53 protein-coding genes and 1 tRNA gene (1 of these 54 cut by a window edge) are annotated in these 56,744 nt (G+C 64.5%); 22 read left to right on the forward strand and 32 right to left on the reverse strand.

Features of this window, described 5'->3' with window-relative positions; translation table 11 throughout:
- Positions 1 to 214: 214 nt before the first annotated feature.
- The 8 genes from IVB29_RS20610 to IVB29_RS20645 form a co-directional block, all read right to left on the reverse strand.
- Positions 215 to 487 carry a DUF1150 domain-containing protein gene (locus IVB29_RS20610; RefSeq protein WP_247505220.1) on the reverse strand — a complete coding sequence of 91 codons (273 nt, stop codon included), beginning with the start codon at positions 485 to 487 and terminating at the stop codon, positions 215 to 217.
- Between the two features lie 51 nt (positions 488 to 538).
- Entirely contained in the window at positions 539 to 964 is a 426-nt protein-coding gene (locus tag IVB29_RS20615; protein WP_014438749.1) for an Hsp20 family protein, read from the reverse strand.
- 325 nt (positions 965 to 1,289) lie between these two features.
- Complete coding sequence (locus IVB29_RS20620; protein ID WP_247505221.1) at positions 1,290 to 2,372, reverse strand: sn-glycerol-3-phosphate import ATP-binding protein UgpC; 1,083 nt, start codon at positions 2,370 to 2,372, stop codon at positions 1,290 to 1,292.
- Between the two features lie 6 nt (positions 2,373 to 2,378).
- On the reverse strand, positions 2,379 to 3,227 hold the full coding sequence (gene ugpE, locus IVB29_RS20625; RefSeq protein WP_247505222.1) for a sn-glycerol-3-phosphate ABC transporter permease UgpE: 849 nt from the start codon (positions 3,225 to 3,227) through the stop codon (positions 2,379 to 2,381).
- Positions 3,227 to 4,108 (reverse strand): sn-glycerol-3-phosphate ABC transporter permease UgpA, encoded by an 882-nt coding sequence (gene ugpA / locus IVB29_RS20630; RefSeq protein WP_247505223.1) that lies wholly within the window; start codon positions 4,106 to 4,108, stop codon positions 3,227 to 3,229. The genes ugpE and ugpA overlap by 1 nt, the downstream gene beginning before the upstream one ends.
- A gap of 45 nt (positions 4,109 to 4,153) precedes the next feature.
- Entirely contained in the window at positions 4,154 to 5,470 is a 1,317-nt protein-coding gene (gene ugpB / locus IVB29_RS20635; protein WP_247505224.1) for a sn-glycerol-3-phosphate ABC transporter substrate-binding protein UgpB, read from the reverse strand.
- Between the two features lie 227 nt (positions 5,471 to 5,697).
- A complete protein-coding gene (locus IVB29_RS20640) occupies positions 5,698 to 6,915 on the reverse strand; it encodes a CaiB/BaiF CoA-transferase family protein (protein ID WP_247505225.1) in 1,218 nt (405 codons plus the stop codon).
- A gap of 145 nt (positions 6,916 to 7,060) precedes the next feature.
- A complete protein-coding gene (locus IVB29_RS20645) occupies positions 7,061 to 7,486 on the reverse strand; it encodes an organic hydroperoxide resistance protein (protein ID WP_247505226.1) in 426 nt (141 codons plus the stop codon).
- A 154-nt stretch (positions 7,487 to 7,640) separates the two neighbouring features.
- Between IVB29_RS20645 and IVB29_RS20650 the strand changes: the two genes are divergently transcribed.
- A complete protein-coding gene (locus tag IVB29_RS20650) occupies positions 7,641 to 8,099 on the forward strand; it encodes a MarR family transcriptional regulator (protein WP_247505227.1) in 459 nt (152 codons plus the stop codon).
- A gap of 75 nt (positions 8,100 to 8,174) precedes the next feature.
- On the opposite strand, the gene IVB29_RS20655 is transcribed toward IVB29_RS20650, so the two are convergent.
- Together IVB29_RS20655 and IVB29_RS20660 are read right to left on the reverse strand one after the other, a co-directional pair.
- Positions 8,175 to 8,250: transfer RNA gene (locus IVB29_RS20655), tRNA-Ala, on the reverse strand.
- Between the two features lie 95 nt (positions 8,251 to 8,345).
- On the reverse strand, positions 8,346 to 8,756 hold the full coding sequence (locus IVB29_RS20660) for a TIGR02300 family protein (RefSeq protein WP_247505228.1): 411 nt from the start codon (positions 8,754 to 8,756) through the stop codon (positions 8,346 to 8,348).
- A 160-nt stretch (positions 8,757 to 8,916) separates the two neighbouring features.
- On the opposite strand from IVB29_RS20660, the gene aroA reads away from it, so the two are divergent.
- The 12 genes from aroA to IVB29_RS20720 all read left to right on the forward strand — a co-directional run bounded on the left by aroA (position 8,917) and on the right by IVB29_RS20720 (position 21,191).
- Entirely contained in the window at positions 8,917 to 10,254 is a 1,338-nt protein-coding gene (gene aroA, locus IVB29_RS20665) for a 3-phosphoshikimate 1-carboxyvinyltransferase (RefSeq protein ID WP_247505229.1), read from the forward strand.
- Positions 10,251 to 10,889 (forward strand): (d)CMP kinase, encoded by a 639-nt coding sequence (gene cmk / locus IVB29_RS20670; RefSeq protein ID WP_247505230.1) that lies wholly within the window; start codon positions 10,251 to 10,253, stop codon positions 10,887 to 10,889. Before aroA ends, cmk begins: the two co-directional genes overlap by 4 nt.
- A 266-nt stretch (positions 10,890 to 11,155) precedes the next feature.
- A complete protein-coding gene (gene rpsA / locus IVB29_RS20675; RefSeq protein WP_247505231.1) occupies positions 11,156 to 12,862 on the forward strand; it encodes a 30S ribosomal protein S1 in 1,707 nt (568 codons plus the stop codon).
- Positions 12,863 to 13,221: 359 nt separating this feature from the next.
- A complete protein-coding gene (gene sppA, locus IVB29_RS20680) occupies positions 13,222 to 14,202 on the forward strand; it encodes a signal peptide peptidase SppA (RefSeq protein WP_247505232.1) in 981 nt (326 codons plus the stop codon).
- Positions 14,203 to 14,374: 172 nt separating this feature from the next.
- On the forward strand, positions 14,375 to 14,680 hold the full coding sequence (locus IVB29_RS20685; RefSeq protein ID WP_007598410.1) for an integration host factor subunit beta: 306 nt from the start codon (positions 14,375 to 14,377) through the stop codon (positions 14,678 to 14,680).
- A 74-nt stretch (positions 14,681 to 14,754) separates the two neighbouring features.
- Positions 14,755 to 15,147, forward strand: coding sequence for a lipopolysaccharide assembly protein LapA domain-containing protein (locus IVB29_RS20690; protein ID WP_247505233.1), 393 nt, complete (start codon positions 14,755 to 14,757; stop codon positions 15,145 to 15,147).
- A gap of 64 nt (positions 15,148 to 15,211) precedes the next feature.
- Positions 15,212 to 15,883 carry a phosphoribosylanthranilate isomerase gene (locus IVB29_RS20695; protein ID WP_247505234.1) on the forward strand — a complete coding sequence of 224 codons (672 nt, stop codon included), beginning with the start codon at positions 15,212 to 15,214 and terminating at the stop codon, positions 15,881 to 15,883.
- Positions 15,880 to 17,097 (forward strand): tryptophan synthase subunit beta, encoded by a 1,218-nt coding sequence (gene trpB, locus IVB29_RS20700; protein WP_247505235.1) that lies wholly within the window; start codon positions 15,880 to 15,882, stop codon positions 17,095 to 17,097. The genes IVB29_RS20695 and trpB overlap by 4 nt, the downstream gene beginning before the upstream one ends.
- On the forward strand, positions 17,094 to 17,930 hold the full coding sequence (trpA, locus tag IVB29_RS20705; protein WP_247505236.1) for a tryptophan synthase subunit alpha: 837 nt from the start codon (positions 17,094 to 17,096) through the stop codon (positions 17,928 to 17,930). The genes trpB and trpA overlap by 4 nt, the downstream gene beginning before the upstream one ends.
- Before the next feature lie 110 nt (positions 17,931 to 18,040).
- Entirely contained in the window at positions 18,041 to 18,982 is a 942-nt protein-coding gene (gene accD, locus IVB29_RS20710) for an acetyl-CoA carboxylase, carboxyltransferase subunit beta (protein ID WP_247505237.1), read from the forward strand.
- Positions 18,979 to 20,322, forward strand: a complete 1,344-nt coding sequence (locus tag IVB29_RS20715) for a folylpolyglutamate synthase/dihydrofolate synthase family protein (protein WP_247505238.1) — start codon at positions 18,979 to 18,981, stop codon at positions 20,320 to 20,322. Before accD ends, IVB29_RS20715 begins: the two co-directional genes overlap by 4 nt.
- 125 nt (positions 20,323 to 20,447) lie before the next feature.
- The gene (locus IVB29_RS20720) at positions 20,448 to 21,191 is read left to right on the forward strand and encodes a metallophosphoesterase family protein (RefSeq protein ID WP_247505239.1); all 744 of its coding nucleotides are present in this window, start codon (positions 20,448 to 20,450) and stop codon (positions 21,189 to 21,191) included.
- A gap of 54 nt (positions 21,192 to 21,245) precedes the next feature.
- Here the strand turns inward: IVB29_RS20720 and trxA are convergent, their stop codons facing one another.
- The 11 genes from trxA to ubiE all read right to left on the reverse strand — a co-directional run bounded on the left by trxA (position 21,246) and on the right by ubiE (position 38,307).
- A complete protein-coding gene (gene trxA / locus IVB29_RS20725) occupies positions 21,246 to 21,566 on the reverse strand; it encodes a thioredoxin (protein ID WP_092027458.1) in 321 nt (106 codons plus the stop codon).
- 67 nt (positions 21,567 to 21,633) lie between these two features.
- Entirely contained in the window at positions 21,634 to 25,146 is a 3,513-nt protein-coding gene (addA, locus tag IVB29_RS20730) for a double-strand break repair helicase AddA (protein WP_247505240.1), read from the reverse strand.
- Complete coding sequence (addB, locus tag IVB29_RS20735; RefSeq protein ID WP_247505241.1) at positions 25,140 to 28,286, reverse strand: double-strand break repair protein AddB; 3,147 nt, start codon at positions 28,284 to 28,286, stop codon at positions 25,140 to 25,142. Before addB ends, addA begins: the two co-directional genes overlap by 7 nt.
- Positions 28,287 to 28,537: 251 nt before the next feature.
- Positions 28,538 to 29,260 (reverse strand): nucleotidyltransferase family protein, encoded by a 723-nt coding sequence (locus tag IVB29_RS20740; protein WP_247505242.1) that lies wholly within the window; start codon positions 29,258 to 29,260, stop codon positions 28,538 to 28,540.
- A 139-nt stretch (positions 29,261 to 29,399) separates the two neighbouring features.
- Complete coding sequence (locus tag IVB29_RS20745; protein WP_247505243.1) at positions 29,400 to 29,714, reverse strand: PilZ domain-containing protein; 315 nt, start codon at positions 29,712 to 29,714, stop codon at positions 29,400 to 29,402.
- A 76-nt stretch (positions 29,715 to 29,790) separates the two neighbouring features.
- Positions 29,791 to 31,317 carry a tRNA (adenosine(37)-N6)-threonylcarbamoyltransferase complex ATPase subunit type 1 TsaE gene (gene tsaE / locus IVB29_RS20750; RefSeq protein ID WP_247505244.1) on the reverse strand — a complete coding sequence of 509 codons (1,527 nt, stop codon included), beginning with the start codon at positions 31,315 to 31,317 and terminating at the stop codon, positions 29,791 to 29,793.
- Positions 31,314 to 33,818, reverse strand: a complete 2,505-nt coding sequence (locus IVB29_RS20755) for a PAS domain-containing sensor histidine kinase (protein WP_247505245.1) — start codon at positions 33,816 to 33,818, stop codon at positions 31,314 to 31,316. The genes tsaE and IVB29_RS20755 overlap by 4 nt, the downstream gene beginning before the upstream one ends.
- Positions 33,819 to 34,008: 190 nt before the next feature.
- Positions 34,009 to 34,467, reverse strand: coding sequence for a dUTP diphosphatase (gene dut / locus IVB29_RS20760; protein WP_247505246.1), 459 nt, complete (start codon positions 34,465 to 34,467; stop codon positions 34,009 to 34,011).
- Positions 34,464 to 35,918: a bifunctional phosphopantothenoylcysteine decarboxylase/phosphopantothenate--cysteine ligase CoaBC gene (gene coaBC, locus IVB29_RS20765; protein ID WP_247505247.1), complete on the reverse strand. Its 1,455-nt coding sequence runs from the start codon at positions 35,916 to 35,918 to the stop codon at positions 34,464 to 34,466. The genes dut and coaBC overlap by 4 nt, the downstream gene beginning before the upstream one ends.
- A 56-nt stretch (positions 35,919 to 35,974) precedes the next feature.
- Positions 35,975 to 37,549, reverse strand: a complete 1,575-nt coding sequence (gene ubiB, locus IVB29_RS20770; RefSeq protein ID WP_247505248.1) for a 2-polyprenylphenol 6-hydroxylase — start codon at positions 37,547 to 37,549, stop codon at positions 35,975 to 35,977.
- The gene (ubiE, locus tag IVB29_RS20775; protein WP_247505249.1) at positions 37,546 to 38,307 is read right to left on the reverse strand and encodes a bifunctional demethylmenaquinone methyltransferase/2-methoxy-6-polyprenyl-1,4-benzoquinol methylase UbiE; all 762 of its coding nucleotides are present in this window, start codon (positions 38,305 to 38,307) and stop codon (positions 37,546 to 37,548) included. The genes ubiB and ubiE overlap by 4 nt, the downstream gene beginning before the upstream one ends.
- Positions 38,308 to 38,388: 81 nt before the next feature.
- Between ubiE and mutM the strand changes: the two genes are divergently transcribed.
- Both mutM and IVB29_RS20785 read left to right on the forward strand, forming a co-directional pair.
- Entirely contained in the window at positions 38,389 to 39,270 is an 882-nt protein-coding gene (mutM, locus tag IVB29_RS20780) for a bifunctional DNA-formamidopyrimidine glycosylase/DNA-(apurinic or apyrimidinic site) lyase (RefSeq protein ID WP_247505250.1), read from the forward strand.
- Between the two features lie 5 nt (positions 39,271 to 39,275).
- Positions 39,276 to 39,851, forward strand: a complete 576-nt coding sequence (locus IVB29_RS20785) for a GNAT family N-acetyltransferase (protein ID WP_247505558.1) — start codon at positions 39,276 to 39,278, stop codon at positions 39,849 to 39,851.
- Between the two features lie 260 nt (positions 39,852 to 40,111).
- Here IVB29_RS20785 and IVB29_RS20790 read toward each other — a convergent pair whose 3' ends face one another.
- On the reverse strand, positions 40,112 to 40,849 hold the full coding sequence (locus tag IVB29_RS20790; protein WP_247505251.1) for a ParA family protein: 738 nt from the start codon (positions 40,847 to 40,849) through the stop codon (positions 40,112 to 40,114).
- A 243-nt stretch (positions 40,850 to 41,092) separates the two neighbouring features.
- On the opposite strand from IVB29_RS20790, the gene ggt reads away from it, so the two are divergent.
- Positions 41,093 to 42,772, forward strand: a complete 1,680-nt coding sequence (gene ggt, locus IVB29_RS20795) for a gamma-glutamyltransferase (RefSeq protein WP_247505252.1) — start codon at positions 41,093 to 41,095, stop codon at positions 42,770 to 42,772.
- Positions 42,773 to 42,932: 160 nt separating this feature from the next.
- Here the strand turns inward: ggt and IVB29_RS20800 are convergent, their stop codons facing one another.
- Positions 42,933 to 44,291: a serine protease gene (locus IVB29_RS20800; protein ID WP_247505253.1), complete on the reverse strand. Its 1,359-nt coding sequence runs from the start codon at positions 44,289 to 44,291 to the stop codon at positions 42,933 to 42,935.
- A 91-nt stretch (positions 44,292 to 44,382) separates the two neighbouring features.
- Here IVB29_RS20800 and moeB point away from each other — a divergent pair, with 91 nt between their 5' ends.
- Positions 44,383 to 45,186: a molybdopterin-synthase adenylyltransferase MoeB gene (gene moeB, locus IVB29_RS20805; RefSeq protein WP_247505254.1), complete on the forward strand. Its 804-nt coding sequence runs from the start codon at positions 44,383 to 44,385 to the stop codon at positions 45,184 to 45,186.
- A 9-nt stretch (positions 45,187 to 45,195) separates the two neighbouring features.
- Here moeB and IVB29_RS20810 read toward each other — a convergent pair whose 3' ends face one another.
- Positions 45,196 to 46,215 carry an aldo/keto reductase gene (locus IVB29_RS20810; protein ID WP_247505255.1) on the reverse strand — a complete coding sequence of 340 codons (1,020 nt, stop codon included), beginning with the start codon at positions 46,213 to 46,215 and terminating at the stop codon, positions 45,196 to 45,198.
- A 120-nt stretch (positions 46,216 to 46,335) separates the two neighbouring features.
- Here IVB29_RS20810 and IVB29_RS20815 point away from each other — a divergent pair, with 120 nt between their 5' ends.
- On the forward strand, positions 46,336 to 47,247 hold the full coding sequence (locus IVB29_RS20815) for a LysR family transcriptional regulator (protein ID WP_247505256.1): 912 nt from the start codon (positions 46,336 to 46,338) through the stop codon (positions 47,245 to 47,247).
- A gap of 3 nt (positions 47,248 to 47,250) precedes the next feature.
- Here IVB29_RS20815 and IVB29_RS20820 read toward each other — a convergent pair whose 3' ends face one another.
- A complete protein-coding gene (locus IVB29_RS20820) occupies positions 47,251 to 48,252 on the reverse strand; it encodes a D-glycerate dehydrogenase (protein ID WP_247505257.1) in 1,002 nt (333 codons plus the stop codon).
- 337 nt (positions 48,253 to 48,589) lie between these two features.
- Between IVB29_RS20820 and IVB29_RS20825 the strand changes: the two genes are divergently transcribed.
- A complete protein-coding gene (locus tag IVB29_RS20825; RefSeq protein ID WP_247505258.1) occupies positions 48,590 to 49,120 on the forward strand; it encodes an SH3 domain-containing protein in 531 nt (176 codons plus the stop codon).
- An 83-nt stretch (positions 49,121 to 49,203) separates the two neighbouring features.
- On the opposite strand, the gene irrA is transcribed toward IVB29_RS20825, so the two are convergent.
- The gene (gene irrA / locus IVB29_RS20830; protein WP_247505259.1) at positions 49,204 to 49,695 is read right to left on the reverse strand and encodes an iron response transcriptional regulator IrrA; all 492 of its coding nucleotides are present in this window, start codon (positions 49,693 to 49,695) and stop codon (positions 49,204 to 49,206) included.
- A 354-nt stretch (positions 49,696 to 50,049) separates the two neighbouring features.
- Here irrA and fabA point away from each other — a divergent pair, with 354 nt between their 5' ends.
- The 3 genes from fabA (at position 50,050) to fabI (ending at position 52,760) form a co-directional block, all read left to right on the forward strand.
- Complete coding sequence (gene fabA / locus IVB29_RS20835) at positions 50,050 to 50,571, forward strand: bifunctional 3-hydroxydecanoyl-ACP dehydratase/trans-2-decenoyl-ACP isomerase (RefSeq protein ID WP_247505260.1); 522 nt, start codon at positions 50,050 to 50,052, stop codon at positions 50,569 to 50,571.
- Positions 50,572 to 50,612: 41 nt separating this feature from the next.
- Positions 50,613 to 51,836 (forward strand): beta-ketoacyl-ACP synthase I, encoded by a 1,224-nt coding sequence (gene fabB, locus IVB29_RS20840; protein WP_247505261.1) that lies wholly within the window; start codon positions 50,613 to 50,615, stop codon positions 51,834 to 51,836.
- A 123-nt stretch (positions 51,837 to 51,959) separates the two neighbouring features.
- Positions 51,960 to 52,760 carry an enoyl-ACP reductase FabI gene (fabI, locus tag IVB29_RS20845; RefSeq protein WP_247505262.1) on the forward strand — a complete coding sequence of 267 codons (801 nt, stop codon included), beginning with the start codon at positions 51,960 to 51,962 and terminating at the stop codon, positions 52,758 to 52,760.
- Between the two features lie 141 nt (positions 52,761 to 52,901).
- Here fabI and IVB29_RS20850 read toward each other — a convergent pair whose 3' ends face one another.
- From IVB29_RS20850 to IVB29_RS20875, 6 genes are all read right to left on the reverse strand, one after another.
- Positions 52,902 to 53,315, reverse strand: coding sequence for a hypothetical protein (locus IVB29_RS20850; protein WP_247505263.1), 414 nt, complete (start codon positions 53,313 to 53,315; stop codon positions 52,902 to 52,904).
- A 284-nt stretch (positions 53,316 to 53,599) separates the two neighbouring features.
- On the reverse strand, positions 53,600 to 53,812 hold the full coding sequence (locus tag IVB29_RS20855) for a hypothetical protein (RefSeq protein WP_247505264.1): 213 nt from the start codon (positions 53,810 to 53,812) through the stop codon (positions 53,600 to 53,602).
- A 187-nt stretch (positions 53,813 to 53,999) separates the two neighbouring features.
- On the reverse strand, positions 54,000 to 54,596 hold the full coding sequence (locus IVB29_RS20860) for a glutathione S-transferase family protein (protein WP_247505265.1): 597 nt from the start codon (positions 54,594 to 54,596) through the stop codon (positions 54,000 to 54,002).
- A 95-nt stretch (positions 54,597 to 54,691) separates the two neighbouring features.
- Positions 54,692 to 55,534 carry a hypothetical protein gene (locus IVB29_RS20865; RefSeq protein ID WP_247505266.1) on the reverse strand — a complete coding sequence of 281 codons (843 nt, stop codon included), beginning with the start codon at positions 55,532 to 55,534 and terminating at the stop codon, positions 54,692 to 54,694.
- Between the two features lie 83 nt (positions 55,535 to 55,617).
- A complete protein-coding gene (locus tag IVB29_RS20870; protein ID WP_247505267.1) occupies positions 55,618 to 56,079 on the reverse strand; it encodes a GNAT family N-acetyltransferase in 462 nt (153 codons plus the stop codon).
- 6 nt (positions 56,080 to 56,085) lie between these two features.
- Positions 56,086 to 56,744: the 3' portion of a hydrogen peroxide-inducible genes activator gene (locus IVB29_RS20875; RefSeq protein WP_247505268.1), read on the reverse strand. The gene runs 268 nt beyond the window's last position; only the last 659 of its 927 coding nucleotides appear in the window; its start codon lies beyond the right edge, outside the window; its stop codon occupies positions 56,086 to 56,088.

The raw sequence follows: 56,744 nt of genomic DNA on the forward strand, positions 1-56,744 counted from the left end.
CGTCTCCACATTTGTGTGTTGCCTTCCGGGTCCCGGCTCTGCGCCGCAACGCTTGCGCGTTGCAGCTTGTCCGGGACACGAGAGTTGAGCACGCTGTAGCCGTGCGCGGGCAATGACGCGGAGAGTGCAGCGATCTATCGCACAAATGAAAACGGGCACGCCTTCATGTGAAGGCATGCCCGCTTGAAACTCTATTGATGCGAAATGCGCGCGCTCAGTGCACGCTCATCGCTTGCAGCTCGTTGCTCCAGGCATTCGCCACCGCGGCTTCGCGACTGTCGGTCAGCATGATCGGCGTGCCGTCGGCGGCGTGGAGTGCGAACAGCTTGAGGCCCGGCGCGATTTTCGGCGCTTCGGGAAACAGGCCCGGCACATCCTCGGAGCGGATCTGCTTCACATAGGCGATGTGACCTTCGCCGAGGTTTGCCAGCGTCTCGGGCGAGACGTTGTTGGCTTCGTATTCGAATACAACGTGACCTTCACTCATGGTCTCGACTCCTTCACTGAAACTAAGCGGTCGAGTCCGCTACTCGTTCCATTATTCGTGCTCATTGATAGCGATTGTCTTAACGATCCTCTCCGGTTCAGGCCGGGCAAGATCGACCGACAACAGCCCGTTCTTCAGATCCGCACCCAGCACCAGCATCCCCTCCGCCAGCACGAAAGTGCGCTGGAAGTGGCGCGCGGCGATGCCGCGATGGATGTATTGCCGGGTCTTGTCGTCCTGCTGCCGCCCGCGAATTACGAGCTGGTTTTCCTCAATGGTTACATCGAGTTGGTCGCGGGTGAATCCGGCGACCGCCAGCGTGATCCGCAAGCGCTCCGGCTGGCCGTCCGATCGGTCGCACCTCTCGATATTGTAGGGAGGGTAACCGTCGGCGCCTTTGACGACGCGATCGAGCACGCGCTCGATCTCATCGAAGCCCAGAAGGAACGGACTGGAAAGCGTGGGAACACGAGACATAGTTTACAAAGTCCTCTCGAAGCGACTTTGGTACCTCAGGGCCCTGAAACGGCGCCCCTTGGTCAGCAATATGGTCATATCCCCGTGTGGGTTCAAGGACGTAGCGGGGGCGCCTGTGGATGGGGCATTCCGGTGGCTCATCCATTCTACCATCGCTGATGTGTCAGCCATGTCTCCGAACGCCCGCCAGGGATTTGTCCGGACTGAGCCGCCGAGCCCTCGGCATGCGAATTCGGGGCGCGAATTATCTCAATGAAAACAAACCCCCTTCTACTGTGCATGGGTTGTTTTCGCAGTTTTTGATTGCCGGCCCTGCGAAACCCGGTCAGGCCTCGATTCGCGTCCGCCCGTCGCCGCTGAAAAGGTGCAGCTTTTGACGCAAGGCGGCGACGCGGATTTTCTGGCCGATCGGCGGCGCCTCGGAACCCGGAATGCGGACGATGACCTCGCCGGGCGGAAGTTCGCCGGGCGTCGCGGCAACGCGCTGTTCGTCCTGCGCGCGCGAGCCGTAGACGAAGGTCTCGGCGCCGACGCGCTCGATCGCTTCCACGGTGAGCGGCAATGCGACGCCGCCAACTGGGGTCTGGTCGGTGATGACAAAATCCTCCGGGCGGATGCCGAGGATGCCGGCGTCGCCTGAATTGCCGATCTGCGATTTGATTTCGTCGGCACGCATTGACATCAAATTCATCGGCGGTGCGCCGATGAAGGAGGCGACGAAGGTCGTCGCCGGCTTTTCATAGATCGCGAGCGGATTGCCGACCTGCTCGACCTGGCCGCCGTTCATCACCACGAGAATGTCGGCGAGCGTCATCGCCTCGAGCTGGTCGTGCGTGACGTAGATCGATGTCGTGTTGAGCCGGCGCTGCAATTTGCGGATCTCGACGCGCATCGCGATGCGCAGTTTGGCATCGAGGTTCGACAGCGGCTCGTCGAACAGGAATACTTTTGGCTGGCGCACGATGGCGCGGCCCATGGCGACGCGCTGACGCTGGCCGCCGGAGAGCTGACGCGGCTTGCGCTCCAGCATCGGCGTGAGCTCGAGCACGCGCGCGGCTTCGTCGACGCGGGTCTTGACCTCGGCCTCCTTCATGCCGCGGTTGCGCAGGCCGTAAGCCATGTTGTTGAAGACGCTCATATGCGGATAGAGCGCGTAGTTCTGGAACACCATCGCGATGTCCCGATCGGCGGGCTCGACCTGATTGACGATGCGGCCGCCGATGTCGATCTCGCCGCCGGTGACGGTCTCCAGCCCTGCGACCATGCGCAGCAGCGTGGACTTGCCGCAGCCGGAGGGACCGACCAGCACGCAGAACTGGCCGTCGGCGACATCGACGTTGACGCCCTTGATGGCCTCGAAGCCGCCGGGATAGGTCTTGCGGACATTGCGCAGGGTGACGTTAGCCATGAAAACTCACTTCTCGGTCTCGACTAGGCCACGCACGAATAATTTCTGCATCGCGACGACGACGAACACCGGCGGCAGCATCGCCAGCACGGCGGTGGCCATCACGATCGGCCATTCGGTCAGCGCGTCGGTGGTGGTGATCATCTTGCGGATGCCGACTTGGATGGTCTGCATGTCGTCGCGCGTGGTGATCAGAAGCGGCCAGAGATATTGATTCCAGCCGAGGATGAACAGGATCACGAACAGCGCCGCCATGTTGGTGCGCGACAGCGGCAGCAGCGTATCCCAGAAGAAGCGCAAGGGACCGGCGCCGTCGATGCGCGAGGCCTCGAGCAGCTCATCCGGCACGGTCATGAAAAACTGGCGGAACAGCAGCGTCGCCGTCGCCGACGCGATCAGCGGCAGCGCCAGGCCCGCATAGCTGTCGAGCATGTGCAGATCGGCGACGATCTTGTAGGTCGGATAGATGCGCACCTCGACCGGCAGCATCAGCGTGATGAAGATGATCCAGAAGATCGGCATCCGGAACGGAAAGCGGAAGTACACGATCGCATAGGCCGAGATGATCGAGATCGCGATCTTGCCGATCGCGATCGCGAGCGCCATCACCAGCGAGTTCAGCATCATGTTGCCGACCGGCTCGCGGGTCGAGCCGCTCGTGCCGACGAAGATGGTCTGGTAGTAGACCTCGAAGAAATGGCCGCCGGGCAGCAGCGACATCTGCCCGTTCGCGATCAGCGCGTTGTCCTGGGTCGAGGCGATGATCGCGATGTAGACCGGGAATGCGACGATCGCGATCCCGATCCACAGGATGCCGTGAGCGATGTAGCGCCGGATGCCTTCTTCCTCGACCATCAGTAGGTCACCTTGCGTTCGACGAAGCGGAACTGGATTCCCGTCAGCACGATGACCATGACCATCAGGATCACCGATTGCGCCGCGGAGCTGCCGAGATTGCCGCCGAGCAGGCCGTCGGAATAGACCTTGTAGACCAGCGTGACCGTCGACGTTCCGGGACCGCCGCGGGTCATGGTGTCGATGATGCCGAAGGTGTCGAAGAAGGCGTAGACGATGTTGACGACCAGCAGGAAGAAGATGGTCGGCGACAGCAGCGGGAAGGTCACGGTCCAGAACCTGCGCATCGGACGGGCGCCGTCGATCGCGGCGGCCTCGAACACGCTTTTCGGGATGGCTTGCAGGCCGGCGAGGAAGAACAGGAAATTATAGGAGATCTGCTTCCACGCGGCGGCAAGGATGATCAGCGATGCGGCCTGGTCGCCATTCAGTAGCGGATTCCAGTCGATGCCCATGTTGCGAAGATAGCGCGAGAGCACGCCGAGCGACGGATGCAGCATGAAGATCCAGAGCACGCCGACGACCGGCGGCGCCACCGCATAGGGCCAGATCAGCAGCGTGCGGTAGAGCATCGAGCCGCGCAGCGGCTTGTCGGCCATCACTGCGAGCAGCAGCGCGAAGGATAGCGACGTGGCGGCGATGGCGAACGAGAAGACGAAGGTGCGAACGACCGCCTCGAAATAGGCGGCGTCCCTGAACAGGTCGACATAATTCTCGAACCAGACGAAGCTGGTCGACAGACCGAAGGCGTCCTGGAGCAGGAAGGACTGGATCACCGCCTGTAGCGCGGGCCAGTAGAAGAAAATCAGGACGATCGCGAGTTGCGGGGCAACCAGCGCGTAGGGCAATAGCCTTGATTGGAAAATGGCTTGTTTTTGCATGATGGGCGACGCCGGCAGACCGAGCGGCCTGCCGGCGCCTTCGCCTTATTTTACGGCGGTCTTTTCGAACTGGCGCAGCATGGTGTTGCCGCGTTCGACGGCGGCATCGAGCGCCTGCTTGGCGGTCTTCTTGCCGGCCAGCGCCTGCTCGATCTCTTCCGACCAGACGTCACGCAGCTGAACCATGTTGCCGAGGCGCAAGCCGCGCGAATTGTCGGTCGGCTCCTTGTTGGTCAGCTCGATCAGCGGGGTCTCGAGATAAGGCTGATCCTTGTAGAAGCCCTCTTCCTTCGCCTTGGCGTAGGCCGCCTTGGTGATCGGCAGATAGCCCGAGGCCTTGTGGATGTAGACCTGACGATCGGTGTCCGAGAGGAAGGTCAGGAATTTTGCGACGCCCTTGTATTCCTCGGCCGACTTGCCGCCCATGACCCAGAGCGAAGCGCCGCCGATGATCGAGTTCTGCGGAGCGCCCTTGACGTCGGGGTAGTACGGCATCGGCACGGCGGTGAAGTTGAACTTGGCCTGCGCCTTGACGTTGCCGAAGAACGCCGACGACGTCAGGTAGATCGGGCATTCGCCGGAGGTGAAGCGGCCTTCGCCGGTGTTGGTACGGCCGGCATAGTCGTAGGTCTTGGTCTTCTGCAGCTCGACCAGGGTTTCGAGATGCTTGACCTGGAGCGGGCCGTTGAATTCCAGCACGGTGTCGAAGCCGTCGAGGCCGTTGGCCTTGCTGGCGAGCGGCACGTTGTGCCAGGCGGAGAGCTGCTCGAGATTGACCCAGGTGACCCAGGAGCCGGAGAAGCCGCAGGTGTCGTGACCGGCAGCCTTCAGCTTCTTGGCGGCCTCGAATGTTTCGGGCCAGGTCTTCGGGATCTCGACGTTCGCCTTCTTCAGCTCGTCGAGGTTGACCCACATCACGGTCGACGACGAGTTGAAGGGGAACGAGAGCATCTCGCCCTTCGAGGTCGAGTAGTAGCCGGTGATGGCGGGCAGGTAGATCTTGGGATCGAACTTCTCGCCGGCATCGGCCATCAGCTTGTAGACCGGCTTCACGGCGCCGGTCGCGGCCATCATGGTGGCGGTGCCGACTTCGAACACCTGCATGATGTGCGGGGCGTTGCCGGCGCGGAACGCGGCGATGCCGGCGTTCATCGTATCAGGATAGTTGCCCTTGTAGGTCGGGATCACCTTGTAGTCGGCCTGCGACGCATTGAAGTCGGTGGCGAGCTTGACGATGACGTCGTTGTTGGCGCCGGTCATCGCGTGCCACCACTGGATCTCGGTCACGGCCAGCGCCGGCGAAGCCGTCATGCCAACTGCGATTGCAACAGCGGCAGCCGCCCCAAAATGTCGAAGAGCCATCAAGTAAACCTCCCTTAGCCGTCCCTTGGCCGTCAAAAAGATCGCTTGCGCTAGCAGCGCCATATGACGTTCACATGACTGTGTAAGCGGGAGAAACGAAAGCAGCAAGCGCTGCCAAAAGGGAAGCCGTCAAATAGGCGAAGACGGAGCGCGCAGCCTCCTTCGTTCGCGGTGCACATGCGTGGGTCGCGCCGCAGTGCGGCATTGGATGTGTGAGGTGAGGGCCCCTAGCGCTTGCGGTCGGGGCCGCAGACCGTGCCCTTCTCGACCATCGCGTCGATCTCGGCCTTAGAGTACCCGAACTCGCCGAGCACCTCCTGCGAGTGCTCGCTGAATTTCGGTGGCAGGCGGCGCAGGCTCGGCTTGCTGCGATCGAGCCGGATCGGCGAGGCCACGCCCTTGTACCAATCCTTCTCGATAATATCGCCGCGGGCGATGGTGTGCGGGTTGGTCAATGCCTGGTCGATCTTCTGCACGGGACCTGCGGGCAGGCCTGCCGCGAGCAGGCGATTGCACAGCGGCTCCGCCTCGTGCTGGCTGAACACCGCGGCGAGCTCGGCGCGCAGCGCCTCGCGGTTGGCGATGCGGTCCTTGTTGCGGGCAAAGCGCGGATCGGTGCCGAGCTCGGGCTTGCCGATCTCCTTGGCGAGCTTGCGGAAGGTGCCGTCATTGCCGACGCCGATGAAGATGTTGTCGGTCTTGGTCGGGAAGATCGCGTAAGGCACGAGGTTCGGATGCTCGTTGCCGGTGAGCGACGGCGGCTTGCCATGCATGAAATAATTCGCGGTGTGCGGATGCATGATGGCAAGGCCAGTCTCGTACAGCGTCGTCTCCAGGAACTGGCCTTTGCCGGAGCGCTGCCGCTCCGACAGCGCCATCAAAATGCCGATCGCTGCATAAAGACCGGTGCCGATGTCGACCAAGGGCACGCCGATCCGCATCGGTCCGCTCTCGGGCGAGCCGGTCGCCGCGATCATGCCGGTCATGGCCTGGATGATGGCGTCGTAGCCGGGATTGCCGCCGCGCGGGCCGTCGGCGCCGAAGCCGCAGATCCGGCAATGCACGAGGCGCGGGAATTTCTCGCGCAGCACCTCGTTGCCGATGCCCCATTTCTCCAGCGTGCCCGGCTTGAAATTCTCGATCAGGACGTCGGCCGTCTCCAGCATCTTGAGCAGCACGAGGCGGCCGCCCTCGGAGGCGAGGTCGAGGCCGATCGAGCGCTTGTTGCGGTTGATACCGATGAAATAGGCGGCGTCTTCGTCGTGGAAGGGAGGACCCCAGTCGCGCACCTCGTCGCCCGCGGGCGGCTCGACCTTGATTACGTCGGCGCCATGATCGGCGAGGATCTGGGTGCAGTAGGGACCACCGAGCACGCGCGTGAGATCGATCACGCGCAGTCCGCTCATTGCGCCCGATGCTGCTCCAGAATTGGCGGCTTCAGTCATGCCTTCGCTTCCCCTGTGTCGATCATTTGATCACAGGCCTAGCGAGGTTTGTTTGTGCCAGCAATGGGCTGCCGGGCAGGGCCGCATGCACCGCGGAAGCGGCCGGCCCGAGGGGGATCCCGGGCCAGCCAATCCGCTGGTCAGGTCAGACGACCGTCAGGCGAACGTCGACGTTGCCGCGCGTGGCATTGGAATAGGGGCACACCTGGTGGGCCTTCTCGACCAGCGCCTCGGCTTCCGCACGGGCGAGGCCCGGCAGCGAGACGGCGAGATCGATGTCGAGACCGAAGCCGCCGGCCGCGCGCGGCCCGATGCCGACGGTCGAGGTGACGGAGGCGTCGTTGGGGACCTTCGGGCCGCCCTGCGAGGACACGAACTTCATCGCGCCGATGAAGCAGGCGGCATAACCGGCCGCAAACAGCTGCTCGGGATTGTTGCCGGCGCCGCCGCCACCGCCGAGCTCCTTCGGCGTGGTGAGCTTGACGTCGAGCGCGCCGTCGAGGGTCGCAGCATGGCCGTCACGGCCGCCGGTGGCTTTTGCGCTGGTCTTGTACAGGACGTTCACGGACATTTTCGTCTCCTCGGATCTTTCGGTTGGGGTGCAATCTTTATCGCAGGCAATTAGATTGCGCGCAATTGAAATTTGCATGCCTCACATTTAATTGTTCGCAATTGAATATGGCGCAGGACGGCCCCAGAATGAGGTCTAGCTGGTGAGATTCTCTATGCCCCGGAAATTATCGACCCTGGATCCGCAACGCCTGGACAACCAGATCTGCTTCGCGGTCTATTCGGCCGCGCATGCCTTCAACCGCGTCTACAAGCCGCTGCTGGACCGGCTCGGCCTGACCTATCCGCAATATCTGGTCATGCTGGTGCTGTGGGAGCGCGACGACGTGCCGGTCAAGGACATCGGCGAGAAGCTATTCCTGGATTCGGGCACGCTGACGCCGCTGCTGAAGCGGCTCGAGGCGGCTCACCTCGTGAAGCGCACGCGCTCGAGCGAGGACGAACGCCAGGTGCTGATCGCGCTGACCTCGCAAGGCCACGCTTTGAAGGAGAAAGCGCGCAGCGTGCCGCCGTCGATCCTGGCGGCGTCGGACTGTTCGGTCTCGGAACTGGTGTCGATGAAAGACGAGATCGTCGCGCTAAGGGATCGGCTCAATGCGGCGATCGGGGATTAGGGGAGTTCTCTAGAACCCGTCTTCGCCCTTCGGGCTTCCCGTGGCTGCGCCACGCGTAGCCCGAAGGGCGAAGCGTGGTGGAGCCAGGCGGGATCGAACCGCCGACCTCTTGCATGCCATGCAAGCGCTCTCCCAGCTGAGCTATGGCCCCGTAGTCCTTAAGCGGGGTGATCCTGGTGGATCACTCCAGACCGGCGAGCCTGGTGACTCGCGCGGTGCACCCTTTTTCACAGATCAGGGCTGATCTCAAGTCTCTTCGTCGCCCCCGACATCACCAATGATGTCCGTGACGTCCTCATCGCCCTCTTCTTCATCGGCAATGAAGGTCGAATCATCGTCATCGTCGTCATCGAGGGTCTCGTCGACCTCGATATCGTCCTCCGATTCGGGCACGACGGCCTTGACCTTGCCGGTGTTCTCCTCGGCATCGGCCTCCTCGAGGGAGACTTCCTCGACCTCGGCCGGCGCCGGCGTGGCCTCGGCGGCGGCCGCCGCGTGGCGAGCTTCGGCGCCGCGAGGCACGCGGGCCGGCGCCACAGGCGCGATCGGCACGACTTCGCCGGTATAGGGCGAGATCACCGGGGTCTTGTTGAGGTCATAGAACTTCTTGCCCGTAGTCGGGCAAATACGTTTGGTTCCGAGTTCGGACTTGGCCACGGTGGAGGAATCCTGGGAATGCCTGAAAAGCGGTGTTTCACTTGGCTAGTTGGCGGCCCGCTGTCAATAGCGCATTACGGGAGAACGACATGCCCGTGACGGCGGGGAGCCCATGTGGTACCTGCCCGCGAGCCCAAAGGGCACATCCAAGGACACAATCTTGACCCATTCCGACAAGCCGACGCCGCTTCGGTCGCGCGCAAGCGGTCCCCTGACCGGGAAAGTACGGGTGCCCGGGGACAAGTCGATTTCCCACCGCGCCCTCATCCTCGGCGCGCTTGCGGTCGGCGAGACCAGGATTTCGGGCCTGCTGGAGGGCGAGGACGTCCTCAACACCGCCAAATCCATGCAGGCACTGGGCGCGACGGTCGAGCGCACAGGCGATTTCGCCTGGAAGGTGAACGGCGTCGGCGTCGGCGGCTTTGCCCAGCCCAAGGCGGCGCTGGATTTCGGCAATTCCGGCACCGGCTGCCGGCTGGTCATGGGTGCCGTCGCCGGCTGCCCGATCTCGGCGGTGTTCGACGGCGATGCTTCGCTGCGCAGCCGCCCGATGCGCCGGATCCTCGATCCGCTGGAAAAGATGGGCGCGAAGGTCGTGTCCGGCGGCGAGGGCGGCCGTCTGCCGCTGACCGTCCAGGGCGCGCGCGACCCGCTGCCGATCACCTACAAGACGCCGGTCGCCTCGGCCCAGATCAAGTCGGCGGTGCTGCTGGCGGGCCTCGCTGCGCCGGGCACCACGACCGTGATCGAGAGCGAGGCCAGTCGCGACCACACCGAACTGATGTTGAAGCATTTTGGTGCCGAGATCACCTCGACGCAGGAAGGTCAGCATGGTCGCCGCATCACGCTCAAAGGCCAGCCCGAGCTGCATGGCGCCAATGTCGTCGTGCCCGCCGATCCTTCTTCGGCCGCGTTCCCGATCGTTGCCGCGCTGATCGTCGAGGGCTCGGATGTCATCCTGTCCGATGTCATGACCAATCCGCTGCGCACGGGTCTTTTCACGACGTTGCGTGAAATGGGCGCCTCGATCGAGGAAAGCGAAGTCCGCGGCGATGCCGGCGAGCCGATGGCGCAGCTGCGCGTGCGCGCGTCAAAACTGCGCGGCGTCGAGGTGCCCCCGGAGCGCGCGCCTTCGATGATCGACGAATATCTGGTGCTGGCGGTGGCGGCGTCCTTCGCGGAAGGCACGACCGTCATGCGCGGTCTGCAGGAGCTGCGCGTCAAGGAATCCGACCGGCTCGAAGTCACCGCCGAGATGCTCCGCGTCAACGGTGTCAAGGTTACTGTCTCCGGCGACGATCTGATCGTCGAGGGCCGCGGCCACGTCCCCGGCGGCGGTACTGTGGCCACCCACATGGATCATCGCATCGCGATGTCCGCGCTGGTGATGGGCTGCGCCTCCGACCAGCCCGTGACCGTCGACGACACCGCCTTCATCGCCACCAGCTTTCCGGACTTCATCCCGATGATGCGTTCGCTTGGGGCCGAGTTTTCATGATCATCGCCATCGACGGGCCTGCGGCCTCGGGCAAGGGCACGCTCGGCAAGCGCCTCGCCCATCATTACGGCTACCGTCATCTCGATACCGGCGTGATCTACCGTGCGGTGGCCTACGCCCTGATTCAGTCCGGCCACGATCTCACGGACGAGGCGGCGGCGGTCGCGGCGGCGCAGGAACTCGATCCCGAAAAGTTCGGCAACCCCGCCCTGAAGACGCAAGCCGCCGGCGAGGGCGCCTCGATCGTCTCGGCGATCCCCAAGGTCCGCGAAGCCCTGCTCAATTTCCAGCGGCAATTCGCCGCCGATCCGCCGGGGGCCGTCCTGGACGGCCGGGACATTGGAACCGTGATCTGCCCGGATGCCGACGTGAAGATTTTCGTCGTCGCCGATCCCAGGGTCCGCGCCCAGCGCCGGACCATGGAGGCGCGCGCGAGGGGCGAGGAGGCCGACGAGGCGGCCGTGCTGGCCGACATCATTCGGCGCGACGAACGCGACAAGAGCCGGCCGATTGCTCCTTTAAAACCGGCCCCGGATGCTTACTTGCTAGATAACTCCCAACTGGATATAGAAGGCGGCGTCCGGGCCGCCATCGACATTATCGAGGCTGTCCGAGCGGGCCGGTCGCGGGGTTAAGCCGCTGCCGTCATTGGAGGAAGCGCCCGCTCCCGCTCTTTGAGGTCGATACCCCGATCCCCCGCTTGGGACCGGCGCGATCCAGGCTCCGGACACAGATTCCACGTATCGAATGCGCGGGCCTCAGCCGGCCCGCTTCCGTTGTTCTGGTCGCAAGGCCGGAGCAACGAGCGGTCGCTCGAAGGTCTTGCGGACCTTCCGACACTGCGCGTGCGATACGCCCTTTAAACCCAACGGCCGGCACGACATCCGCAACTGGAGAACAAATGGCTTCGACTTCTGCTGATACCTATAGCCCGTCGCGCGACGATTTCGCCGCGATGCTCGACGAGTCCTTCGCAGGTGGCAGCCTGCAGGAGAGCTCCGTCGTCAAGGGCACGGTGGTTGCTATCGAAAAGGACATGGCCGTCATCGACGTCGGCCTGAAGACCGAGGGCCGCGTCGCGCTGCGCGAATTTTCCGGCCCCGGCCGTGAGAGCGAGATCAAGGTCGGCGACGTGGTGGAAGTGTTTCTCGATCGCATCGAGAACGCCCTCGGCGAAGCCGTGCTGTCGCGCGACAAGGCGCGCCGCGAAGAGAGCTGGGGCAAGCTCGAGAAGGCGTTCCAGGGCAATGAAAAGGTCACGGGCGTCATCTTCAACCAGGTCAAGGGTGGCTTCACCGTCGACCTCGATGGTGCCGTGGCCTTCCTGCCGCGCTCGCAGGTCGACATCCGTCCGATCCGCGACGTCGCGCCGCTGATGAACAACGCGCAGCCGTTCCAGATCCTCAAGATGGACCGCCGCCGCGGCAACATCGTGGTGTCGCGCCGTACGGTTCTCGAAGAGACCCGCGCCGAGCAGCGCCAGGAGCTGGTGCAGAACCTCGAAGAGGGCCAGGTCATCGACGGCGTGGTCAAGAACATCACCGATTACGGTGCGTTCGTTGACCTCGGCGGCATCGACGGCCTGCTGCACGTCACCGACATCGCGTGGCGTCGCGTCAACCACCCGACCGAGGTGCTCTCGATCGGCCAGACCGTGAAGGTCAAGATCATCAAGATCAACCACGAGACGCACCGCATCTCGCTGGGCATGAAGCAGCTGCTGGACGATCCGTGGCAGGGCATCGAAGCCAAGTACCCGCTGGGTTCGCGCTTCACGGGCCGCGTCACCAACATCACCGACTACGGTGCGTTCGTCGAACTCGAGCCGGGCATCGAAGGCCTGATCCACGTCTCCGAGATGTCGTGGACCAAGAAGAACATGCACCCCGGCAAGATCGTGTCGACCTCGCAGGAAGTCGACGTGCAGGTGCTGGAGGTCGATTCCGTCAAGCGCCGCATCTCGCTCGGCCTCAAGCAGACCATGCGCAACCCCTGGGAGGTCTTCGTCGAAGGTCACCCGACCGGTTCGACGGTCGAGGGCGAAGTCAAGAACAAGACCGAGTTCGGTCTGTTCCTGGGTCTCGAAGGCGACGTCGACGGCATGGTCCATCTCTCCGACCTCGACTGGAAGCAGCCGGGCGAGCAGGTGATCGACAACTACAAGAAGGGCGACGTGGTGAAAGCCGTGGTGCTCGATGTGGACGTCGAGAAGGAGCGCATCTCGCTCGGCATCAAGCAGCTCGAAGGCGACCCATTCGCCGAGCCGGGCGATGTCAAGAAGGGCGCGGTCGTGACCTGCGAAGTGCTCGAAGTGAAGGAAAGCGGCATCGAGGTGAAGATCATCGGGACCGACTTCTCGACCTTCATCAAGCGCTCGGAGCTCGCGCGTGACCGCAACGACCAGCGCGCCGAACGCTTCGCCGTCGGCGAGAAGGTCGATGCCCGCGTGATCCAGTTCGACAAGAAGGCCCGCAAGGTCCAGGTGTCGATCAAGGCGCTCGAAGTCGCCGAAGAGAAGGAAGCCATCGCGCAGTACGGCTCCTCCGATTCGGGAGCGACGCTCGGCGACATCCTGGGCACCGCGCTCAAGAACCGCGACAGCAAGTAAGCGAAACGCTTTCTTTCGCTGACATCAAAGCCCCGGCGCAAGTCGGGGCTTTTTTGTTGCCGCGCCATACGCCGCTGTCGTCCCGGACAAGCGCAGCGAAGCGGAGCGCCGATCCGGGATCCCACAGGGAGCGGTTTGGCGAAGACTCGGAGCTACGAGCTTCGCGCGACAATTTCTCCCTGTGGTTATGGGTCCCGCGTTCGCGGGGACGACGAATGAGTTTGTGGCACCGCTCCGGCCCTCACCCGCTTGCAGGCCTTGTTTTCTTCAAATTGCGCCGCAATTGATGTATCCAGACCAACCATTGGTCACGTTGTGACGGCACAACGCAGCCAGCCTTTCATTTTGGAGATATCCCGATGTCGCTCGATTCGGACATCATCGTCGATCGCCGCAGGATCCGCCGCAAGCTGACGTTCTGGCGCGTCGTGGCCGCGCTGATCGCGATCGCGGCGATCGCGGGCTTCGCGCTGGTCGTGACACCCGGTGGGCGCGGCAGCTTCGCATCCGCCGGCTCGATCGCGCGGGTCCAGATCGAGGGCCTGATCCGCAGCGATTCCGATCGCACGCAGGCGCTGGAGCGGCTGGAGAATTCGCAGGCCGCCGCCGTCATCGTCCACATCAACTCGCCGGGCGGCACCACCGCCGGCTCCGAGCAGCTCTACGATTCGCTTGTGAGCCTGAAGGCGAAGAAGCCTCTCGTCGTCGTGGTCGAAGGCCTTGCCGCCTCCGGCGGCTACATCACGGCGATTGCCAGCGATCACATCATTGCCCAGCAGAGCTCGCTGGTCGGCTCGATCGGCGTGCTGTTCCAGTTTCCCAATTTCACCGATCTCCTGAAGACCGTCGGCGTCAAGGTTGAGGAGGTGAAGTCCACCCCGCTGAAGGCTGCGCCGAACGGTTTTGAGCCGACCAGCCCCGAAGCGCGCGCCGCGCTCGATGCGCTGGTGAAGGATTCCTATGCCTGGTTCAAGGATCTGGTGAAGCAGCGCCGTGGCATGGATGACACGCAGCTCGAAAAAGTCGTCGATGGCCGTGTTTTCACCGGACGCCAGGCGATCGATCTCAAGCTGATCGATCAGCTCGGCGACGAGAAGACCGCCGTGACCTGGCTGGTCGAGCAGAAGGGCGTCAAGAAGGGTCTCACAGTCCGCGATTACAAGCTTCAGCCGCGCTTCGGCGATCTGCCGTTCCTCAAGACTGCTGCCGTCGTAACGCTGGAAGCGCTTGGTTTAGGCTCGATTGCGCATCAAATCGGACAAACCGGCGTCGCGCAGGCCGTCGATCGGCTCGGAATGGATGGAATGCTGGCCCTGTGGCAGCCGGCTGCGTCAAATTGACGGGACCCGAGCGAGTCCAGGACCTTTTTCCCGCCTGACGGGTGGAGGGTCAGCCCGCTTTTTCGGCAAATGTCACGTATTTTCGAGACGCTCAACCTTCATTTAGCGTCTTGACAGATCACGGTATTTTCACGGAAATGGTCATCCGCACGCTTCCGGGTCCTATCTCTCGATGATCAAATCCGAACTTGTTCAGCGTATCGCCGAGCACAACCCGCATCTGTACCAGCGGGATGTCGAGAACATTGTGAATGCGATTCTCGAAGAGATCGTAGCGGCTCTCGCACGCGGTGATCGCGTCGAGTTGCGTGGCTTCGGTGCCTTCTCGGTCAAGCATCGCCCTGCACGCGCAGGGCGCAATCCACGCACTGGCGCCCATGTGCCCGTCGACCAGAAGAGCGTTCCGTTCTTCAAGACTGGCAAGGAAATGCGCGAGCGCCTGAACCGCGACCATCCGGATCCCGGCGCGCCGGACTAGAGCTATTGTCGTCCGGGTTTAACCGAACGGCCGCATGATGCGGCCGCAAGCTTGATTCAAGGCGAGCGATCGCGATGCGAAAATTCCTGACCGCGCTGATCGTGATTCCACTGGCCCTGATCCTGGTGGACTTTGCCGTCGCCAACCACCATTTGATCACGGTCTCCTTCGATCCTTTCGTCTCCAACGACCCGTCATTTTCGGTCGCCCTGCCGCTGTTCCTGCTCCTGATCCTGGTGGCCGCCCTCGGGGTCATCGCCGGCGGTTGCGCGGTCTGGTTCGGCCAGCGGCGCTGGCGGCGCGCCGCACGCCGGCATGAGGCAGATGCCCGGGCTGCCCGGACCGAGTTGGCCGATCTGCGGGCCCAGGCGGCCGCAGCAAGGCCCGAGTCCCAGCGTCTTCCCGTTCCCTCCGGGATGGGTCTTTACGGGCCCGCCGGGCGAGACAAGCAGCGCGCGACGTTGTAGAAGCGGCCCCAACCGAAAACCCGTTTCCCGGCCGCAGCTTGCGGCCTTGACCCGCTTTGAGACCATGTCCCTGCTCGTCAAAATCTGCGGCCTGTCCACGCGCGAGACGCTCGACGTCGCGCTCGACGCTGGCGCAGACATGGTGGGGTTCGTGTTCTTCCCGCCCTCGCCGCGGCATGTGTCGCTGGAGACCGGGCGGGATCTCGGCCGCCAGGTGACGCGGCGCGCACTCAAGGTCGCGCTCACCGTCGATGCCGACGATGCCATGCTCGACAACATCATGGATGCGCTGTCGCCGGATATCTTTCAGCTTCACGGCAGCGAGAGCGTGGCACGGCTGCGCGACATCAAGCAGAAGTTTGGCCGCCCGGTGATGAAGGCGGTGCCGGTCGAAACCGCTGCCGATCTCACTGTGCTATCAGGCTATGCCGCGGTCGCCGACTGCATCCTGTTCGATGCGCGCGCGCCGAAGGATGCGACGCGGCCCGGCGGCTTGGGTGCGCCGTTCGACTGGCACCTGCTCGAAAATCTCGACCTGAAATTGCCCTACATGGTCTCGGGCGGGCTGCACGTCGACAATGTTGCCGAGGCAGTTCGCGTCACCCGTGCCGGTGGCGTCGACGTGTCCTCCGGCATCGAGAGCACCCCCGGTGTGAAAGATCCGGAGATGATCAAGGCCTTCATTCGCGCCGCGCGCGCCACCCAAGATGCAAGTCAAGAGTTGAGCGTCCGATGAACATCGCCAAACCCAATTCCTACCGCAGCGGGCCCGACGAGCGCGGCCATTTCGGCATTTTCGGCGGACGCTTCGTCGCCGAAACCCTGATGCCGCTGATCCTTGATCTGGAGAAAGCCTACACCGCGGCCAAGGCTGATCCTGCCTTCCAGGCCGAGATGAACGGCTATCTCAAGAACTATGTCGGCCGGCCCTCGCCGCTCTATTTCGCCGAGCGCCTCACCGAGCATCTCGGCGGCGCCAAGATTTATCTCAAGCGCGAAGAGCTCAATCACACCGGTTCGCACAAGGTGAACAACGTGCTGGGCCAGATCATGCTGGCGCGGCGCATGGGCAAGAAGCGCATCATCGCCGAGACCGGCGCCGGCCAGCACGGCGTCGCCACCGCGACGCTGTGTGCGCGCTTCGGGCTGGAATGCATCGTCTACATGGGCGCCGTCGACGTCGAGCGGCAGCAGCCCAACGTCATCCGCATGGAGATGCTGGGTGCGACTGTGATGCCGGTGCAGTCCGGCACGCGCACGCTGAAGGATGCGATGAACGAGGCGCTGCGCGATTGGGTCACCAACGTGCACAACACCTTCTACTGCATCGGCACGGTCGCTGGTCCGCATCCCTATCCGACGCTGGTGCGCGACTTCCAGTCGATCATCGGCAACGAGACCAAGGTCCAGATGCAGGAGATCGAGGGCCGCCTGCCGGATTCGCTGGTTGCCTGCATCGGTGGCGGCTCGAACGCGATGGGCCTGTTTCATCCGTTCCTCGACGATTCCACCGTCGAGATTTTCGGCGTGGAAGCTGCCGGTCACGGGTTGACGCAATTGCATGCGGCCTCGATCGCAGGCGGCCGTCCCGGCGTGCTGCACGGCAACCGCACTTATCTCTTGATGGACGCGGACGGCCAGATCACGGACGCGCATTCGATCTCGGCCGGCCTCGATTATCCCGGCATCGGCCCCGAGCATTCCTGGCTGCATGAGATCGGCCGCGTCAATTATCTCTCCGCGACCGATGACGAGGCGCTCGCCGCGTTCCAGCTATTGTCGAAGCTGGAGGGCATCATCCCCGCGCTCGAACCGGCGCATGCCATCGCCAAGGTGATGGAGCTCGCGCCGAAGCGCGCTAGAGATCACCTGATGGTCGTCAATCTCTCCGGCCGCGGCGACAAGGACGTTCCGCAGGTCGGCGACATCCTGAAGGGCAAGAGCAAGTGACCACGCGTATCGACACCCGTTTCGCCGAGCTGAAAAAAGCCGGCCGCTCGGCCTTCGTCACCTTCGTGATGGCCGGCGATCCCGATCCCGCGACCTCGCTCGAGATCATCAAGGCGCTGCCGAAGGCGGGCGCCGACGTGATCGAGCTCGGCATGCCCTTCACCGATCCGATGGCCGACGGTCCGTCGATCCAGGCCGCCGGGCTTCGCGCACTCAAGGTCGGCATGACGCTGAAGAAGACGCTCGATCTGGTGCGTGGCTTCCGCAAGGACGACAACGCCACGCCGATCGTGCTGATGGGCTATTACAATCCGATCTATATCTACGGCGTCGACAAATTCCTGGTCGATGCCAAGGCCGCGGGCATCGATGGCCTGATCATCGTCGACCTGCCGCCGGAAGAGGACGACGAGCTCTGCCTGCCCGCGATGAAGGCCGGCCTCAACTTCATTCGCCTCGCGACGCCGACGACTGACGACAGGCGCCTGCCGGCTGTGCTCGCCAACACGTCGGGCTTCGTTTATTACGTTGCCATCACCGGCATCACCGGTGCGGCGGCTGCCAGCGTCACGGCCGTGAGCGAGCCGGTCGCCCGTATCAAGCGACATACAAAACTGCCGGTCTGCGTCGGCTTCGGCATTCGAACACCGGAAAATGCCCGCGCCATCGCCTCTCATGCCGACGGCGCCGTGGTCGGCACCGCGCTGATCGATGCGCTCAAGAACAGCCTCGATGCCGAGGGCCGCGCCACCGCCAAAACCGTTAACGCCGTGGCTGAGCTGACGGCGGCCCTGGCCCAGGGCGTCAAGGGCGCGCAACAGGCGGCCGGATAGGCCATAATTCCGCTTCTGGGGCGGGCGACACGGCGGCTTGCCGGGCAGGGGCCCGGCCGCCATATATCCCTTCAGGCGGTCCCTTGGGGGTTCGCACATCGGAGCAAACCATGAACTGGCTTACCAATGTGGTCCGGCCGAAGATCCGCAATATGCTGCGGCGGGAGACGCCGGAGAATTTGTGGATCAAGTGCCCGGATTCCGGACAGCTCGTGTTCTACAAGGATGTCGAGGCCAACCAGTTCGTCATCCCAGGCTCGAACTATCACATGCGCATGGGCGCGGTGGCGCGTTTGAAGTCGGTCTTCGACAACGAGACCTGGTTCGACGTCGCGCTGCCCGACGTCACGCCCGATCCGCTCAAGTTCCGCGACGAGAAGAAGTATGTCGATCGTATCAAGGATGCGCGCGCGCGCACCAATCTGAACGATGCGATCAAGGTCGGCTATGGCAAGCTCGAAGGTGCCGCCGCCGTCGTCGCCGTGCAGGATTTCGATTTCATGGGCGGCTCGCTCGGCATGGCCGCGGGCGAGGCTATCGTGCGCGGGCTAGAGCTTGCGGTCGAGAAGAAGTCGCCCTTCATCGTGTTCGCCGCCTCGGGCGGCGCGCGCATGCAGGAAGGCATTTTGTCGCTGATGCAGATGCCGCGCACCACCGTTGCGGTGCAGATGCTGCGTGAGGCCAAGCTGCCCTACATCGTCGTGCTGACCAACCCGACCACCGGCGGCGTCACCGCGTCCTACGCGATGCTTGGCGACGTGCAGATCGCCGAGCCCGGCGCGCTGATCGGCTTTGCCGGCGCGCGCGTGATCGAGCAGACCATCCGCGAAAAGTTGCCGGAGGGTTTCCAGCGCGCCGAATATTTGAAAGACCACGGCATGGTCGACATGGTGGTGCATCGCCACGATTTGCGCCCGACGCTCGCGCGGCTCTGCCGTCTGCTGACCAGGTCGCCGGCGCTGGAGACCGCGTCGAAATTGGTGCAGCCGGTCGTCAGTCCTACGCAGATCGTATCGGTCGCTGAGACGGCGCCGGCTGCGCCCCACGCGTGAACGCCTCCTCTGACAGCGCAAAGCCGCCGCTCGGTGAATTGATCGGGCGGCTGTCGGCCCTGCATCAGAAGCGCATCGATCTTGGGCTGGAGCGGATGCACCGCCTGCTCGAGCGGCTCGGCCACCCTGAAAACAAGCTGCCGCCGGTGATCCACGTCGCCGGTACCAACGGCAAGGGTTCGACCGTTGCCTATCTGCGCGCGACGCTGGAGGCCACTGGCCTGCGCGTCCACGCCTACACCTCGCCCTATCTCGTCCGCATCAACGAATGTTTCCGGCTCGGCCGCGTCGGTGGCGGCGTGCTGGTCGGCGACGACGAATTGCGCGCTGCGCTGGAAGAGGTCGAGCGCGTCAATGCGGGCGAAGCCGCGACATTGTTCGAGCTGAAGACCGCTGCTGCCTTCCATCTGTTCGCGCAAAATCCTGCCGACGCGGTGCTGCTCGAAGTCGGCCTCGGCGGCCGGCTCGATTCGACCAACGTGGTCGATACGCCGGCAGCCTGCGTGATCACGCCTGTCAGCATGGATCATATGGACTTCCTCGGCGACACCCTGACCTCGATCGCCGGCGAGAAGGCCGCAATCATCAAGCGCGGCGTGCCCGTGATTTGCGCCGAGCAGACGGACGAGGCGATGGCCGTGATCGAGGCGCAGGCCAAGCGCATGCGGGCGCCGCTGTTTGCGGCGAACGAGAGCTGGCACGTCAATGTCGAGCACGGGCGTCTGGTTTATTCGGATGATCGCGGCCTGATGGATCTCACCGCACCGCGCCTGTTCGGCCGCCATCAGTTCGATAATGCCGGCCTCGCGATCGCGACGCTGCGTGCGATTCCGACGTTCAAGATTAACCAGGCAGCGTTCGAGGCCGGCATCGTCGGTGCCGAATGGCCGGCGCGGATGCAGCGCATCAATTCGGGCGAGCTGCCCGGCTGGGGACCGCAGGGCAGCGAGATCTGGCTCGACGGCGGGCATAATGCCGAAGGCGGCCGCGTCGTGGCGGCCGCGCTCGGCGATCTCGAGGAGCGGGTGTCGCGGCCGCTGGTGGTGATCGCAGGCATGATGGCGAACAAGGACGCGAAAGCCTTTCTCGCCAATTTCGCCGGCCTCACCCGTCATATCATCGCGGTGCCGATCCCCGACACAGATGCCGCAATGCCGGTCGACCGTCTCGTCGATGCCGCGCGCAGCCTCGGCATGCGCGTCGAGGCCGTGCCCGGGATCGAGGCCGCGCTACGGGCATTGTCAAAGCTCGCCTACGAGGTGCCGCCGCGCATCCTGATCACCGGCTCGCTCTATCTTGCCGGCCACGTGCTGGGCCTCAACGGCACGCCTCCTGCATAGTCGGTCTCGTGTCCCGGACAAGCGGAGCGCTGATCCGGGACCCAGAATGCTGCAACATGGGCCCCGGCTCTGCAGCACACCGCTGAAGCAGCGCTGCGCTGCGTCCGGGGGACGAGAGGACAACAATGCGTTTCGCCGCGATTGCCGACGTCCATGGAAACTACCTCGCGCTGGAGGCGGTGCTCGCCGACATCGACGCGCAAGGGATCACCGACATCGTCAATCTCGGCGACATGCTGAGCGGTCCGCTCGATGCGCGCCGGACCATCGAGATCCTGATGAAGCTCGATGCCGTGCATGTGCTCGGCAATCACGATCGCTATCTGCTCGACCGACCGCCGGAGAAGATGGGCGCGTGGGACCGTCCCGCCCATGCGCAGCTCAACGCGGCGCAACTCGACTGGCTGCGCGCGCAGCCGATGATTCGCATTTTTCGCGAGCAGGTGTTCCTCTGCCACGCGACGCCTGACAATGACGAAGTCTATTGGCTCGACACCGTGCATCCCGACGGCACCGTCGCGCTATCGCCGCTCGACCGCATCGAGCAATTCGCGCAAGGCATCACGCAATCGCTGATCCTTTGCGCCCACACCCATCTCGCGCGCGCAGTACGCCTCCGTGACGGCCGGCTGGTCGTCAATCCCGGCAGCGTCGGCAGCCCCGGCTATCGCGATGTGCACCCGTTCCCGCATGTCGTCGAAGCCGGTACGCCGGATGCGCGCTATGCGATTCTTGAACCGACCGTTGGTGGATGGCAGGTGACGTTCCGCCACGTGGCTTATGATCACGAGGCGATGTCGGAGCTGGCGCGCCGCAACAATCAGCCGGAGCTTGCGAACGCGCTTGCGACGGGTTGGATCAAGTCCTGAAAAACAAAACGGCCGGCTATTCGCCGGCCGTTGCACAAACTCAGACGTCGCGGATCAGACCGCCGACGTGATCCACTGCTGCAGCTTCGCCTTCGGCGCCGCGCCGACCTGACGGGAGGCCATCTCGCCGCCCTTGAAGATCATCAAGGTCGGGATCGACATCACGCCGTACTTCGACGCGGTCTTCGGGCTCTCGTCGACGTTGAGCTTCACAATCTTGACCTTGTCGCCCATCGCGCCGGCGATCTCGTCGAGCGCGGGAGCGATCATGCGGCAGGGGCCACACCACTCGGCCCAGAAATCGACGACCACGGGGCCGTCCGCTTTGAGCACTTCGGCTTCGAAATCGGTGTCAGAAACCTTGCCAACGGCCATGGGAGTACCTCGTTCGGTTGAGAGAATCGGCGCGCATGGGAATCGCGCCCGGGATCATGGCGTCAACCTATGAACGGCCCCTTGCCGGGTCAAGGACGCTCACACTGAGATGAAGGGATGCCAGCGCCGCGTCCAGCGCGGGGGCTGAAATCTCCATATATTCAAGGGCCTCGGTCCAGAGCAGGACGGCCCTGACAGGCTTTTGGGGATAAAGCCGCGCCAGCACCGCCCGGTAGAGCGCAAGCTGCCGGACATAGGCCGCCGGCGCCGCGGCCGCGCTTTTGGGTACCGCCTGGTTGGTCTTGAAATCGACGATCAAAACCTCGTCCGGACGAACGACCAGCCGGTCGATCTGCCCCGACACCAGCGCTGGCTGGCGGCCCGGCCGATCGAGCTTGCCGACAATGGCGACCTCTGCCCGGCTACCGGCGGCAAACACCGGCGCAAAGCGCGGCTCGGCGATCAGGGCGAGCACCTTATCGGCCAGCGCGGCGCGATCTGCCTCCGCCCAGTCCGAGGCGTTGCGCGCCATGAAGCCGAGCGCGGCCTCGCGCCGGCGCTCAATGGCGATGTCGGGCAGGGATTGCAGCAGACGGTGCACCAGCGTGCCGCGTTGCAGCGCCAGTGCGCGGGACTGGACCGATTCGCCAGTCCGCACGCTGCGGCCTTCCTCAGCGGACTGCCCGGAGGGACGCACCAGATCATCATCGATAGTCTCGCGTGGCGCCGCCGTCCGCAGCCAGTCCGGCAACGCGACCGACTGGTCCACGGACGTCGCGGGCGTGCCCAGCACCGTGACATCCTCGGGGCGGGCGAAGCGGGTGACCTTGCCGAGCGGCGTCTCGATCGTCTCTTTGTCCAGGCCCGATCCGGTGAGCCCGGTATTGACCAGATCGTACCAGCTCAGCTTGCGGACCGTCTTCATGTTGCCGGGCATGCAGCCGCCGACGACCAGCCGGTCGGCCGCGCGCGTCATCGCGACATAGAGCAGGCGGCGATATTCGTCCTCGGTCTCATCGATCATGGCCTGGCGCGCGTCGGCGACGGGCTTTGGATCGTCCGCCTTGCGCCCGGCCCAGACCACGACCTCGCCACCATTGCCGCGCGGGACGTGGATCAGCCGGACCCGCTGCGAGTCCGCGGGCGACGACGTGGTGTCGACCATGAACACGACCGAGGCTTCAAGACCCTTGGCGCCGTGCACGGTCATCACCCGCACCTCGTCGCGCGTGATCTCCATGTCGCGCTTCACCTCGGTGTCGGCCGAGCGCAGCCAGGCCATGAAGCCCTGCAGCGAGGCCGGCGCCTTGCGTTCGTAGTTGAGCGCCAGCTCCAGGAACTCGTCGAGCGCGTCGTTGGCCTCGTGGCCGAGACGGCGCAGGATGCGCGCGCGGCCGCCGTCGCCGCCGAGCAGCCAGCCGTAGAAGGCGAACGGCGTTTCCTCGCGTGCACGAATCTCGCAGGCTTCGAGGCGTCGCAGCACGGCCGCAAACCTCTCGCTTTCTGCCGCATGCTCGCCGAGCGCGCGGCGGAGCGATCCCTTGCGGCCATGGGCAAGCTGGAACAGATCGTCATCATCGAGCCCGAACAGCGGGCTCTTCAGCGCCACCGCAAGCGCGAGGTCGTCCTGCGGCAGCAGCAGCGCATCGGCTAAGTTCATCAGGTCGATGATGCCGATGTGCTCAGTGAGCTTGAGGCGGTCGGCACCGGCGACCGGCACGTTGGCGTGCTTCAGCGCCTGGATCACGGCGTCGAACGCGTTGCCGCGCCGACGCACCAGGATCAGCATGTCGCCATAGCGCAGGGGACGGCGCTCGCCTTCGTGTCCCGTCAGCGTGCCGCTCTCGACCAGCCGCTTGATCTCGGTCTGGATGCGGCGGGCGAGCTTGACCTCGGGGCTGGTGGCGGCAACGCCGTCGAACGGTGCGCGCCAGCCCTCGATCTCCTGCCTGTCGTCGGCGACTGCCAGATCCCAAAGCTCGATCACGCTCGGGCCCGCATCGGCGAGCGCGTTGTGCAGGGGATGACCGATCTCGACCGAATGGATGCTCTTGTAGATCTCCTGCTCGCGGAAGACGTGGTCGACCGAATGCAGGATCGCAGCGCCCGAGCGGAACGAATAGGTGAACGCGACCGGATCGAATTTCAGCCCGGCCGCCGTGAACTTGCGATACAGCTCGCGCTTGCGCGCATCGAATTCATGGGGGTCGGCGCCCTGGAACGAGAAGATCGACTGCTTCTCGTCGCCGACGGCGAAGACAGTGCGGTTGAGTCCCTCGCGCGCGCCTTCGCCAGCCGTGAATTCGGAGATGATGTGGGCGACGATGTCCCATTGCCGCGGGCTGGTGTCCTGGGCCTCGTCGATCAGCACGTGATCGACGCCGCGGTCGAGCTTGTAATGCACCCAGCCCGATGAGACGCGGTTCAGCATCGCCAGCGTCTTGTCGATGAGGTCGTCGTAATCCAGCAGCCCGCGCTCCTGCTTTTCGCGGCGGTAGTTTGCTGCTGCTGCGGTCGCGATATGCAGAAGAGCCGCGGTGCGGTCGCGCATGGTCACCGCGCGGCGCTTCTCGATCAATCCATCGAGGCGTTGCGCTTCCGCGGCGAACAGTTCGCCGATGGACGGATTCTTCTTGATGAGGGCGCTGGTGATGATGGAGGCACGAGGCGTCCGGTCGGCGTCGGTCAGGAAAATGCCGAGGTATGTGTCAACTTGTTCCGGCCCGGTGCGGACCAATGCGTCGCGCAGTCGATCCGCCTGCTTTCGATCCGCGTTGGTACTGGTATCGAGAATGGCGGCGATTTCGGTCCATCGCGAATTAGGCAGATGTGGTCCGTTCAGGATGCCGTCATCGACGTCCTCGATGCGGTCGGCGGCGTCAACGCCCAGCACCGTTCCCATCTGTTCGGCCGCGGCGGCGGCATTGCCGGCTTCATCGGTCCAGGCCATGAAATGGTCGCGGCTGAGACAAGCTTCGCGCACGACCTCTTTGAAGGTGATATCGGCGGCGCTCGCCATCGCGGTCAGCAGCGCGCGGCCGGTGACACTCTCGGGATCGCGCGCGGCCTCCAGCAGCACCTTCAGGTTGGCGCGCTCCATCATGTCGGTCTGGTCGCGCTCGTCGATCACGGAAAACCGCGCGGGCACGTTGGCTTCGAACGGAAACTGCTGGAGCAGGCGGGTGCACAGCGCGTGGATGGTCTGCACCTTCAGCCCGCCCGGCGTCTCCAGCGCGCAGGCGAACAGTTTTCGCGCGTCGCGGCGTATTTTTGCACTGGGATGCGGGATGCCGACCGCGCGGATCGCGGCGTCGAGCCCGGTATCATCCAGCGTCACCCAATGCCCAAGCGTGGTGAACACACGCTCGGCCATGTTGGCGGCGGCGGCCTTGGTGAAGGTGATGCAGAGGATCTTTTCCGGCGGCACGCCCGACAGCAACAGGCGGATTACGCGCTGCACCAGCACATGCGTCTTGCCCGAGCCGGCATTGGCCGACACGAACGCCGACGCGGTCGGATCGGACGCGCGCGCCTGCCGCGCGCGGACCTCGTCAGGGATGGGGCGGGGCAACTTCACCATTCCTCGATCCCCAATCCGCCGGCCGCAGACCATTCCTTGATCCGGGCGAGATCGTCATAGGTGCCGTAGCGGTTGGTCCACATCGGCAGGTTCAGCGAGGTGTAGGGCTGGTTCTCGTCGTCGAAGGCCCGGATCAGCACCTCCAGTTTTGCTCTCGCTTCCGCGGCGGCAGTATCAGGCGGCTGCGGCTCGTCGCCCTGCTTGTACTTGAGTTCGAGGATGCGCTCCTCGCCGGGCGGATTGTTGCCGCTCAGGCGCACATAGACGAGCTGGCTCACGGATGCGCCGGCGTCGATATCGGGAAAACCGCCCTCGCGCAGGATCGCGGCTTCCAGCGTGAGCTGCGGCGACAGGCCCATGCGGACCTGCTTGCCGGTCGGCGGCTGCCCGGTCTTGTAGTCGAGAATGGCGTAGCCGCCGCCCTGGCGCCGCTCGATGCGGTCGGCGCGCGCGGACAGCTTGAAGCTGCGCGTGCCGTCGAGCGGGATCGAAATCTCGCCGCGGGTCTCCGCGGTGATCGCCTCGATCACACCGCGCCGCGCCGTCTCCCATTCGCCGAACCAGCGCGCGATGCGCTGGAAGCGCGGCCACCACAAGGCCCGCGCTTCAGGTCGCTCCATCAGCGGCAAGAAATACTTTTCGCCGATCGCGCGCAGCACGCGGGCGGGATCGTCAGGTAGACGCGCGGCATAGGTCTCGGTGAATTCGCCCAGCGCATCGTGGATCGCCGAGCCGCGGTCGGCGGCCGACAGCGGCATGTCGACGGGATCTAGCGCGTCGAGCCGCAAAATGTGTTTGGCGTAGATCGTGTAGGGATCGCGCAACCAGTCCTCGATCGCGGTCACCGACATCTTGAGCGGCCGCGTCGCCCGAGGCGGCCGTGGCTCGGGCTGCTTGATCGGCGTGACCTCGGCGGGCTGATCCAGCGCATCAGCGAATTGTACGTATTTTTCGCCGGCGCGGGTTGCCGCCTTCCAGAGATCGGCGCCCGCGACCGCCTCTAACCGGTGCAGGAAGCGCGACGCCACCGCCGGCGCGCCGCCGGCCTTGGCGGAATGGGTGAGGATCACCTCGCCGCCGCCGAGCAGTTGCGCGAAGTCATGGGCGGACAGGCCGATACGGCGCTCCGGCAGATCGAGACCGAGCTCGTGCCGCATCGGCCGGCTGAGCCAGGGATCGATCCGCGGCGCCGGCGGCCACACGCCCTCGATCAGGCCGCCGACGATGATGCGGTCGGCCTGCATCAGGCGCGATTCCAGCGGGCCGTAGATCTGGAGCTGCGCGCCCGGCTTGTCGCGCCGCCGCACCGCGCGGTCATTGAACGCGGTCTGGAAGACGTCGGCATAGTCGGGCAGCGTCACCATCAATCCGCTGGTGGTGCCGCCGCGCAGGAGATCGTCGAAGGCCGCGGCGAGTGCGAGACCCTCGCGTTCCTCGAACGCGAGCGGAATGCCCTGCTCGTCGCGCGAAAGCTCGATCATGATCTCGCGGTGCCGGTGCGCGAGCTCGGCGAAGTCAAATGGCTTTGACGCTGCGAGGCCCTCGATTGGTGCCAACGCCTTCTGCAAGGTATCGATCAGCGCCTGGATGCGCTCGAGGTCTTCCGCCTTGAGACGCGCGCGCGGCTCGGCGTAATGGAGCGCGGAAACCTCCTTGCGCTCGAGCTTGGCGAGCTCGTCGCGAAAGCGGTTGAATTCGCGCAGCAGGCCGGCCGTGCCCGCGGGCGGACGCGTCCCGCGCAGGAGCGCGAGCTCCAGACCTTCGATCGCCGCCCTCCACGCGCCAGGCAGCTGGCCGAGCCGGCACAGCGGATGCTTCAGCATCGCCAGCAGCGTCGGTGGCTCCAACCCTTTAGTCGCCGCCTCCGCTGTAAGGCGGGCGAAGACTCCGGCGGAGGTTTCCATCAGGACGTCGCCGCCGGAATCGTCGAATGCGAGATCCCATCGGGTGAGCGCGGTCATCACCCGCCGCGCCAGTGCGCGGTCGGGCGTCACCAGCGCTGCGGATTTGTCGAGATGCCGCGCCTCGCGCATGGCAATGGCGATCGCAAGCGCTTCCATTTCAGGATTGGGGGCTTCGACCACCGCGAGATTTGTCATGCCGCCGGTGATCTTTGCGGCGACATCCGGCTGCTTCAGCCGGTCGTGCCAGACTTCCGTCTTGGCGGACGGCCGCATCGATTCGGAGGCGAGCAGATCGCGGCCGCCTTCGGCCGGCGGCTGGAGGATCTCGACGTCGCTGCGCTTGATGCCGAAGCGATCCAGCAGCGCGTGCATGGCATATTGCGGATGGTTCGACGCCGGATGCTCCGCGAACTTGCCGAGTGAATCGCGGACGCCGCCGATGCTCCGCCAAGCGTCGTCGTCGAGATCGGTGTCGAGCCCCGGCAGCACCACGGCACCATGCGGCAGCGAGGCGACCGCATACAGGAATTTTGCAGTGGCCGGCATCGAGCCGGTCGAGCCGGCCGCGATCACGGGGCCATGGGGATGCGCGGTGAGCCGTTTGGCCTCCGCCGCAATCAGGAGGTCGCGCCGCGCCGCGGGCTCGATCCGTTTGATCTCGGCCAGATGAGCCGGCCACGCGATGCGGGCGATGCGCAGAAATTCGAGCGAGTGCTGCCAGTAGCGATCGAGCATGTCAGGCACGAGGCCATCGAGCGCGCTCCAGTCGACGCCGCGCGTGACCATGTCGTCGATCAGGCGCGCGAGATCGCCGGCCAGCGCGAGCGTCGAGGCGGGACCGCCGACCACCAGCGGCGACAGCACCGGCCCCTTGGCCCAGGCCGCGACGAGCTGCGCCAACGTCAGCCGCCGTTCGAGCTCGCCGAGCCGCGGCGGAATGTCGAGCGGCGTCGCGCCGGAAAACTGCTCGCCTTCCTCAGCGAAGGCGAGCTCGTCCTCGTCGATGTCGCCGAGCGCGACGATGCGCGGCAGCACGACGGCATCGGCCTTCATCTCGTCGAGGAAGATCTCGCGAACGACGCGCATGGCGCGCCGGGTTGGCAAATAAAGCGTGGCATCCGCCAGCCGCGCCGGCTCCTTGCGCGCCTCGAATCCGTCGACCAGCCGGCCGTCCAGCAGAGCCGCAACGATCGTGCGCAGGAACGGAACTGAGAGGGGAACGCTGAAAACGCGCATGGGCTGCCTGATTCGAAGGATCAGGCGCCAATATAGGGAGACGGAGTCAAATGGATATGGGTGGAGGGGAGATAGTCCCCGCTGTTCGCCGAGCATGACGGCTCTCGTGCCCCGGACGCGGCGCAGCACGCAGTGATGCGCTGCTGAGCCGGGGCCCATGCTGCTTCGTCAGGATTGTGAGCTTGCTGGGTCCCGGCTCTGTGGAGCGGCACTTCGTGCCGCACCGCGTCCGGGACACGAGCAGCGTGCCCTTACGCCACGCTCTCCAGAAACGCCTCTTCCGCGGCATGCACCGCATCGGGCGTGCCGACATGCATCCAGACGCCGTCGAGGCGCAGGCCGAACAGCCGCTCCTGCTCGCCCGCGCGGTCGAACATCTTTGTCAGCGAGAACTCGCCCTGCGGCGCGTCCGCGAAGATCGTCGGCGACAGGATCGCGGCGCCCGCGTAGACGAACGGAACGATCTCTTTTTCCTTGCGCTTGCGCAGCGCACCGTCGGCGAGCATGCCGTAATCGCCGCGGCCGCTATAGCCGATGCTGGTCGCGGTCGGCGCCATCAGCAGCAGGATGTCCATGCGCTCGGGGTCGAAGTTTTCGGCAAGCCGCGCCAGATTGGAACGCACGCCGTCGATCCACAGCGTATCGGAATTGACGTGGAAGAACGGGGCGTCGCCGAGCAGCGGCAGCGCCTTGACCACGCCGCCGCCGGTGCCGAGCACCTGGTCGCGCTCGTCGGAGATGGTCACGCGCGGAAGCTGGCGCGATGCGGTGTGATCGATGATCTGGTCCGGCAGGTAGTGCACGTTGACCACCGCCTCGGTCACACCGGCGTGGCCGAGCTTGTCGAGCACATGGTCGAGCAGCGGCTGGCCGGCGACCGGCACCATCGGCTTCGGCATCTTGTCCGTCAACGGACGCATGCGCAGGCCGAACCCTGCGGCGAGCACCATGGCTTTGGTCGGCTTGACGGACATCCTTTGCTTTCTCAGATTCTTCTGTCTCGAACCAATTGATTTCGCGTTTGCAGCAATCCTAGCACGGGACTCAATCAGCCGCACCGCGTCTTGACCGCCTTAATCACCTGCGGTGACGGTTGTGCGACGGGTGTTGCCGTCACGCCCCAACGGTTGTGGAGCGCGCCTTTTTCTTGTCGCCGATCTTCAGGAAATTGACTCCGATCTGGTCGCCATTGACCCAGGCCAGCTCGCAACGCCGGTACGCCAACCCGGTGGACGACAGCAGAAGAAAGAATTCCTTCAGATGCAGGCCTTCGACCGAACCGTCGATGGTCAGCTTGGCGCCGCTCTCGGAGACGTCCTCCATGGTGCATTCGCGCCGCCATGTGCCGTCGATACCCATCATCTGGGCCGGTATCCCGCGCTCGAAAACAACCCGGCTGTTGCCACGCTGGTCCGTCTTGACCGCCATCTGCCTTGCTCCAGCCCCGTATTTATCCGGCGACCTGCGGGCGATGATACCGATGCGATGGCTAACAGCCGGTAAATCAGGTTCCGGATCGGGGCGGCGGGACGTTGGCGAGATACCAGTCGCGCAAATGCTCAAGCGCCGGATGCGCCAGCGAGCGCTGAAGATAGGTCCAGATCCGCGGCTGGTGGCGCAGATAATGCGGCTTACCGTCGCGGCGGTTGAGCCGGGCGAAGGTGCCGAGCAGGCGGGTGTTCCGCTGCGCCGACATGATGGCGTAGAGCTCGGCGAAGCCGGCCGGATCGAAGCTCGCATCGTCAGCACGCCGCGCCTTGATGTAGCGCGACAGCAGCGTCAGCTCGATGTTTTCGGGCACGTCGATGCGGGCGTCCTGGAGCAGCGACACCACGTCGTAGGATTTCGGCCCGAGCACGGTGTCCTGGAAATCGATCACGCCGACGCGCGAGATGCCTGAGCGGTCGCCAAGCCAGATCAAATTGGGCGAGTGATAGTCGCGAATGATCCACGTCTTCGGCGCGGCCAGCGGCTTCTTCAGCAGCTCACGCCATATCGCGAAGAATTCCGCGCGTTTCTCCTCGCTCAGTGGCGCGTTGCGATCGGGCAGATACCATTCCGGCATCAGTCCGATTTCGATCAGCATCGCCTCGATGTCGAAGACGGGAATGGCGTAGCTCTGCCCGTCCAGCGGCAGCGTCTCCGGCAGCGTCTTGCCGTGCAGCACAGCGAGCACGTCGGTCGCGGCTTCGTAGCGCTCGGGTATCGGTCGCGGCGGATCGCCCTCGACCACGCCCTCGATGCCGAAGTCCTCGCTGATCAGGAAGCCGTGGTCGAGATCGACATGGTGGATCGCGGGCGCGGAGATTCCTTGCGCACGCAGGCCTTCATCGATCGCGACGAACGGTCTGACGTTTTCGGCCAGATGCACCGCGGCGCTATAGGATTTTCCGCTGTACATCGCGGCGCCGTCGGGGCGCTGCGGAGAGTTCATGAGGATGACGATCTCGTCGTCGCGCACCAATCTCGCATAGGAGCGCGTCGAGGCATCGCCGGCCATGCGCTTGCGCGTTGAATCCATATAGCCGGATGCGTCAAGGAATTCGCGCAGCGCCTTCAGCCGTGCGACGATGGCGGCGGCCTTGCCGTAACCGGTGATGTCGGCGGCGCGCGCATTCGAGCCCAGCGCCGGCCGGTGCGTCAGGACGATGTCGATGCGATCCCCAGGCATCGCCGATGGCGCACGCTCCGGCCATTCGATCAGGACCAGCGTGGCATCGGGCAGCGGCGACAGCCCGATCTCCTCGAGCTCACTCTCGTCCTCGACGCGGTAGAGATCGGCATGCATCACCGGAAACGGCGGCAGCTCGTAGCCCTGCACCAGGGTGAAGGTCGGGCTCGGCACTTCGAGTTCGTCGTCGCCGGCGAGGTAGCGAATCATCGCGCGCGCCGCGGCAGTCTTGCCCGCGCCGAGATCGCCGGTGAGCGTGATGACATCGCCGGGGCCGACCAGCAGCGCGAGGTCGGCCATCAATTGCGCAGTCGCCGTCTCGTTGTGAAGCGCGACGGAGAATGTGGTGGGCGCGATCATTCGGCGGCGTCGCGATGCGCCGCCTGGTCGGTCGGGAAGTCGCAGATCACGACCGTGCCCCGGCCGACGATCGAATCCACCCGCACCTTGCCGCCATGCAGCTCGACGAAGGAGCGCACCAGCGACAGGCCGAGCCCGGCGCCGCGGTGGCGCGAGCCCTGCGAGCGGCTTTCGAACCAGTTGAACACCTTGTCCTTCATATCGGCAGGTATCCCAGGCCCGGAATCTGTCACAGTGAAGACCACGCTGCGCTCGGTGCGGCGCGCGCTGATGCCGACGGTGGAATCCTGTGGAGAAAACCCGACGGCGTTGGCGAGGAGGTTATAGAGCACCTGCACCACGCGCTTCTCGTCGCCGACGAAGTTGCCGATATCCGGCGCGATCTCGACCTTGAGGCGGATGCGGTCGGTGGCGAGCCGGTCCTGGATGCCCTCGGCGGCGAGCTCGATGGTCTTGCTGACGTCGACCGAGCCGAGTTCCAGCTTCATCGCGCCGGCGTCGATGGTGGCGAGATCGAGGATGTTGTTGGTCAGCGCCAGCAGCGCATTGGTCGATTTGGTGACGTAGTCGAGATATTCGGCCTGTTTCGGCGTCAGTGGCCCGGTCGATGGATCGCTGAGGAAATGGGCGAAGCCGATGATGGTGGTGAGCGGCGAGCGCAGCTCGTAGGAGACGTGGTGGACGAAATCCACCTTCATCTGGTCGGCGGTCTCCAGCGCCTCGTTGCGTTCGCGCAGCGCGCGCTCGACGTTCTCGGTGTCGGTGATGTCCTGGAACGTCAGCATGGTGGCGCCGTCGGGCAGCGGCCGGATCATGCCGTCGAGCACGCTGCCGTCCTTGCGCTCCAGCTTGAGCGGCACGTCGGCGCGGCTCTCGATCGAGGTGACGGCCTCGCGGATCTGGCGCCAGACCGCGGGATCGTCGAACAGCTGATGGCACCAGCCTTCGACGGTCTGGATATGCGGCTCGTCGCGCATGGCGTCGCTGGAGAGCTTCCACATCCGCACGAAAGCCGGATTGAACAGCTGCGCCTTGCCATTGCTGCCGAACACCGCGACGCCCTCGGCGAGGCTGTCCAGCGTCTCGCGCTGGACACGGATCATGCGGTCGAAGCGGCGGGCCAGCTCGAGGCTCTCGGTGACGTCGTCGAACAGATAGGTGACGCCGCCTTCCGGGTTCGGCGTGGTGACGACGGAGAGCGCGCGGCCGTCGGGCAGATACCAGGTGTCCTTGGCGGCCTCGACCGCGCGATAGGCCTCGTGCAGTTTTACTTTCCAGGCGCGGAAATCCGGCTGCTCCGGCAGCTTGCGCGCCGCGCGGAGCTGGTCGAGCACGTTGGAATCGTCGGGATTGGCGTCGAGGAAGGTGCGGTCGAGGTCCCACAGCCGCCGGTAGGAATCGTTATAGAAGGCGAGCCGGCGATGGCCGTCGAACACGGCGACGCCCGAGGAGAGCTGGTTGAGCGTGCGGCGATGGGCTTCCGCCATCCGCACCAGCGCTGAGCTCAGCCCGTCGGCTTCGCTGGCGTCGATGGCAACGCCGACACTGCCGCTGCCGACATTGACGGCGCGCACGTCATAGATGCGCCGCTCGCCGCCGATCACGATCGGCAGCCGCGAGGTGAAATTGGCGGCATCCTTCAGCCCCCGCTCCATCGCGGTGCGGTCGGCGCTGTCGAGCAGCTCGAGCTTGCGTTCCTGGGCGTCGGTGACGCTGTTGGCTTCGGTCGCGCGCACATAGGCCGGATTGGCGAAAGTCAGCGCGCCGTTCTCGCCCTTGGCCCAGATCGGCCACGGCGCAGCGCTGGCGAAGCCGCGCAGCATCTCGGTTTCATCGGAGAGCGCCTTGTAGCGAAGATTGGTTTCGGCCAGATCGCGGCGCAGGCCTGAGAGTTCGCGAATCCGGACAATGGCTTGGCCGCCGATGGCGCGGCCGAGCGCTTCCAGCGTGCGACCGTTGGCGGTAGTCAGCGTGAGCTGGAAGCCATCGCCGCGGTCGCGCAGCGCATCGACGGCGTGGTCCATCTGCAGCGCGGGTTCCGGTGGCAGCCAGGTTCCGAATGCGAGCACGCGTTGCGGCGTGGGATCGCGCGGCAGCACCATCGCGATGTCGCCGGAAATCTGCGCGCGGTCGTCGCCGGCCGGCCACGAGATCAGGATCTGCGGCTCGGCGAACAGCAGCGCGCCGTAGCGGTCGGCCTGAAGCTGCAGTTCCCCGATGCGCGCGCGCAACCGCGCCTCGGTCTTCGCCTTGCCCACGCGCGTGCGCATCAACAGGATCGCGGCGACGACCGAGAAGCCAAGCAAGGAGAGCGCGGTGGCCAGCACCGCGAGTTCCTGCCGGTTGAAGTCCAGCATGATCGAGAGTGTGTCGAGGAAGTCGGCGGCTTCAGCCGGCGCAGCCGGCAGCAGCGCTGCGAGAGCGCCGCCCAGCAGGCCGTTGCGCGCCAACGAGGTGCACGACAACAGCGTCCGACGCATCGACACGATCACGCCTGACATAGTTGCCCCAAGACCGCACAGATTTACGCGCGACGACCCCCGTCACGCGCGAATCAAACGACAATACCCCCACCGTGACTCCAGCGGTAAGAGTCCAGATCGTGAACGCAAAGGCGGTCCCAAAAAAATGCGGGGCTCGGGTTCCCATCCACGTGGTTCTTCGGGATGATTCGGCTGAAGCTGCCGTGCGTTAGCGGCCGGTCGAGCCGAAACCGCCGGCGCCGCGATCGGTGGCCGACAATGTTGCGACGGGAACCAGCGCGGCCTGCACCACGGGCGCGATCACCATCTGCGCGATGCGCTCGCCGCGCTTGATCACGAACGGGGCCGCGCCGTGGTTGATCAGGATCACCTTGATCTCACCGCGATAGTCCGCGTCGATCGTGCCGGGTGAATTCAGCACGGTGACGCCGTGCTTGGCGGCAAGCCCCGAGCGCGGGCGGATCTGCGCCTCGTGCCCGGGCGGCAACGCGATCGCAAGCCCCGTCGGCACCAGCGCGTATTGGCCGGGGGCGAGCGCCATCGGCTCGCTATCCGGCACCGCGGCCATTAAATCGAGGCCGGCGGCTTCCGCGGTCTGATAGGCCGGCAGCGGCAGGCCCTCGGCGTGGGCGAGCTGCTGCAGTTCGACCGTGACTTTCGTGCTCAAGATGCCGGCTCCAGGGCTTTGTCGTCCAAGGATTTGCCGGTCACGCTTTTTGCGACATGCGCGACCAGTTCGATGGCGACCTGTTCCTTGGTCATCACCGGCCAGGAATCAACTGCAATCTCGCCGTCCTTGCGGGTTATCAAATGCACGGTGTTGCGATCGCCGCCCATCACGCCGGTGGCGGGCGAGACGTCGTTGGCGACGATCCAGTCGCAGCCCTTGCGCACAAGTTTCGATTTGGCGTTGTCGACGAGGTGCTCGGTCTCGGCGGCAAAGCCGATCACCAGCCCCGGGCGCTTGTCGGTCAGCTTCGAGATCGTGGCGAGGATGTCGGGGTTCTCGACCAACTGAAGCGGCGGCATGCCGGCCGAACTCTTCTTCAGTTTCTGCTCGCCTTCATTGACGACGCGCCAGTCGGCGACGGCCGCAGCGAAGATCGCGATGTCGGCGGGGAGCGAGGCCTGCACCTGCTCCAGCATCTGCCGCGCCGATTCGACGTGCTTCACCGTCACACCAGCGGGATCGTTGAGATCGACCGGGCCGCTGACCAAAATCACCTCGGCGCCGGCGGCCTGCGCGGCGGCGGCAATCGCAAAACCCTGCTTGCCGGAGGAGCGGTTGGCGATATAGCGCACCGGATCGATGGGCTCATGCGTCGGGCCTGCGGTGATCAGCACGCGCTTGCCGGCGAGCGGGCGCGGCACCGGTGGCCGCAGCAGGCGCTCGGCGGCGGCGGTGATCTCGATCGCCTCGGACATGCGGCCGGTTCCTGCTTCGCCCGCCTCGGCCATCTCGCCGGAATTCGGCCCGACCAGCACCACGCCGTCGCGCTGGAGCTGCGCGACGTTGCGGCGCGTCGCAGCGTTGTTCCACATCAGCGGATTCATCGCCGGCGCCAGCAGGATCTTTCGGTTGGTCGCGAGCAGGATCGCGCTAGCGAGATCGTCGGCATGACCATTCGCCATTTTCGCCATCAGGTCGGCGGTGGCGGGCGCCACTACGATCATGTCGCAGTCGCGTGCCAGGCGGATATGGCCGGCGTCGAACTCGCTCTGGGGATCGAACAGATCGGTATAGACGCGCTCATGCGAGAGTGCGCTCACCGCCAGCGGCGTGACGAATTGCTGCGCCGCCGTGGTCAGCACGCAGCGGACCTCGATGCGGCGTTCCTTCAGCCGGCGGATCAGGTCGAGCGACTTGTAGGCAGCGATGCCGCCGCCGATGATCAGGGTGACGCTGGCCTCAGGAACGGCGCCGGTGCGTTGGGGCGTGGGGGCGGTGGATGCCGCAGGCGGCGCCGAAAACGGCGTCAGCGGCTCTTCGCGGCCCTCGATCAGCTCGCCCAGGATGACCCGGACCTCTTCCTCGACCGATCTGCGGTTCTTCGCCGAGCGCAGACGCAGATAGGTCTTGATGCCCTCATCGAGCTTGCGGATGGTCAGGCTTGCCACGACGCCCTCCAGCACGGAATGATAGCGATGCTATCAACCCTGTGATTGCAATGCAATCACAGATTTCGGACGGCAATCAGGATTCCGATGAAGGTCGCGGCGATGATCCAGAGCGCGACGGTGCGCCAGCGGTTCTTGCGGCCCTCGCTGCGGCCCATCGCCGCGATGCTCTCCGGCGACAGGCGAATGCCCTCCCGTGTCATGGTCTCGAGCTGCTCGAGCACCGCGACCGAGCGCTGCGCAATATCCGGCAGGCGCATCAGCACGCGGGCGAGGTCGCCGCCGCCGGCCAGTGCGCCCTGCACCCGGCCGATCGGGCCGAGATTGCGCTCGATCCATTCGCGCACCACGGGGTCGGCAACCTTCCAGATGTCGAGCCTGGGATCGAAGCCGCGCGCCACGCCCTCGACCACCACCATGGTCTTCTGCAGCAGGATCAGCTCCGGACGCGTGGTCATGTCGAACAGGCCGGTGACCTCGAGCAGCAGCGTCAAGAGCCGCGCCATCGAGATCTCTTCGGCCGTGCGGTTGTGGATGGGCTCGCCGATCGCGCGGATCGCTTGCGCGAAATTCTCGACCGAATGATGCGCGGGCACATAGCCCGCCTCGAAATGCACCTCCGCGACGCGGCGATAATCGCGGGTGATGAAGCCGAGCAGGATTTCGGCGAGGAAGCGCCGCTCCTTCATGCCGAGCCGGCCCATGATGCCGAAATCGACCGCGACGAGTCGGCCGGCATCGTCCAGGAACAGATTGCCCGGGTGCATGTCGGCATGGAAGAAGCCGTCGCGCAGCGCGTGGCGCAGAAAGCTCTGGATCACCTTGCGGCCGAGATCGGGCAAATCGACCTGCGACTCTGCGAGCCGCTTGTGATCGTTCAGCGCGATGCCGTCGATCCATTCCATCGTCAGCACGTTATGTGTGGTGCGGTCCCAGTCGACGGTCGGCACGCGGAAGTCAGGATCGTCGCGCGTGTTCTCCGCCATCTCCGACAGCGCAGCAGCCTCCAGCCGCAGATCCATCTCCATCGCGACCGAGCGCGACATGGTGTTGATGACTTCGACGAGGCGCAGTCGGCGCGCCTCGGACGAGTAGGCCTCTGCCTTGTGCGCGACAAAGAAGAAATCGGAGAGATCGCGGCGGAAGCGCGAGGCGACGTTCGGCCTGAGCACCTTGACCGCGACCGCCTTGCGGATGCCGTCGTGCTCGACCTCGCCGCGATGCACCTGTGCGATCGAGGCGGCCGCGACCGGCGGACCAAGACTGGCGAACACGTCCGTCAGCGGCCGATCCAGCGAGGTCGCGATCACGGCTTCCGCTTCGGTTTGCGAAAACGGCGGCAGGCGATCCTGGAGGCTTTCCAGATCACGCGCCATCGCGACGCCGACGACATCGGGACGGGTCGCCAGAAACTGTCCGAGCTTGAGATAGGCCGGGCCCATCCGGGTCAACGCGCGCGACATCCGCGGCCCGTCCTTGGGGCCGCCTCGTTCGACGATGCGCGCGAGCTTCAGCGCGAGTTGCCCGGGCGGCGGCACCAGGCTCGGATCGACCGAGCCGAACACGCCCTCGCGGGCGAACACGAACGCGGCGCGGATCAGGCGCGAAATGTGGGTAATGGCAGAGATCACAAACGCCAGCCCGAATGCAGTGCGACGATGCCGCCGGACAATGTCTGCCAGCTGACGCGGGAAAAGCCGGCGTCGCGGATCATGTCTGCGAAGGCGTTCGGCTTCGGAAATTTGCGGATCGATTCGACCAGATATTGATAGGACTCGGCGTCGCCGGTGACCATGCGGCCGAGCGGCGGGATCACCTTGAACGAGAACAAATCATAGATCCGGTCGAGCCCGGGCATCTCGACGGTGGAGAATTCCAGGCAGAGAAAGCGGCTGCCGGGCTTGAGCACGCGATAGGCCTCGGCCAGCGCCTTGTCGATCTGGGGCACGTTGCGAATGCCGAAAGCGATCGTATATGCGTCAAAGCTGCGGTCGGCGAAGGCGAGCGCTTCGGCATTGCCTTCGACGAAATCGACCTGGGTCTCGAGATGGCGCTTCGCGGCGCGCTCGCGGCCGACGTCGAGCATCCCGGAATTGATGTCGCAGACCGTGGCGTGGAAGGCAGGGCCTGCGGCCTTGGCGGCGCGGAACGAGATGTCGCCGGTGCCGCCGGCAACGTCGAGCAACGCGAAGGGACGGTCGCCCTTGGGCGGGTTGAGCGCGTTGATCATGATGTCCTTCCAGACCCGGTGCAGGCCTCCGGACATCAAATCGTTCATCAAATCATAGCGCGACGCCACGCTGTGAAACACATCGTTCACCAGCGTCTGCTTGTCCCCCAGGGGAACGTCTTTGAAGCCAAAATGCGTGGTTTCGCCCGGCCGATCCATTACTCTACTCCACGACGCGGACCATAGCCTGCCCGCCGCAATGGCGCTATCACACCGCCCTCATAAGGTGAATGCCTGACCATGCCGGAATTGCCCGAAGTCGAGACCGTCCGCCGCGGCCTTCAGCCGGTCATGGAGGGTGCGAAAATCCTCGTCGCGGAGGCCCGCAGGCCCGATCTGCGCTTTCCGTTCCAGCCGGATTTCGTGGCCCGGCTCCAGGGCCAGGTCGTCACCGGGCTCGGCCGCCGTGCAAAATATCTCATGGCCGATCTCGCCTCCGGCGACGTGCTGCTGATGCATCTGGGCATGTCGGGCTCGTTCCGCGTCATCAAGCCGGACAACGATGCTCAGCCGGGCGAGTTTCACTATCCGAAGGCCAAGGACTCCGCGCACGACCACGTGCTGTTTCGGATGTCCTCGGGCGCCGACATCGTGTTCAACGATCCGCGCCGCTTCGGTTACATGAAAGTGATCGCGCGCAATGCGCTTGAGGATGAGCCGCTGCTGCGCGATCTCGGCCCCGAGCCGCTCGGCAATGAGTTCGACGCGGCGATGCTGGCGCGGTCCTGCCAAGACAAGACCACCAGCCTGAAGGCCGCGCTGCTCGACCAGCGCGTGGTCGCGGGCCTCGGCAATATCTATGTCTGCGAAGCCCTGCACCGCTCGCATTTGTCGCCGCGCCGGATCGCCGCGACGCTGTCGACCAAAAAGAGTGAGCCGACGGATCATGCCAAGAGATTGGTCGGTGCGATCCACACCGTGCTGAACGACGCCATCAAGGCCGGTGGCTCCAGCTTGCGCGACCATCGCCAGACCTCGGGCGAACTCGGCTATTTCCAGCATTCGTTCAAGGTCTACGGTCGCGAAGGCGAGACCTGCAAGACGCCGCGCTGCGGCGGCATCGTGAAGCGTTTTACGCAGAACGGCCGGTCCACCTTCTGGTGTCAGAAATGTCAGAAATAGCAGGCATGCCGACGCCACTGCTTGAAACGGAACGGCTGATCCTGCGTCCGCTGGCGCTATCCGATGTGCCGGCGATCCAGCGGCATTTCGACAATTGGAACATCATCCGGCATCTCTCCACCATCGTGCCCTGGCCGTACCCGCCAGATGGTGCGGAGAGTTTCGTCAGGATGCAGCTCGACAAGATATCAGTCGGCGAGGACATCCATCTCTGGGTGCTGGTGTTGAAGGGCGGTGACGGCGAGGCGATCGGAAACATTCATCTCCGCCCCCGTGCCGAAGGCCTGAAAGGCAATCGCGGCTTCTGGCTGGCCGAGCCTTACTGGCGGCGCGGATTGATGACGGAAGCGATCACCGCCGTGAATGACTTCGCGTTCCTCACGCTCGGCCTCGATCATTTCTACGTCTGCAACGCCGCCACCAACGAAGCCTCGCGCAGAGTGAAACAGAAGACCGGCGCGGAGTTCGTCGAATTCATCGAGCTCGCCCATCACGGCGGGCAGTCCAAGGCCGAGAAATGGATCGTGCGGCGTGAAGCCTGGCTGCGCGGCAGGTCGGTGGCCAAATCCGGCGAGATTTGACCTGGCCGAAAGCGTTTTCGCCAGACGGCCGTTTCGCCCGATGAGTCAAATACCTGCGCGCCTTCGCCGAGGTGATTCGGCTGGAAGCGGTTCTACTGTGCATGGGGTTGTTTTCGACATTTTTGTTCGAGGGCACCTGCCATCGCACAAAAAACGCGAAGCGAAGCAATCCGGCCGGGCTGGTGGCCGGATTGCTTCGTCGCTTGGGCTCATTCACCGGATAGCGAAGAGCCCGTCTGGCGCCTGAGCGATTGCCCCGCTCAGGACGCCAGTGTTTCGTCTGCCGCAAGCTCGGTGGCGGCATGGACCATGCCGTTCGCGGCCGAGATGACCTGGTCGATCAGGACATTGGTCGTGGCTTCGAGCTCGAGACGGGTCTCGATCCAGCGCCAGAGGCCGCGGATCTCGTCTGCAGATTTGCCGTTCGGCGCGAATTCGCTGACGGCGAGGCCGCTGGCGAGCGAGTCCTGGTGGTCGTTGCGCATCACGATCAGCGGGCGTGCGAGCACCTCGGCGAGATCGAGCGCGGCTTCCTCGGCGAGCGTGTTGGCCGCGTTGTCGATACGCTGGCCGCGGATCGGCGTCTGGTTCAGCACGAAGCTGTAGGGCCGCTTCCAGGCGCGCGCGACGCTCAGCGTCGAGACGGTCGCCTCGATGTCGGCGACGCTCGGGCGGGCCGGGATCAGGCAGAGGTCGGAATGGCGGATCGCGGCGGTGGTGGCGGCGCTGAGGCCGGCCGCGGTGTCGACGATCGCGAGCTGGAGGCCGCTGTCGGCCAGCATCTTCAGGCGCGGCTCGATATCGGCGGCGTGATAGATCGGCTCGACGACGAGGTCGTCATTGTTGCGGCGGCGCTGCCAGTTGGACAGGGTGCCCTGCGGATCGGTCTCGATCAGGCGGACGGTGAAGCCGGCCTGCTTGGCAGCCAGCGCGAGGCCGATGGCGAGCGTGCTCTTGCCACTGCCGCCCTTTTGGGTGGCCAGTACGATCGTGTGCATTTGAAGATCAATCCTTTGGAGTGCTTGGGTCTCGGGATAACGCCACGCGAACGTGCATCGCTTCTCGATGCTGAGCTCTTCTCGCTCAGGACCTGCCCTGCCCGATCCAAAGGGGACCGCGGATGTCCGAATCAACAGGTAAGATGATGGCAGAATCGGGAATGCCAGCCAATCCGTACCAACACTGGACCCGTCATCGCGCGCATGATGTGCTCGCCGCCGTGCATTGGAAAGGCAGGCGGCATGAGCGGAAACTGGCGCGACCGGACGGCGACGAGCTTTGATTGCCAGAAGATGCCGGCGGTCTCGAGCCGCGGCATGGTCGTCAGCAATCACCCATTGGCCTCCAGCGCCGGCGCCGAGATGCTGGCGGCCGGTGGCAACGCCATCGATGCTGCGATCGCGACCCTGTTCACGCTGACCGTGGTCGAACCGATGATGGTCGGCATCATCGGCGGCGGTATGGCGCACATCCGCCTCGCCGACGGCAGCCACCGCTTCATCGACGGCCAGAGCGCAGCGCCTGCAGCGGTGCGCGACACCACCTACACGTCGAAGCCGGGCTCGGCCCATGACGTGTTCGACACCGTCGGCAACGAGAATCTCAACGGGGCGAAGGCCGTCGCCACGCCGGGCTCGCTGAAAGCCTGGTGCGAGACGCTGCGCCGGTTTGGCACCATGTCGCTCGCCGATGTCATGCAGCCCGCGATCAAGCACGCCGTACGCGGATATGCGGCGACGCCTTATTTGCACGAATGCATCAGCGAGAGCGCCGCCGAGATGCGCAAGGACAAGCCGATCGCGGCGATCTATCTGCCCAACGGCGAGCCGCTCAAGGTCGGCGAGCGCGTGGTGCAATCAGAATATGCCGAGACGCTCCGCTACATCGCAGACCACGGCGAGCAGGCGCTCTATGAGGGGCCGCTCGGCGACATCCTCGCCGACTACATGGAGAAGACCGGCGGCTTCATCCGCCGCAACGATCTCGCCAGTTACAAGACCGTCGAGCGCCAGCCGATCCGCGCCGACTATCGCGGCTGGACCATCTTCGGCCCGCCGCCGCCTGCGGCGTCCGGCGTGCATATCGCGCAGATGCTGAACATTCTTGAGGGCTACGACATCGGCGGCCTCGGCTTCGGCACGCCTGAGACCATTCACTATCTCGCCGAAGTCCTGAAGATCGCGTTCGCCGATCGCGCCGCCGCCAGCGGCGATCCCGACTATGTCGGCGTGCCCGTGGAGAAGCTGACCTCGAAGGCCTATGCCGAGGAGCGCCGCCGCGCGATTGATCCGGCACGGGCGCAAGCCTGGAGCGCTGGCGTCACGCAGCTCGAAAGCGCACACACCACGCACATGACGGCGGCGGATGCTTTTGGAAACGTGGTCGCGACCACGCAGACCATCAACAATCTGTTCGGCGCCAAGATCATGATCCCGGGTCTCGGGGCCATCGCCAACAACTACATGAACCTGTTCGATCCGCGCCCCGGCCATGCGCTGTCGCTGGCGCCGGGCAAGCGCGTGACGACCTCGATGTCGCCGATGATGGCGCTCAACGGCGGCAAATTGCGCTATGCACTCGGCCTGCCCGGGGGCAAGCGCATCTTCCCGAGCGCGATGCAGGCGCTGGTCAATCTGATCGACCACGGCATGAGCCTGCAGGAAGCGGTCGAGGCGCCGCGGGTCTGGACCGAGGGCAACGCGCTCGAGGTCGAGCAGAAGGTGCCGGAGGGCGTGCGTTTGAGGCTCGCGGAGCTCGGCCACAAGGTTCAGCCCGTCGCGACAGTCGCCGGCGGCATCAACGGCATCGCCTTCCACGACGACGGCACCATGACCGGCGCGGCCTGCTGGCGCGCGGATGGCACGCCGGTCGGGATTTCGGGTGGGCTTGCGAAGAGCGGGATCAGGTTCAGGCTGAGCTAGCTCTCGTGCCCCGGACGCAGCGCAGCGCGAAGCGGTGCGCTGCTGAGCCGGGGCCCAGAATTCCTCGCACGGAGTTTGGAGACATGGGTCCCGGTTCAGCGGCGCGGCATTTCATGCCGCACCGCGCCCGGGACACGAGAATTGTGGTTTGGCGCTCGACCTACTTCCGCACGCAGATCACACGCACGACGGCCGCCTTCGCGTCTGCCGATGTGCCGTTCGCCGTGACCGCATTCGCCTTCAAGAAATCACGCACCGTCTCGGCGGAGACCATCACCGCCTGTGACGCCAGTACCGATGTCGCGGGACCCGCGACCATCGCCGGCTTCAACAGCGCGACGCCGGCGAACTTACCGTCGCCGTCAATCGCGGGGCCGCCGGAGAATCCGACCGCGGGTGGTGGAGACAGCGCCGAATCGCTGCTCGTGACCGGTGCCAGCGCGCCCTTGAGGCTCGACACGCCGGCCGCGCCACCCTGGCTCTGCGGATCGGCGATACCGATGACATCGACGCTCGTCTTCGCTGCGCCGCCGGCAAGGCTGAGCGGCTTCAGGCCGCGCGCGCCGTAGATATGCAGCAGCGCAAGATCGTGCTCCTTGTCCTCGGCGAGGCGGTCGGCGCTGCCATAGCCGGCGATCGTGATCGCAATGCAGCTGTCGGTGACGAGGCGGTCGGTGACGATCGCGCCGTCGTCGCTGACGACGATGCCCGTGCCGTATTCCACCGTTTTCCGCGGCGCTGGTCCGGCCTGCGGTCCCGTCGGAAACGCATTGAAGGCGCTCGACATCGCGATCACGACCGGCTCGACCGTGTTCTCGGTGGCCTGGTCGTAGAGGATCGTCATGATGCGGACTTCGTCACCCTTGAACGTGCCGCGCACATAGAATTTCTTGAGACCCTGTAGTCCCGACAGCACGAAGAAGTCGGGCTTCACCACGGTGTAGTCGACCTTGCGAGCCGGCTCCTTCTTCTCCGCTTCCGCAAGCTTCGCGGTGGTCGGGCCCGCCTCCTTGCGGCGGCTGAGCAGCACCTGCACTGTCCCGGTTGGCGAAGTCCATTTCGAGCCGTTGGCGTCGGTCGCCTGCTGCGGCACCAGTTTTGAGGGGATCCCGAGCCGCGCGCCGCTGGTCATCTCCGTCACGATCTTCCAGCCGACGCTGTCCTGCTTGCGCCGTGCGGTCTCGGCGAGCGCCGCGCGCTCCTGCGGATTGAGCACGCCGGTCGGCTTGCCGCCCTTGTTCTTCTGGTACTCCTTGATGGCATCGACCATGCGCGCGCTGACGTCGCCGGTGATCGCGCCGTTGTATTGCCCGACCCAGGCCAAATCAGACTGGAGCGCCAGCCGCTCGGCCTGCGCCATGCCGTCAGCCGTCTCCGACGGCGTTTGCAGGGCGGGCGGCTTAATCGGAACGGTCTGGACCACCTTCGGCTTGGTGCCGGGGATTTGTGGCGTCGTCATCTGGGCATTCGCGCCTGTGGCAGACGCAAACATCAGTGTTGCCGCAAGCATCGATCTCATGACAAATCCAGCCAGCCCATTGAACGCAATGCCATTGAAGCACATCTCGTTGGTCGCGAACAATGTTGGGGTGGTTCAGGAGTAAGAGAAGGTGCTGAGCCCGGACGAACTCGAACGTTATGCCCGCCATATCGTGCTGCGCGATGTCGGTGGTCCCGGCCAGACTGCGCTGAAAAAGGCCTCCGTGCTGGTGATCGGCGCCGGCGGGCTCGGCGCGCCCGCGCTGATGTATCTCGCCGCTGCCGGTATCGGCACGCTCGGCGTGGTCGATGACGACGTCGTTTCGTTGTCAAATCTGCAGCGCCAGGTGATCCACACCACGCCCGACATCGGCCGGCACAAGGTCGAAAGCGCCGCCGAGCGGATCGCGGCGCTCAATCCGCATGTCCGGTTCGTCGGCCACGCCACCTGGCTCAATGCCGACAATGCGCTGTCGCTGATTGGCGACTATGACCTCGTGCTCGACGGCTCCGACAATTTTTCGACGCGCTATCTGGCCTCGGACGCCTGCTTCTTTGCGAAGCGGCCGCTGATCACGGCGGCGCTCGGCACTTTTGACGGCTCGCTCACCACCATCCGCGCACATGAGACCAACGCCGAGGGCGTGTTCAATCCGACCTATCGCTGCCTGTTTCCGGAAGCGCCGCCGCCCGGCACGGTGCCGGCCTGCGCCGAGGCCGGCGTCATGGGCGCGCTCGCGGGCGTGATGGGCTCGATGATGGCGCTGGAGGCGATCCGCGAGATCGTCGGCTTCGGCGACGGCCTGGTCGGCCGCCTTCTGATGATCGATGCGCGCGCGATGCGCTTCGAGACGCTGCGCTACGCCCGTGATCCCGCCAATCCGCTCAACGGCGATGGGCCTGTGATCACCGATCTCAGCGCCCATCGCACTTGATTGTAACAGTTACGTCGTGGCAGGCTTCTCGCTGTCGAGATGCGCCATCTGCTCGGCTGCGTAACGCGTGCCGGCGGCGACATCGCGCGGGAAGGCTTTTGCTAGCGCCGCAAGATGAGCCTGCGTCAGCGTCACCTTGGTCGCGCCAAGCGCTTCGCTGAGACGGGTGCGAGTGCGCGCGCCGACCAGCGGCACGATCGCTTGGCCGTACTCTTGGCCCTGCGCCGCCACCCAGGCGATGGCGACTTGCGCCGGCGTGACGCCAATCTCGGTCGCGATGGCGCGCAGCTGCTCCACCAGCGCGAGGTTGGCGTCGAGATTTGTGCCCTGGAAGCGCGGCGTCATCAGCCGGTAGTCGCGGCCGGTCTTGCCGCTGTCTTTCGACCAATGGCCGCTGATCAGGCCGCGCGCGAGCACGCCGTAAGCGGTGATGCCGATGCCGAGCTCGCGGCAGGTCTTGAGGATATCGCGTTCGATGCCGCGCTCGATCAGCGAATATTCGATCTGGAGATCGGCGATCGGATGCACGGCGTGCGCGCGGCGGATGGTGTCGGAGCCGACCTCGGACAGGCCGATATGCCTGATGTAGCCGGCCTTCACGAGGTCGGCGAGGCCGCCGATGGTCTCCTCGATGGGAATGGACGGATCGAGCCGCGCCGGCCGGTAAACGTCGAGATAGTCGGTGCCGAGCCGTTGCAGCGAATAGGCGAGGAAGTTCTTGGTCGCGGCGGGCCTTGTGTCCATGCCGATGAAGTCGCCGGCAGGGCCTCGCAGCGCGCCGTACTTCACGCTGATCTGCACCTTTTCGCGCGGCACTTCCTTCAGAGCCTCGCGCACCAGCATCTCGTTGTGACCCATGGCGTAGAAATCGCCGGTGTCGAGCAGCGTGATGCCGGCATCGAGCGCCGCATGAATCGTGGCGATGCTCTCGCCGCGGTCGGCGGGACCGTAGACCTCGGACATGCCCATGCAGCCGAGGCCGAGGGCTGAGACATTGGGGCCGGTTGAACCGAGTTTGCGCTGTTCCATGATGGGTCTCCTCGAAAAGGCGGCAGGCTGATTTCGCCGCGTGACGAGGCCAGATATGCGCCCGGCCGATTACGCCGATAAGCTGGACAATCTAGAATGGCTTGTTCACATTAGCGAACAATGGCTGATCCCGACCTGCGCGATCTCGACGTGTTCGTGGCTGTCGCCCGCACCCGCAATTTCCGGCGTGCGGCGGTCGAAATCCGCGTGTCGGTGTCGAGCCTTAGCCAGAGGCTACGGGACCTGGAGGAGCGCCTCGGCGTCCGCCTGATGAACCGCACCACCCGCAGCGTCGCGCTGACCGAGGCGGGCGAGCTGCTGCTGTCGCGCGTGGCGCCGGCCCTGCGCGATGTCGGCGATGCCCTGGATCAGGTCCGGGGCCTGCGCGAGGTCGCCTCCGGCCGGCTGCGCATCAACGCGCCGCCGCCGGCGGTCGATCTGGTGCTGGCGCCGATGGTCGGGCCGTTCTTGCAGGCGCATCCGCAGGTCGATCTCGACATCGTCTCCGAGAGCGGTTTCGTCGACATCGTCAGTGGCGGCTACGATGCCGGCGTGCGCTATGGCGAGCATCTCGCGCAGGACATGGTCGCGATCCCGCTCAGCGGCTCGCAGCGCTATGTCGTCGTCGCCTCGCCCGATTACATCGCGCGCCGCGGCAGGCCGAAGCATCCGAAGGACCTGCTTGACCACGATTGCATTCGCGCCCGCTACTCAAGCGGCGTCATGCATGATTGGGAATTCGAGAAAGCTGGCCAGCTCATGAAGGTCGATCCGCCCGCAAAACTGATCTCGACCAATATGAACCTTGCCATGCACGCCGCGCTCGCCGGCGCGGGCATCTGGGCAAGCCTCGACGGCTATGTCGGCGAAGCCGTGAAATCCGGCGCGCTGGTCAGCCTGATGGAAGATTGGTGCGAGCCGTTTCCCGGCCCGTTCCTGTACTATCCAAGCCGGCGCCAGACGCCGCCTGCGCTGCGCGCCTTCATCGATTTCGTCGCGGACTGGCGCAAGCGCGAAGCGCGCAGCAAATAAGCCTCAGAGCATGCTCGGCAGCACGCGATCCGGCGGCTTATGGGCGTCGAGGAAGGTGCGGATGTTGATGATCACCTTCTCGCCCATCTCGACGCGGCCTTCGATCGTGGCCGATCCCATATGCGGCAGCAGCGTCACCTTGCCGGCCTTGGCGAGCCGCACCAGCTTTGGATTCACCGCGGGCTCGTGCTCGTAGACGTCGAGGCCGGCGCCGCCGATCTCGCCGCCTTCGATCAGCTTGATCAGCGTGTCCTCGTCGGTCACTTCGCCGCGCGCGGTGTTGACGATGTAGGCGTCCTTGCGGATCAGCTTCAGCCGCCGCGCCGAGAGCAGATGATAGGTGGCGGGCGTGTGCGGACAGTTGACGGAGATGATGTCCATCCGCGCCAGCATCTGGTCGAGGCTTTCCCAATAGGTCGCGCCAAGCTCCTCGGCGATCTTCGGCGCGACGGGTCGGCGGTTGTGATAGTGGATCTGCAGGCCGAAGGCGCGGGCGCGGCGTGCCACCGCTTGGCCGATCCGGCCCATGCCGATGATGCCGAGACGTTTTCCGCCGATGCGATGGCCAAGCATCCAGGTCGGCGACCAGCCGGGCCACGGCTTTCCTTCAGTGAGAATGGAGGCGCCTTCGATCATCCGGCGCGGCACGGCCAGGATCAGCGCCATGGTCATGTCGGCGGTGTCTTCGGTCAGGACCTTTGGCGTGTTGGTGACGGTAATGCCGCGGGCATGCGCGGCCTCGACGTCGATATTGTCGACGCCATTACCGAAATTCGCGATCAGCTTCAGCTTGCAGTCGGGCTGGTTGACGATGTCGGCACTGATGTGATCGGTGACGGTCGGAACCAGGATGTCGGCAGTGCACGCGGCTTCCGCGATCTGCTCGGCCGACATCGGTATGTCCTCGAGATTGATCCGCGCGTCGAACAGCTCGCGCATCCGGGTCTCGATCGAGTCCGGCAGCTTGCGCGTCACCACGACGAGGGGCTTTTTCTTCACCGACATGTCCTGCCCTCATGAGGCATTGCAGGCCGCCTCTGTCGCCAAAGGCCGGCCGTTGAGGCCTCATTAACCCGGTTGTTCGACACTGCCTTTTGCCGTGTCGTCCCCGGCGTTTCCTTCAAGCTCTCCCGACATTTCCGGCCGGAAAATCGGGGCAAACTGGTCGTTCAGATGTCCGTCCTCTCTAGCAGAAGGCCGGGCCAAGACAAGAACCACGGGTTTGGCTTGTAGATCCGGCTTCGGGAACACCCGCGTGGGGCGGGCTGGGGTTGCACGGCAGGTATTGGAATTCGGGGTGAGGATCTGGCTGAGGCCTGGGTCCTCGACAGGAGACGGATTGATGGCGTTGGGGCGGTTTTGTTCGGTGATGGCGCTCGTTTGTACCTGGTTGGGCGCCTCGGTCGGCCCCTCGCATTCGGCCAAGGACAGCACCCCCCAGACCGCCAGCGGCCTTCCGGTGCCGCGCTATGTCAGCCTCAAATCGGATCATGTGAACGTCCGCGCCGGCCCGACCAAGGACAATGACGTGGCCTGGGTCTACACCCGTTCCGGCCTGCCGGTCGAAATCACCGCCGAGTTCGAGAACTGGCGCCGGGTGCGCGATTCCGAAGGCGCCGAGGGCTGGGTCTATCATTCGCTGCTGTCCGGCCGCCGCACCGCGGTCGTCACCATGAAGCACAAGGACGATCTTGCGCCGATCTATGACCGGGCTGACGCCGAGAGCGCGATTGCGGCAAAGCTCCAGGTCGGCGTCGTCACGCAGGTCAAGAAGTGCACTGCAAACTGGTGCCGCGTCAGCGGCAACGGTTTTGACGGCTGGATCCAGCAGGAACGCCTCTGGGGCGTCTACTCGGACGAGCAGGTCAACTGACGCGCAGCGTCGAATGACCGCCTGAAACGACAATGGCCGGGAAATCCCGGCCATGACGATCAAATCAGCGATGTAAGACGATCTCAGCGCTTCTTGCGCAGGCGCACGACCATGTCGATGCGGGCGATCTCGTAACCCTCCGGCACCTCCGGCATCTTGGACAGCGCCAGATGCGGATCCTCGATGTCGACCAGCTCGTGGCTATTCTCGAGGTAGTAGTGGTGGTGGGTGGTGACGTTGGTGTCGAAATAAGTCTTGGTGCCGTCGACACTGACCTGCCGCAGCAGGCCGGCGTCGGTCAGCTGGTTCAGCGTGTTGTAGACGGTCGCCAGCGACACCGGCACCTTGGCGAGCGTGGCTTCCTCATAGAGCATTTCAGCAGTGAGGTGGCGCGCACCCTTGCCGAACAGCAGCCAGCCAAGCGCCATGCGCTGACGGGTCGGGCGGAGGCCTGCGGACTGCAGCATTTCGTTGACGTCGTGCCACGGGCAGCCGGTCAAAGCCGGCTGGCGGCCGGACAGGAGGGCCGCAGTATGGGCGTCGTCGTCGTGATGATGCGCTGTATTCTCGCTCATTTCCAGATTTCGGCACGCGTGGACACTGTATCTACCTGCAATATATGGACAGATAGATGCAGATGCAAGTTTCTCGCAACTAGAGAGGTTCTAATCAGACTTGGAACCGTGCGATCGTCCTGTCATTTTACCTTCATGAGATCACTTTGCCACCCGAAAAGGCCTGTGTTAGAGAGCGCGCGGTTCCGCTTAGCGGATTTTGGCGCAGGCGGGCATTGAGGCCCGGCCGCAGTCCATCCGAGCTCTGGGCATTCGCGCCTGCTGACGACGGCAATTGGCATTGCTTTCCGACCGGAACGGGACCCATTTTTGCCAGAAACGCCGCTCAATCGGGGTTAGAACAGAGGCTTCCGCATGCTGAACAGGCGAAACGGCTACGAATACGAAGATCTACTGGCTTGCGGCCGTGGCGAGATGTTCGGCCCGGGCAATGCCCAATTGCCGCTGCCGCCGATGCTCATGTTCGACCGCATCGCGGAAATCAGCGAGACTGGCGGCGAGTACGGCAAGGGCGTGGTGCGGGCCGAGCTCGACGTGAAGCCCGACCTTTGGTTCTTCGGCTGCCACTTCAAGAACGATCCGGTGATGCCTGGCTGCCTCGGCCTCGATGCGCTCTGGCAAATGGTCGGCTTTTATCTCGGCTGGACCGGGGGCGAAGGTCGTGGCCGCGCGCTTGGCCTGAACGAATTGAAGTTCAGCGGCCAGGTGCTGCCCGAGGCCCGCAAGGTTGTGTACAACGTCGATATCAAGCGCGTGATGCGTTCAAAGCTGGTGCTCGGCATCGCCGACGGATGGCTTTCGGTCGATGACCAGATTATCTATCGCGCCAAGGATCTGAAGGTCGGCCTGTTCAAACAGGGCACGAGCCTGAGCTAACGCGCATCACCAAGAAAGACAACGATTTAGGCGAGGCTGTCATGAGGCGGGTTGTGGTCACCGGGATGGGCATCGTCTCGTCCATCGGAAACAACACCCAGGAGGTGCTTGCAAGCCTTCACGAGGCGAAGTCGGGCATTTCTCGGGCTGAGAAATATGCCGAGCTCGGCTTCCGGTCGCAGGTGCAGGGTGCGCCGACGATCGATCCTGCGACGGTTGTCGACCGGCGTGCGATGCGCTTCCTCGGCCAGGGTGCCGGCTGGAATCACATCGCGATGGAGCAGGCGATCCAGGACTCTGGCTTGTCGCCCGAAGACGTCTCCAACATCCGCACCGGCATCATCATGGGCTCCGGCGGACCGTCCGCCCGCACCATCGTCGAAGCCGCCGACATCACCCGCACCAAGGGGCCGAAGCGCGTCGGGCCGTTTGCAGTGCCGAAGGCGATGTCGTCCACGGCCTCCGCAACGCTTGCGACCTGGTTCAAGATCAAGGGCGTCAACTATTCGATCTCCTCGGCTTGCGCGACCTCGAACCACTGCGTCGGCAACGCCTATGAGACGATCCAGATCGGCAAGCAGGACATCATCTTCGCCGGCGGCTGCGAGGAGCTCGACTGGTCGCTGTCGGTGCTGTTCGACGCCATGGGCGCGATGTCCTCGAAATACAACGACACGCCCGCCACCGCCTCGCGTCCCTACGACGTCAACCGCGACGGTTTTGTCATCGCCGGCGGCGCGGGAGTCCTCGTGCTGGAAGAGCTCGAGCACGCCAAGGCGCGCGGCGCGCGCATTTACGGTGAGATCGTCGGCTACGGCGCGACGTCGGACGGCTACGACATGGTCGCACCGTCAGGTGAAGGCGCCGAGCGCTGCATGCGCATGGCGATGTCGACGGTGAAAACCAAGGTCGACTACATCAACCCGCACGCGACCTCGACGCCGGCCGGCGATCCGCCGGAGATCGACGCGCTGCGACGCGTGTTTGGAAACGGTGAGAAATGCCCGCCGATCTCGGCGACCAAGGCGCTGACCGGCCACTCGCTCGGCGCCACCGGCGTGCAGGAGGCGATCTACTCGCTGCTGATGATGAACAACGGCTTCATCTGCGAGAGCGCGCACATCCAGGAGCTCGACCCCGCGTTCGCTGACATGCCGATCGTGCGCAAGCGCATCGACAACGTCAAAATCGGCACCGTGCTGTCGAACTCCTTCGGCTTCGGCGGCACCAACGCCACGCTGGTGTTCAGCCGGCTGGATGTGTGACGTTCTCGCGGACTGTTGATTTTCTTGTCATGGCCGGGCTTGTCCCGGCCATCCACGTCTTAGGCGCGTGGATCGAAGAACGTGGAAGCCCGGGCATGACGGAGAGTGGAGAGTAATTGCGAGATGGAAGGTTTGATGAAAGGCAAGCGCGGTCTGATCATGGGCATCGCCAATGATCATTCGATCGCCTGGGGCATGGCGAAGGCGCTGCATGCCCATGGCGCCGAGCTTGCCTTCACCTTCCAGGGCGAGGCCCTCGGCAAGCGCGTCAAGCCGCTGGCGGAATCACTTGGCGTGGACCTGGTGCTGCCCTGCGACGTCGAGGACATCGCCAGTGTCGATGCCACCTTCGATGCGCTCCGCGAAAAATGGGGCAAGCTCGATTTCGTCATCCACGCGATCGGCTTTGCCGACAAGAACGAGCTGAAGGGCCGCTACGCCGACACCAGCCGCGAAAATTTTTCCCGCACGATGGTGATCTCCTGCTTCTCCTTCACGGAGGTCGCAAAGCGCGCCGCCGAGCTGATGACCGAGGGCGGCAGCATGATCACGCTGACCTTCGGCGCCTCGGAGCGCGCGATGCCGAATTACAATGTGATGGGCGTGGCCAAGGCAGCGCTGGAAGCCTCGGTGCGCTATCTCGCCTCCGACTTCGGACCGCGCGGCATCCGCGTCAACGCGATCTCCGCAGGTCCCATCCGCACGCTTGCCGGCTCCGGCATCGGCGAGGCGCGCGCGATGTTCGCCTTCATGCAAAAGCATTCGCCGCTCCGCCGCGGCGTCACGCTCGACGAGCTCGGTGGCTCCGCGTTGTATCTGTTGTCGGACCTCTCCGGCGGCGTGACCGGCGAAATCCATTATGTCGATTCAGGCTACAACACCGTTTTGATGCCGCGGCCGGACGATCTGAAGATGCCGGACTAGGGCGTGTACTCATAAACGTCAGCTTTCGAGGGTTAAGCGCCGTTGACGAGTGCGGCCCATCGCCTAGGTTGCGGTATCCGATACGTTGCTGAGCGAGCGCCGATCATACGTCAGGCGGCAGTCGATAGCATTGTTGCCTGATCAGTCATTCGCGCCGACATCCGTAAAAAGGAAGCCCGCCGGCGTCTTGGTAAAGACGAAGATGGTCTCGCCGCAGAAGACGAAGTAATTGTCGTTGTTCTCTTGGTCGCGATCGTAGACGGCCTTGCCGCGCTGGATGCACGCGCGATTTTTCGCCGTGAACGAGATCGGATAGGTCTTGGCGTGAAATTGAGTGGCGTCGCGAATTGCGCTGTCGTTCATGAACGGCAATCGTGTCATACCGGCGACGGCGGCCGCATCGTTTGTGCTCAGCGCCGCGCGAAACTTCTCGATGAAACCATCGAATTCCTTCTGCAAGGCGGGAGAAGCGACGGCTTTTTTCGGCGGCTGGGCGACGGCTGGAGCAAGGTTCACGAAAGCGGTTGCGAGCATAATTCTCAGCAAGAGTCCCACGGGGCGGCTCCGTCCAACGATCAATCAAGGTCTTCCGACCGATCCAAATCCATGGTGTTCTGTTGCGTCAAGGACTTTCTGGCTCGCCGGCGCAGCGTTAGCTCCGCACAGGCGTGGACCAACAGCATTCGCCGGAGCATACGCTGACATGTTTTGCCGCGCTCGCTTATGGCCCTTAGCCGAAGGTCAATTGAGCGCGTGTCATGTCGGCTGTCAGGGGCAAACCGAACGCCAATACAGCTTGGCACCCACTGCTGCTTTTGGCTCGCAGCGGACGTTAGCGGTCAGTCTTTCATGCCATCCAGACCCGGATGTTCTTTGTAGATATTGTCCTGAAGCATGGTGTCGATCCGAGCAATGATATCGCCGACCGATGTCCTCAATCTCAGAAATTCATCTGCTGGAGAAGCTTCTTTGGCGAGCGTGAGCGCTAGGGACAACTCCTCAGTGACCCGCTCTACGTGCTGTTTAAATCGTATAGCTGATTTCGCGTCCATAGAACCATCTCGCGGGAATAGGGCCTTGCAAATGGCGGCACCCTTGGACCAAGAAGCCTTCCAAATAGTTAGAACGCTACTGTTCCGTTGATGGTCCAAGGCGGAAGTCCTGCAACATTCCGATTTCGGGCCGCTATCAGAGGCATAGCGGACGTCAAACGGCCTCCCCGATTTATGAGTACACGCCCTAGCCCGCCGCGATCTTTTCCGCGCGCTGGAACGCCGGCCGCGCCATGCAGCGCCCGAGATAGGCATCGAAGGCCGGGCGCGACGGCACCATCTTGAACTGGCGCACCGCGAAATTCAGGCCCGAGCCGATGGTGATGTCGGCAGCGGAAAAATCCTCGCCGAGAATCCACGGCCCCTTTTCGAGCGCCGCTTCCAGCACGTCGAACACCTGCGTCGCACTGCCCCAGGCAGCAGTCGAGGTCGGCACCTCGATGTTGGTGTAGATCTGGATGATGGCGGGTTCGATGCAGCCCGGCGAGAAGAACAGCCATTGCAGATAGCGCGCGCGGCGCGGATCGGTCGCCGCGGGCGCCAGCTTCGCCTCGGGATAGCGGTCGGCGATGTAGGCGCAGATCGCGGCGGCTTCGCCTAGCGCGGCATCGCCGTCGCTGAGCGCCGGCACCTTGCCCATCGGATTGACCTTGAGAAAGTCCGGCGCCTTCTGCGCGCCGGTCGAGATGTCGGTCAACACGCGCTCATAGGGCAAGCCGCTCTCTTCCATTAGCCAGAGCGTCGTGAAGGAACGCGAGCGGGGCGACCAATAGAGCCTGATCATGGTGGGAACTTTCCATCAGCGAGACCAAACCAGATTGGATTTATTGCGTGCCAGGGTCGATTGAATCAAGACGGCAGATGCGCAGGCCATCCGATTCAATCCTCCTCGAGATAGCCGGGAAGAGTCCGATCGAGTCTCGTCGCGACGAGCGCCCGAGTCCTCTCCCGTAGCGTCACATTGCTCGAAGCCGCGGCGGGTGGGTCAGGGAATTGGGAATTGTCGAGTTTGGTCATCGGATCTTCCGTGAACCTCAAGCTCTCGGAGAGATTGGAGCCGAAATTGGCGAAATTCCGATTGATCTGCTCGTAGCTCCGCCCATCGATCAGATTGATCGCAATGTTGGCGAACAGGTGCGAATGCCTGGCGAAAGATCCAAGGCCGCGACTGTAGGCGCCGATGCCATCCAGCGTCAGGCTGGAGCCCTGCAACTCGGTCTTGAACCTGGTCACGACGAGATAGCGCTCGCAATTCGCATTAGGCGTGATGCCACGAACGATCGCCGGCAACCGTTCGCTCGGATCCGGGATGAGCCTGGATTTGGGATTGTAGAAGGGTTCAAATGCCCCCTTGGGATAGCTGACCTTCCTGATCGCCGGATCGGCGCCGGCCGCGGCACGGACACGGGCCAGCACGATGTCGTCGAGGCCCCAATCGTCGATCGAAACCTCGTTGAATTCAGTCTCGAACACCGTAAGGCCGAATTTCTCGACGGAGAAGCGGTCGCCGATTGCGGAAATGACGCCAAGGCGGCAGGGACCGGTGCTGGCGATGTCTGCAGGCTTGGCGGGCGCCTTCGGCTTCGCCGTCGCTTTCTTGGCAGCCGGCTTTCCGGGTGGTGCGGTCTGAGCCGAGGGCACGGTGGTTGCGGGAGGGGTCTGTGCGGCTGCCGGAGCCATGAGGGCCAGCAGGGTCATGATGGAGACAGCAATGCGAACCATGGATTCCGGGAGGCGAGATGCGGAAGACGCGCCACACTAAGTTGGGATCATGACAACCGCAAGCTGCACCCGGAAATCGTTGTCTACCCGACGGGCCGCCGCTTCCACCGGTAATATTTCATCACGAACCCGTTCGACGGCTCGACCTCTTCCTTCTCGAACACAAAGCCCTCGCGCTCGTACCAGCGCCAGGCCTTTTCGTTTTCGCGGACGCAGCGCAGGTACATCTCATCGGGCATTTGCGTGCGCGTGAAGGCGAGCAGTTTCCGTCCGAGCGATCGCCCCTGATAGGCGGGTCCGACGAAAAGCATATCGAGATAGAGCTTTGGCAGATGCAGCGCCAGCATCGCGGCGATCGTGCCGTTGTCGTCGGCGACGAACAGGGTCCAGCCGTCCTCGATCTCGCGCGCGACACGTGCACGCAGGTTCGCCAGCAGGAAGTCGCTCGCCTCGGCAAGTCCGGTCGAGACCCAGCTCTCCATCCAGACGCGGGCGACCTCGTCATATTCGTCGACGCGGGCGGGGCGGATGACGGGATCCGACATCGAGGCCTACGCCCGTTGGCCGCGGACGGCCTGCCGCGTGCGCACCTTGCCGGCCGACAGGCACACCACTTCGGAGATCTGGAGCAATTGCCGCGCCAGCGGGCTCGTTTTGCGCCAGACCATGCCGATGGTGCGCGAGGGCTCGGGGTCGCGGAAGCGCGACAGCGAGACCGAGGCCGATCGCGTCTCCACCGGCACCGCCATCTCCGGGATCAGCGTGACGCCGATGCCGGCGCTGACCATCTGCACCAGGGTCGACAGCGAATTCGCATCCAGCATCTCGCGTGGCGGCGCCGACTGCATGTTGCAGAAGGAGAGCGCCTGGTCGCGGAAGCAATGCCCCTCCTCGAGCAGCAACAGCCGCATCTCGCGCATCATCTCGCGCGACGGCGCCGGTGTGCCCTCATCGGAGCCCGGCCGCACCAGCAAAAATTTCTCGTCGAACAGCGCGACCTCGGTGAGCGAGGGCTCCGACACCGGCAGGGCGACGATGGCTGTGTCGAGCCGGCCTTCGACCAACTCCTGGATCAGCCGCGGCGTCATCGTCTCGCGCACCCGGATGTCGAGCTCCGGATGCATGCGCGTGAGGTTTTTGGTGATGGTGGGCAGCAAATAGGGCGCGATCGTCGGGATCATGCCGATGCGCAGGCGACCTGAGAAACGGT

Origin of the sequence: Bradyrhizobium sp. 1, from assembly GCF_023073315.1 — a bacterium.
In the GTDB taxonomy this organism is placed as follows: domain Bacteria; phylum Pseudomonadota; class Alphaproteobacteria; order Rhizobiales; family Xanthobacteraceae; genus Bradyrhizobium.

Coding starts and splice junctions, on each gene's coding strand:
- accD (WP_247505237.1), top strand. CDS start 18,041: ATGAACTGGCTTACCAATGTGGTCCGGCCGAAGATCCGCAATATGCTG.
- trpB (WP_247505235.1), top strand. CDS start 15,880: ATGAACATCGCCAAACCCAATTCCTACCGCAGCGGGCCCGACGAGCGC.
- ubiE (WP_247505249.1), bottom strand. CDS start 38,307: ATGGATCGGCCGGGCGAAACCACGCATTTTGGCTTCAAAGACGTTCCC.
- ugpA (WP_247505223.1), bottom strand. CDS start 4,108: ATGCAAAAACAAGCCATTTTCCAATCAAGGCTATTGCCCTACGCGCTG.
- IVB29_RS20810 (WP_247505255.1), bottom strand. CDS start 46,215: ATGGAACAGCGCAAACTCGGTTCAACCGGCCCCAATGTCTCAGCCCTC.
- IVB29_RS20790 (WP_247505251.1), bottom strand. CDS start 40,849: ATGCACACGATCGTACTGGCCACCCAAAAGGGCGGCAGTGGCAAGAGC.
- IVB29_RS20800 (WP_247505253.1), bottom strand. CDS start 44,291: ATGAGATCGATGCTTGCGGCAACACTGATGTTTGCGTCTGCCACAGGC.
- fabI (WP_247505262.1), top strand. CDS start 51,960: ATGGAAGGTTTGATGAAAGGCAAGCGCGGTCTGATCATGGGCATCGCC.
- IVB29_RS20785 (WP_247505558.1), top strand. CDS start 39,276: ATGCCGACGCCACTGCTTGAAACGGAACGGCTGATCCTGCGTCCGCTG.
- cmk (WP_247505230.1), top strand. CDS start 10,251: ATGATCATCGCCATCGACGGGCCTGCGGCCTCGGGCAAGGGCACGCTC.
- IVB29_RS20645 (WP_247505226.1), bottom strand. CDS start 7,486: ATGTCCGTGAACGTCCTGTACAAGACCAGCGCAAAAGCCACCGGCGGC.
- addB (WP_247505241.1), bottom strand. CDS start 28,286: ATGCGCGTTTTCAGCGTTCCCCTCTCAGTTCCGTTCCTGCGCACGATC.
- IVB29_RS20615 (WP_014438749.1), bottom strand. CDS start 964: ATGTCTCGTGTTCCCACGCTTTCCAGTCCGTTCCTTCTGGGCTTCGAT.
- IVB29_RS20690 (WP_247505233.1), top strand. CDS start 14,755: ATGCGAAAATTCCTGACCGCGCTGATCGTGATTCCACTGGCCCTGATC.
- ugpE (WP_247505222.1), bottom strand. CDS start 3,227: ATGGTCGAGGAAGAAGGCATCCGGCGCTACATCGCTCACGGCATCCTG.
- fabB (WP_247505261.1), top strand. CDS start 50,613: ATGAGGCGGGTTGTGGTCACCGGGATGGGCATCGTCTCGTCCATCGGA.
- trxA (WP_092027458.1), bottom strand. CDS start 21,566: ATGGCCGTTGGCAAGGTTTCTGACACCGATTTCGAAGCCGAAGTGCTC.
- IVB29_RS20815 (WP_247505256.1), top strand. CDS start 46,336: ATGGCTGATCCCGACCTGCGCGATCTCGACGTGTTCGTGGCTGTCGCC.
- ugpB (WP_247505224.1), bottom strand. CDS start 5,470: ATGGCTCTTCGACATTTTGGGGCGGCTGCCGCTGTTGCAATCGCAGTT.
- sppA (WP_247505232.1), top strand. CDS start 13,222: ATGTCGCTCGATTCGGACATCATCGTCGATCGCCGCAGGATCCGCCGC.
- tsaE (WP_247505244.1), bottom strand. CDS start 31,317: ATGATCGCGCCCACCACATTCTCCGTCGCGCTTCACAACGAGACGGCG.
- IVB29_RS20860 (WP_247505265.1), bottom strand. CDS start 54,596: ATGATCAGGCTCTATTGGTCGCCCCGCTCGCGTTCCTTCACGACGCTC.
- IVB29_RS20755 (WP_247505245.1), bottom strand. CDS start 33,818: ATGTCAGGCGTGATCGTGTCGATGCGTCGGACGCTGTTGTCGTGCACC.
- IVB29_RS20865 (WP_247505266.1), bottom strand. CDS start 55,534: ATGGTTCGCATTGCTGTCTCCATCATGACCCTGCTGGCCCTCATGGCT.
- IVB29_RS20855 (WP_247505264.1), bottom strand. CDS start 53,812: ATGGACGCGAAATCAGCTATACGATTTAAACAGCACGTAGAGCGGGTC.
- IVB29_RS20610 (WP_247505220.1), bottom strand. CDS start 487: ATGAGTGAAGGTCACGTTGTATTCGAATACGAAGCCAACAACGTCTCG.
- IVB29_RS20640 (WP_247505225.1), bottom strand. CDS start 6,915: ATGACTGAAGCCGCCAATTCTGGAGCAGCATCGGGCGCAATGAGCGGA.
- IVB29_RS20695 (WP_247505234.1), top strand. CDS start 15,212: ATGTCCCTGCTCGTCAAAATCTGCGGCCTGTCCACGCGCGAGACGCTC.
- irrA (WP_247505259.1), bottom strand. CDS start 49,695: ATGAGCGAGAATACAGCGCATCATCACGACGACGACGCCCATACTGCG.
- IVB29_RS20820 (WP_247505257.1), bottom strand. CDS start 48,252: ATGTCGGTGAAGAAAAAGCCCCTCGTCGTGGTGACGCGCAAGCTGCCG.
- IVB29_RS20740 (WP_247505242.1), bottom strand. CDS start 29,260: ATGTCCGTCAAGCCGACCAAAGCCATGGTGCTCGCCGCAGGGTTCGGC.
- IVB29_RS20720 (WP_247505239.1), top strand. CDS start 20,448: ATGCGTTTCGCCGCGATTGCCGACGTCCATGGAAACTACCTCGCGCTG.
- IVB29_RS20745 (WP_247505243.1), bottom strand. CDS start 29,714: ATGGCGGTCAAGACGGACCAGCGTGGCAACAGCCGGGTTGTTTTCGAG.
- IVB29_RS20620 (WP_247505221.1), bottom strand. CDS start 2,372: ATGGCTAACGTCACCCTGCGCAATGTCCGCAAGACCTATCCCGGCGGC.
- IVB29_RS20825 (WP_247505258.1), top strand. CDS start 48,590: ATGGCGTTGGGGCGGTTTTGTTCGGTGATGGCGCTCGTTTGTACCTGG.
- IVB29_RS20870 (WP_247505267.1), bottom strand. CDS start 56,079: ATGTCGGATCCCGTCATCCGCCCCGCCCGCGTCGACGAATATGACGAG.
- IVB29_RS20685 (WP_007598410.1), top strand. CDS start 14,375: ATGATCAAATCCGAACTTGTTCAGCGTATCGCCGAGCACAACCCGCAT.
- fabA (WP_247505260.1), top strand. CDS start 50,050: ATGCTGAACAGGCGAAACGGCTACGAATACGAAGATCTACTGGCTTGC.
- ggt (WP_247505252.1), top strand. CDS start 41,093: ATGAGCGGAAACTGGCGCGACCGGACGGCGACGAGCTTTGATTGCCAG.
- rpsA (WP_247505231.1), top strand. CDS start 11,156: ATGGCTTCGACTTCTGCTGATACCTATAGCCCGTCGCGCGACGATTTC.
- mutM (WP_247505250.1), top strand. CDS start 38,389: ATGCCGGAATTGCCCGAAGTCGAGACCGTCCGCCGCGGCCTTCAGCCG.
- addA (WP_247505240.1), bottom strand. CDS start 25,146: ATGGTGAAGTTGCCCCGCCCCATCCCTGACGAGGTCCGCGCGCGGCAG.
- IVB29_RS20650 (WP_247505227.1), top strand. CDS start 7,641: ATGCCCCGGAAATTATCGACCCTGGATCCGCAACGCCTGGACAACCAG.